Annotated in this window: 53 protein-coding genes (1 of these 53 cut by a window edge); 28 read left to right on the top strand and 25 right to left on the bottom strand. The window is 68.8% G+C overall.

Annotation, left to right across the window (positions count from 1 at the left end):
* Positions 1-196 precede the first annotated feature (196 nt).
* The 4 genes from CBM2588_RS15415 to CBM2588_RS15430 form a co-directional block, all read right to left on the bottom strand.
* On the bottom strand, positions 197-973 hold the full coding sequence (locus CBM2588_RS15415; RefSeq protein ID WP_115681217.1) for an enoyl-CoA hydratase: 777 nt from the start codon (positions 971-973) through the stop codon (positions 197-199).
* Between the two features lie 87 nt (positions 974-1060).
* The gene (locus tag CBM2588_RS15420) at positions 1061-1813 is read right to left on the bottom strand and encodes an amino acid ABC transporter ATP-binding protein (RefSeq protein ID WP_115681218.1); all 753 of its coding nucleotides are present in this window, start codon (positions 1811-1813) and stop codon (positions 1061-1063) included.
* 37 nt (positions 1814-1850) lie between these two features.
* Positions 1851-2504 carry an amino acid ABC transporter permease gene (locus CBM2588_RS15425; RefSeq protein ID WP_012353984.1) on the bottom strand — a complete coding sequence of 218 codons (654 nt, stop codon included), beginning with the start codon at positions 2502-2504 and terminating at the stop codon, positions 1851-1853.
* A 106-nt stretch (positions 2505-2610) separates the two neighbouring features.
* Positions 2611-3402: an amino acid ABC transporter substrate-binding protein gene (locus CBM2588_RS15430; protein ID WP_115681219.1), complete on the bottom strand. Its 792-nt coding sequence runs from the start codon at positions 3400-3402 to the stop codon at positions 2611-2613.
* 264 nt (positions 3403-3666) lie between these two features.
* Between CBM2588_RS15430 and paaG the strand changes: the two genes are divergently transcribed.
* From paaG to paaK, 3 genes are read left to right on the top strand one after another with little or no spacing between them, the layout of a single operon-like run.
* Positions 3667-4491: a 2-(1,2-epoxy-1,2-dihydrophenyl)acetyl-CoA isomerase PaaG gene (gene paaG, locus CBM2588_RS15435; RefSeq protein ID WP_115681220.1), complete on the top strand. Its 825-nt coding sequence runs from the start codon at positions 3667-3669 to the stop codon at positions 4489-4491.
* A gap of 44 nt (positions 4492-4535) precedes the next feature.
* Entirely contained in the window at positions 4536-4988 is a 453-nt protein-coding gene (gene paaI / locus CBM2588_RS15440) for a hydroxyphenylacetyl-CoA thioesterase PaaI (RefSeq protein ID WP_115681221.1), read from the top strand.
* A 51-nt stretch (positions 4989-5039) separates the two neighbouring features.
* Positions 5040-6344: a phenylacetate--CoA ligase PaaK gene (paaK, locus tag CBM2588_RS15445; RefSeq protein ID WP_115681222.1), complete on the top strand. Its 1305-nt coding sequence runs from the start codon at positions 5040-5042 to the stop codon at positions 6342-6344.
* A gap of 78 nt (positions 6345-6422) precedes the next feature.
* On the opposite strand, the gene mltA is transcribed toward paaK, so the two are convergent.
* The gene (gene mltA / locus CBM2588_RS15450; RefSeq protein ID WP_115681501.1) at positions 6423-7568 is read right to left on the bottom strand and encodes a murein transglycosylase A; all 1146 of its coding nucleotides are present in this window, start codon (positions 7566-7568) and stop codon (positions 6423-6425) included.
* 124 nt (positions 7569-7692) lie between these two features.
* Between mltA and CBM2588_RS15455 the strand changes: the two genes are divergently transcribed.
* Complete coding sequence (locus CBM2588_RS15455; protein WP_115681223.1) at positions 7693-7908, top strand: hypothetical protein; 216 nt, start codon at positions 7693-7695, stop codon at positions 7906-7908.
* A gap of 13 nt (positions 7909-7921) precedes the next feature.
* Here the strand turns inward: CBM2588_RS15455 and apaG are convergent, their stop codons facing one another.
* On the bottom strand, positions 7922-8296 hold the full coding sequence (gene apaG, locus CBM2588_RS15460) for a Co2+/Mg2+ efflux protein ApaG (protein ID WP_012353991.1): 375 nt from the start codon (positions 8294-8296) through the stop codon (positions 7922-7924).
* Positions 8297-8574: 278 nt separating this feature from the next.
* Between apaG and rpe the strand changes: the two genes are divergently transcribed.
* The 8 genes from rpe to CBM2588_RS15500 all read left to right on the top strand — a co-directional run bounded on the left by rpe (position 8575) and on the right by CBM2588_RS15500 (position 15910).
* Positions 8575-9276: a ribulose-phosphate 3-epimerase gene (gene rpe / locus CBM2588_RS15465; RefSeq protein ID WP_115681224.1), complete on the top strand. Its 702-nt coding sequence runs from the start codon at positions 8575-8577 to the stop codon at positions 9274-9276.
* Positions 9273-10016, top strand: coding sequence for a phosphoglycolate phosphatase (gene gph / locus CBM2588_RS15470; protein ID WP_115681225.1), 744 nt, complete (start codon positions 9273-9275; stop codon positions 10014-10016). Before rpe ends, gph begins: the two co-directional genes overlap by 4 nt.
* Before the next feature lie 437 nt (positions 10017-10453).
* Complete coding sequence (trpE, locus tag CBM2588_RS15475) at positions 10454-11971, top strand: anthranilate synthase component I (RefSeq protein WP_115681226.1); 1518 nt, start codon at positions 10454-10456, stop codon at positions 11969-11971.
* 20 nt (positions 11972-11991) lie between these two features.
* Positions 11992-12561, top strand: coding sequence for an aminodeoxychorismate/anthranilate synthase component II (locus CBM2588_RS15480; protein WP_115681227.1), 570 nt, complete (start codon positions 11992-11994; stop codon positions 12559-12561).
* A 62-nt stretch (positions 12562-12623) separates the two neighbouring features.
* Positions 12624-13649: an anthranilate phosphoribosyltransferase gene (trpD, locus tag CBM2588_RS15485; protein WP_115681502.1), complete on the top strand. Its 1026-nt coding sequence runs from the start codon at positions 12624-12626 to the stop codon at positions 13647-13649.
* A gap of 11 nt (positions 13650-13660) precedes the next feature.
* Entirely contained in the window at positions 13661-14464 is an 804-nt protein-coding gene (gene trpC / locus CBM2588_RS15490; RefSeq protein ID WP_115681228.1) for an indole-3-glycerol phosphate synthase TrpC, read from the top strand.
* 10 nt (positions 14465-14474) lie between these two features.
* Entirely contained in the window at positions 14475-15104 is a 630-nt protein-coding gene (locus tag CBM2588_RS15495) for a CYTH domain-containing protein (RefSeq protein ID WP_115681229.1), read from the top strand.
* Between the two features lie 29 nt (positions 15105-15133).
* Positions 15134-15910: a uracil-DNA glycosylase gene (locus CBM2588_RS15500; protein WP_115681230.1), complete on the top strand. Its 777-nt coding sequence runs from the start codon at positions 15134-15136 to the stop codon at positions 15908-15910.
* 12 nt (positions 15911-15922) lie between these two features.
* Here CBM2588_RS15500 and CBM2588_RS15505 read toward each other — a convergent pair whose 3' ends face one another.
* Positions 15923-16201 carry an acylphosphatase gene (locus CBM2588_RS15505; protein WP_115681231.1) on the bottom strand — a complete coding sequence of 93 codons (279 nt, stop codon included), beginning with the start codon at positions 16199-16201 and terminating at the stop codon, positions 15923-15925.
* Between the two features lie 220 nt (positions 16202-16421).
* On the opposite strand from CBM2588_RS15505, the gene CBM2588_RS15510 reads away from it, so the two are divergent.
* Together CBM2588_RS15510 and CBM2588_RS15515 are read left to right on the top strand one after the other, a co-directional pair.
* Positions 16422-18176 carry an ABC transporter permease gene (locus CBM2588_RS15510; RefSeq protein WP_172583596.1) on the top strand — a complete coding sequence of 585 codons (1755 nt, stop codon included), beginning with the start codon at positions 16422-16424 and terminating at the stop codon, positions 18174-18176.
* A gap of 12 nt (positions 18177-18188) precedes the next feature.
* Positions 18189-19517: an ABC transporter ATP-binding protein gene (locus CBM2588_RS15515; RefSeq protein WP_115681232.1), complete on the top strand. Its 1329-nt coding sequence runs from the start codon at positions 18189-18191 to the stop codon at positions 19515-19517.
* A gap of 33 nt (positions 19518-19550) precedes the next feature.
* Here CBM2588_RS15515 and CBM2588_RS15520 read toward each other — a convergent pair whose 3' ends face one another.
* The 5 genes from CBM2588_RS15520 to CBM2588_RS15540 all read right to left on the bottom strand — a co-directional run bounded on the left by CBM2588_RS15520 (position 19551) and on the right by CBM2588_RS15540 (position 27146).
* The gene (locus CBM2588_RS15520) at positions 19551-21959 is read right to left on the bottom strand and encodes an FUSC family protein (protein WP_115681233.1); all 2409 of its coding nucleotides are present in this window, start codon (positions 21957-21959) and stop codon (positions 19551-19553) included.
* Between the two features lie 65 nt (positions 21960-22024).
* Positions 22025-23839 (bottom strand): M61 family metallopeptidase, encoded by a 1815-nt coding sequence (locus tag CBM2588_RS15525; protein WP_115681234.1) that lies wholly within the window; start codon positions 23837-23839, stop codon positions 22025-22027.
* Positions 23840-23922: 83 nt separating this feature from the next.
* Positions 23923-24927 carry an acrylyl-CoA reductase (NADPH) gene (gene acuI, locus CBM2588_RS15530; protein WP_115681235.1) on the bottom strand — a complete coding sequence of 335 codons (1005 nt, stop codon included), beginning with the start codon at positions 24925-24927 and terminating at the stop codon, positions 23923-23925.
* A gap of 112 nt (positions 24928-25039) precedes the next feature.
* Positions 25040-25798, bottom strand: a complete 759-nt coding sequence (locus CBM2588_RS15535) for a DsbC family protein (RefSeq protein WP_115681236.1) — start codon at positions 25796-25798, stop codon at positions 25040-25042.
* A 58-nt stretch (positions 25799-25856) separates the two neighbouring features.
* Entirely contained in the window at positions 25857-27146 is a 1290-nt protein-coding gene (locus CBM2588_RS15540; RefSeq protein WP_115681237.1) for a UbiH/UbiF family hydroxylase, read from the bottom strand.
* 260 nt (positions 27147-27406) lie between these two features.
* Between CBM2588_RS15540 and CBM2588_RS15545 the strand changes: the two genes are divergently transcribed.
* Together CBM2588_RS15545 and ychF are read left to right on the top strand one after the other, a co-directional pair.
* On the top strand, positions 27407-27652 hold the full coding sequence (locus CBM2588_RS15545) for a hypothetical protein (RefSeq protein ID WP_115681238.1): 246 nt from the start codon (positions 27407-27409) through the stop codon (positions 27650-27652).
* Between the two features lie 283 nt (positions 27653-27935).
* On the top strand, positions 27936-29027 hold the full coding sequence (ychF, locus tag CBM2588_RS15550) for a redox-regulated ATPase YchF (protein WP_115681239.1): 1092 nt from the start codon (positions 27936-27938) through the stop codon (positions 29025-29027).
* A 73-nt stretch (positions 29028-29100) separates the two neighbouring features.
* Here the strand turns inward: ychF and CBM2588_RS15555 are convergent, their stop codons facing one another.
* Genes CBM2588_RS15555 through CBM2588_RS15565 form a run of 3 tightly spaced genes read right to left on the bottom strand, consistent with a single transcriptional unit; the run spans position 29101 to position 31753 of the window.
* Entirely contained in the window at positions 29101-29598 is a 498-nt protein-coding gene (locus tag CBM2588_RS15555) for a GDYXXLXY domain-containing protein (protein ID WP_115681240.1), read from the bottom strand.
* The gene (locus CBM2588_RS15560) at positions 29595-30710 is read right to left on the bottom strand and encodes a DUF4401 domain-containing protein (RefSeq protein ID WP_115681241.1); all 1116 of its coding nucleotides are present in this window, start codon (positions 30708-30710) and stop codon (positions 29595-29597) included. Before CBM2588_RS15560 ends, CBM2588_RS15555 begins: the two co-directional genes overlap by 4 nt.
* Positions 30707-31753: a DUF2157 domain-containing protein gene (locus CBM2588_RS15565; RefSeq protein WP_115681242.1), complete on the bottom strand. Its 1047-nt coding sequence runs from the start codon at positions 31751-31753 to the stop codon at positions 30707-30709. Before CBM2588_RS15565 ends, CBM2588_RS15560 begins: the two co-directional genes overlap by 4 nt.
* Positions 31754-31907: 154 nt before the next feature.
* Between CBM2588_RS15565 and CBM2588_RS15570 the strand changes: the two genes are divergently transcribed.
* Positions 31908-32675, top strand: a complete 768-nt coding sequence (locus tag CBM2588_RS15570) for a 5'-methylthioadenosine/adenosylhomocysteine nucleosidase (protein ID WP_115681243.1) — start codon at positions 31908-31910, stop codon at positions 32673-32675.
* Between the two features lie 72 nt (positions 32676-32747).
* Here the strand turns inward: CBM2588_RS15570 and CBM2588_RS15575 are convergent, their stop codons facing one another.
* On the bottom strand, positions 32748-32993 hold the full coding sequence (locus CBM2588_RS15575) for a hypothetical protein (protein ID WP_115681244.1): 246 nt from the start codon (positions 32991-32993) through the stop codon (positions 32748-32750).
* 167 nt (positions 32994-33160) lie between these two features.
* Here CBM2588_RS15575 and hemA point away from each other — a divergent pair, with 167 nt between their 5' ends.
* The 6 genes from hemA to CBM2588_RS15605 all read left to right on the top strand — a co-directional run bounded on the left by hemA (position 33161) and on the right by CBM2588_RS15605 (position 38276).
* Entirely contained in the window at positions 33161-34465 is a 1305-nt protein-coding gene (gene hemA / locus CBM2588_RS15580) for a glutamyl-tRNA reductase (RefSeq protein ID WP_115681245.1), read from the top strand.
* Positions 34466-34558: 93 nt separating this feature from the next.
* Complete coding sequence (prfA, locus tag CBM2588_RS15585) at positions 34559-35641, top strand: peptide chain release factor 1 (RefSeq protein ID WP_115681246.1); 1083 nt, start codon at positions 34559-34561, stop codon at positions 35639-35641.
* 191 nt (positions 35642-35832) lie between these two features.
* Positions 35833-36162 (top strand): hypothetical protein, encoded by a 330-nt coding sequence (locus tag CBM2588_RS15590; RefSeq protein WP_018005248.1) that lies wholly within the window; start codon positions 35833-35835, stop codon positions 36160-36162.
* A 155-nt stretch (positions 36163-36317) separates the two neighbouring features.
* Positions 36318-37211: a peptide chain release factor N(5)-glutamine methyltransferase gene (gene prmC / locus CBM2588_RS15595; protein WP_115681247.1), complete on the top strand. Its 894-nt coding sequence runs from the start codon at positions 36318-36320 to the stop codon at positions 37209-37211.
* A gap of 121 nt (positions 37212-37332) precedes the next feature.
* On the top strand, positions 37333-37644 hold the full coding sequence (gene grxD, locus CBM2588_RS15600; RefSeq protein ID WP_012354019.1) for a Grx4 family monothiol glutaredoxin: 312 nt from the start codon (positions 37333-37335) through the stop codon (positions 37642-37644).
* Between the two features lie 8 nt (positions 37645-37652).
* The gene (locus tag CBM2588_RS15605) at positions 37653-38276 is read left to right on the top strand and encodes a UbiX family flavin prenyltransferase (protein WP_115681248.1); all 624 of its coding nucleotides are present in this window, start codon (positions 37653-37655) and stop codon (positions 38274-38276) included.
* Between the two features lie 29 nt (positions 38277-38305).
* On the opposite strand, the gene CBM2588_RS15610 is transcribed toward CBM2588_RS15605, so the two are convergent.
* The 3 genes from CBM2588_RS15610 to CBM2588_RS15620 form a co-directional block, all read right to left on the bottom strand.
* Positions 38306-38500: a hypothetical protein gene (locus CBM2588_RS15610; protein WP_112776756.1), complete on the bottom strand. Its 195-nt coding sequence runs from the start codon at positions 38498-38500 to the stop codon at positions 38306-38308.
* Between the two features lie 144 nt (positions 38501-38644).
* Entirely contained in the window at positions 38645-40162 is a 1518-nt protein-coding gene (gene amaB, locus CBM2588_RS15615; protein ID WP_115681249.1) for an L-piperidine-6-carboxylate dehydrogenase, read from the bottom strand.
* Positions 40159-41340, bottom strand: coding sequence for a saccharopine dehydrogenase C-terminal domain-containing protein (locus tag CBM2588_RS15620; protein WP_115681250.1), 1182 nt, complete (start codon positions 41338-41340; stop codon positions 40159-40161). The genes amaB and CBM2588_RS15620 overlap by 4 nt, the downstream gene beginning before the upstream one ends.
* A gap of 129 nt (positions 41341-41469) precedes the next feature.
* On the opposite strand from CBM2588_RS15620, the gene CBM2588_RS15625 reads away from it, so the two are divergent.
* Together CBM2588_RS15625 and dapB are read left to right on the top strand one after the other, a co-directional pair.
* Complete coding sequence (locus CBM2588_RS15625; protein WP_010809873.1) at positions 41470-41919, top strand: Lrp/AsnC family transcriptional regulator; 450 nt, start codon at positions 41470-41472, stop codon at positions 41917-41919.
* Between the two features lie 45 nt (positions 41920-41964).
* Positions 41965-42774 carry a 4-hydroxy-tetrahydrodipicolinate reductase gene (dapB, locus tag CBM2588_RS15630; RefSeq protein ID WP_115681251.1) on the top strand — a complete coding sequence of 270 codons (810 nt, stop codon included), beginning with the start codon at positions 41965-41967 and terminating at the stop codon, positions 42772-42774.
* 45 nt (positions 42775-42819) lie between these two features.
* Here the strand turns inward: dapB and CBM2588_RS15635 are convergent, their stop codons facing one another.
* The 4 genes from CBM2588_RS15635 to CBM2588_RS15650 form a co-directional block, all read right to left on the bottom strand.
* Positions 42820-43560, bottom strand: a complete 741-nt coding sequence (locus tag CBM2588_RS15635; RefSeq protein WP_115681252.1) for a hypothetical protein — start codon at positions 43558-43560, stop codon at positions 42820-42822.
* 177 nt (positions 43561-43737) lie between these two features.
* Complete coding sequence (locus CBM2588_RS15640; RefSeq protein ID WP_115681253.1) at positions 43738-45228, bottom strand: chloride channel protein; 1491 nt, start codon at positions 45226-45228, stop codon at positions 43738-43740.
* Positions 45229-45332: 104 nt separating this feature from the next.
* Positions 45333-46349 carry a Bug family tripartite tricarboxylate transporter substrate binding protein gene (locus CBM2588_RS15645; RefSeq protein WP_115681254.1) on the bottom strand — a complete coding sequence of 339 codons (1017 nt, stop codon included), beginning with the start codon at positions 46347-46349 and terminating at the stop codon, positions 45333-45335.
* Between the two features lie 54 nt (positions 46350-46403).
* Positions 46404-47897 (bottom strand): acyl-CoA synthetase, encoded by a 1494-nt coding sequence (locus CBM2588_RS15650; protein WP_115681255.1) that lies wholly within the window; start codon positions 47895-47897, stop codon positions 46404-46406.
* A gap of 123 nt (positions 47898-48020) precedes the next feature.
* On the opposite strand from CBM2588_RS15650, the gene CBM2588_RS15655 reads away from it, so the two are divergent.
* The 3 genes from CBM2588_RS15655 to CBM2588_RS15665 all read left to right on the top strand — a co-directional run bounded on the left by CBM2588_RS15655 (position 48021) and on the right by CBM2588_RS15665 (position 50945).
* A complete protein-coding gene (locus CBM2588_RS15655) occupies positions 48021-48935 on the top strand; it encodes a LysR family transcriptional regulator (protein ID WP_115681256.1) in 915 nt (304 codons plus the stop codon).
* A gap of 134 nt (positions 48936-49069) precedes the next feature.
* Positions 49070-49594 (top strand): winged helix-turn-helix transcriptional regulator, encoded by a 525-nt coding sequence (locus CBM2588_RS15660; protein WP_115681257.1) that lies wholly within the window; start codon positions 49070-49072, stop codon positions 49592-49594.
* Positions 49587-50945 (top strand): MATE family efflux transporter, encoded by a 1359-nt coding sequence (locus CBM2588_RS15665; RefSeq protein ID WP_115681258.1) that lies wholly within the window; start codon positions 49587-49589, stop codon positions 50943-50945. Before CBM2588_RS15660 ends, CBM2588_RS15665 begins: the two co-directional genes overlap by 8 nt.
* A gap of 127 nt (positions 50946-51072) precedes the next feature.
* Here CBM2588_RS15665 and CBM2588_RS15670 read toward each other — a convergent pair whose 3' ends face one another.
* A complete protein-coding gene (locus CBM2588_RS15670; protein WP_115681259.1) occupies positions 51073-52521 on the bottom strand; it encodes an efflux transporter outer membrane subunit in 1449 nt (482 codons plus the stop codon).
* Positions 52518-54892 carry the 3' portion of an efflux RND transporter permease subunit gene (locus tag CBM2588_RS15675; protein ID WP_115681260.1) on the bottom strand. The gene runs 814 nt beyond the window's last position, so the window shows 2375 of its 3189 coding nt (coding positions 815-3189); its start codon lies off the right edge, out of view; the stop codon is at positions 52518-52520. The genes CBM2588_RS15670 and CBM2588_RS15675 overlap by 4 nt, the downstream gene beginning before the upstream one ends.

The raw sequence follows: 54892 nt of genomic DNA on the forward strand, positions 1-54892 counted from the left end.
GTGCCGCGTCGTGTTGCGAGGGGGCGAATATTAGGCCGGTTTCGCCGCCCTTGCAACACCTTTGTCACGATGATCCGCTAAACGTTCCCGCGATTATCGTGTAAGCCTTTGAATCACATAGGGAAACAGCCACATCACGGGTCGGAAGCAAGGCAATAGCCCTTCTCCACCCTCGGGTATTCCCTGATCCCGGAGCCTAACGGTGCTGGAAATTCGGGCCGCGCTTCTCGACGAAGGCGGCCATGCCCTCCTTCTGGTCTTCGGTGGCGAAGGTGGCATGGAACAGGCGGCGCTCGAAGTGGACGCCCTCGGCCAGCGTGGTCTCGTAAGCGGCGTTGACCGATTCCTTGATCATCATGACTACCGGCAGCGAGAACCCGGCGATGGTCTCGGCCGCCGCCAGCACTTCGTCCAGCAGCTTGTCGGCCGGGACCACGCGCGACACCAGGCCCGCGCGTTCGGCTTCGGCGGCGTCCATCATGCGCGCGGTCAGGCACAGGTCCATCGCCTTGGCCTTGGACACCGCGCGCGGCAGGCGCTGGGTGCCGCCGGCGCCGGGCATGGTGCCGAGCTTGACCTCGGGCTGGCCGAATCTGGCCGAGTCCGCCGCGATGATGATGTCGCACATCATCGCCAGTTCGCAGCCGCCACCCAGCGCATAACCGGCTACGCCGGCGATGACCGGCTTGCGGATCTTGCGGATGGTTTCCCAGTTGCGAGTGATGTAGTCGCCCTTGTAGACGTCCATGAAGGAGTACTTGGCCATCATGCCGATGTCGGCGCCGGCGGCGAAGGCGCGCTCGCTGCCGGTGATGACGATGGCGCCGATACCTTCATCCTGGTCAAAGGCGGTCAGCGCGGCGCCCAGTTCATCCATCAGCGCATCATTGAGCGCATTCAGGGCCTTCGGGCGGTTCAGCGTGATCAGGCCAACACGGCCGCGGGTCTCGACCAGGATGTTCTCATACGGCATGTCTTCTCCTAAATATGATCAGGCGGATGGCATGGTCGCCACCGGCTGCGGGCTATTCTGCCATCGGTTGCGGCGTGACGGCGCCGGCTAGAGCATGTGCGCGAGGAATTCGCGGGTGCGCGCGTGGGCCGGGGCGCCGAACACTTCTGCGGGAGGGCCTTCCTCGAGAATCTGGCCCTCGTCCATGAATACGACGTGGTTCGCCACTTCACGCGCAAACCCCATTTCATGGGTGACGACGAGCATGGTCATATGTTCTTCCGCCAGTTGCCGCATGGTGCGCAGCACCTCGCCGGTCAGTTCCGGATCCAGCGCGGAAGTGGGCTCGTCGAACAGCATGATGTCCGGTTCCATCGCCAGCGCGCGCGCAATCGCCACCCGCTGTTTCTGGCCGCCGGACAGCCGCGCCGGGTAGTTGTCGCGCTTGGCCAGCAGGCCCACCTTGCGCAGCAACTCCTCGGCCTGCGGGATCACCGCATCGCGCCGCAACCCCTTGACGGTCATCGGCGCCTCGATGATGTTCTGCAACACCGTCATATGCGGAAACAGGTTGAACGACTGGAACACCATGCCCATCTTGCGGCAGATGCGACGCACGTCCGCGTCCGGCACATAGCGGGCCGCGCTGTCTGGGCCGGCGGCGGCCAGCGTCTCGCCCTCGATGTGAAGGCTGCCGCGGTCGATCACCTCGAGATGATTCAGGCAACGCAGCAAGGTACTCTTGCCCGAGCCCGACGGGCCGATCACCGCGGTGACATCGCCCTTGCGCAAGGTCAGCGAAACACCGCGCAGGACCTGCAGCGGCCCAAACGACTTGTAGATATCCCGTGCCGCGATCATGACGCCAGGCGCATCGGGTGAAGGGGCGCCGTTCGGGCTAGTCATCATGTTTGGCATAGCGTTTTTCGAGATTCTGGAAGAACCAGGTCAGAATCAGCGTCATCACCAGGTAGAACAGCGCGGCGACGAGGAATGGCGTGGTGGTGAAATCGCGCTGCACGATGCCGCGCGCCGTGCGCAGGATGTCGTTGAGCGCCAGCACGTAGATCAGCGAGGTGTCCTTGATCAGCGTAATGGTTTCATTGCTGACCGGCGGCAGCACGCGGCTGACCATCTGCGGCAGCACGACCCGCCGCATGGTCTGGAAGTACGTCATGCCCAGAGCCTTGCTTGCCTCGTACTGGCCGCGGTCGACGGACTTGATCCCGGCGCGGAAGATTTCGGCGAAGTACGCGGCGTAGTTGAGCGCGAAGGCCACCACTGCCGCGGGAAAATCAGGCAGCCGCACGCCGATGACCGGCACGAACGGCAGCGCGAAATATATAAACAGCATCTGCAGCATCAGCGGCGTACCGCGCATCAGCCAGATATAGCCGTTGACCAGGCCGCTCAGCAGCGGCCATGACGAAATGCGCGCCAGTGCCAGCGCAAGCCCCAGCGGCACCGACAGGGCGAGCGTGATGGCGAATAGCGTCAGCGTGACTTTGGCACCCTGCGCCAGCGGCAGCAGAAGAGATAAGACGTAATCCATGCTCGCGCGTACAGAAGGAGGTAAGGCCTCCGGGAAGCCCGCCGAACGGGTCCGGAGTTGGCGTGCCCCTCGCCTGAGCCGCGAGGGGCGTTACGCCGGGTCTGGATTACTTGGTGATGTCGGCGCCAAACCACTGGGTGGCGATACGCGCCGCGGTGCCGTCCTGCTTCATCGACGCCAGGGTCTGGTCGAGCTTGCCGAGCAGTTGAGCATCATCCTTGCGCACGCCGACACCGTATTCCTCGGTGCCGAAGTTCTCCTCCAGCACGCGGTATTCGCCGGCGCGCTTGCTGATCAGGTAGCGGCCCACCACCTCATCCACCACGATCGCGTCGAGGCGGCCTGCCGACAGGTCCATAAGCGCCGTCACGTTATCGCCGAAGGTCTTCAGTTCCTTCAGGCTGGCGGCAATCTGGCTTTCCTTCTTGATGGCATCCACCGCGCTGCTGCCGTCCTGCGCGCCCACGATGCGGCCGGCCAGGTCAGCCTTGGCCTTCACCGGCGACTGGCTGCCGACGATCACGATCTGGTGGTTGGTCATGTACGGCGCGGTAAAGCTGATGTTCTTCTTGCGCTCTTCGGTGATGGTCAGCCCGTTCCACAGCACATCGACGCGCTTGCCGTTCAGTTCCGCCTCCTTGGCGCTCCAGTCGATCGGCTTGAACTCGACCGTCATGCCAAGACGGCGGCTGGCCTCCTTGGCCATATCGATATCGAAGCCGACCAGCTCGTTGTTGGCATCACGGAATCCCATCGGCGGGAAATTGTCGTCCAGGCCCACGATGATCTTGGCGGCCGTATCCGTGCCGGCAGCCGGCGCGGGGGCAGATTCCTTCTTGCCGCACGCGGCGAACAGCGCGACGGACGAGATCAGGAGCAATGCAGCGAACTTCTTCATAGGATTTCCAATGCGGATGGGAGAGCGCGCCGGGCGTCGCTCGCGCAGGCCGGCGGGGTTTCAGATTGTTGTTGGCAGCGCGATTATAGAGCGGTGCCGTCGGCCGGCATTGCGTACCAGCCGGCATTTGCGCCAATCTCTTCCTACCCGCGGGCAAAAATTGGTGCTAACATTTGCCGACCGACTGGTCGGTTTATTTTAGAGGCATCAGCCCGTACCGAGCGCACGCCTGGAGTCATCGATTCCATCCGGCAGGAGACAACAATGCCCCCGACGTCCACGCCCGCTGGCCAGCCGGTCAGCATCGAGAGCGGTCCCATCCTGCTGGCCTGGCAGGGCCCGGTCGCCATCATCACGCTCAATCGTCCCGACAAGCTCAACAGCTTTACCCGTGCCATGCACCAGGCGCTGCAGCAGGCGCTGGACCACGTCGAGGCCGGCGGCGCCCGCGCCCTGCTGCTGACGGGGGCGGGCCGCGGCTTCTGCGCGGGCCAGGACCTGGCCGACCTGGATTTCACGCCGGGGCATATGACCGACCTGGGCGAGCTGATCGATACCTGGTTCAATCCGCTGATCCGCCGCCTGCACGGCCTGCCGCTGCCGGTGGTGGCGGCGGTCAACGGCACCGCGGCCGGTGCCGGCGCCAACCTTGCGCTGGCCTGCGACATGGTGCTGGCGGCGCGCTCCGCCAGCTTTATCCAGGCTTTTGTCAAGATCGGGCTCGCGCCGGACTCGGGCGGCACCTGGCTGCTGCCGCAGCGCATCGGCATGGCGCGCGCGCTGGGCCTGGCCATGACCGGCGAGCGCCTGAGCGCCGAGGACGCCGAAGCCTGGGGCCTGGTCTGGCAGACCATGGACGATCCGCTGCTGCCGGAACAGGCGCTGGCGCTCGCCACGCACCTGGCCGGACAGCCGACGCGCGCGCTGGCCGCGATCAAGCGCGCCATGTATGCCAGCGCCACCGCCACGCTCGACGCCCAGCTCGACCTCGAACGCGACCTGCAGCGCGAGCTTGGCCAGTCCGCCGACTATGCGGAAGGCGTCAACGCCTTCCTCGCCAAGCGCGCCCCGCATTTCACCGGCAAGTAGGATGCGGGCCAGCCCGCCCGCATCCCCAGACACAGGAGATCAGCTTGAAACAGGACCCCCAGGCCCTCGCGGAAGCCGCCGCGGCCGCGATGTATGAAGCCGACACCTGCAGCCGCTGGCTGGGCATCACGGTCCAGGCGGTGCGCCCCGGCTATGCGCGGCTGACCATGCCGGTGCGCAAGGAATTCCTCAACGGCCACGGCATCTGCCATGGCGGCCTGATGTTTACGCTGGCCGATTCCGCCTTCGCCTTTGCCTGCAACAGCCATAACATCAACACCGTGGCGGCCGGCTGCAGCATCGAGTTCCTGCGGCCCGTGCATGGCGACGACGTGCTCACCGCCGAGGCCACTGAACAGGTGTTGTCCGGCCGGCACGGCATCTACGATATCCGCGTGACCAACGCGGCGGGCCAGGCGGTGGCGATGTTCCGCGGCAAGTCCGCGCAGATCAAGGGACACGTGGTGCCGCCGCCCGACGCAATCGACGGCGCCTGAGCAAGGCCTGGCAAGACCCTGATGACAAACGCCCCCCGTGCAGGAGACCTCATGAGCACGCGCCTGACCGATCTGCCCCTGGACCCGATCGAGACCGCCAGCCGCGCCGAACTGCAGGCGTTGCAGCTGGAGCGCCTGAAATGGTCGCTTGGCCACGCCTACGCCCATTCGCCGGTCTACCGGCGCAAGTTCGACCAAGCCGGCGTGCACCCGGACCAGCTGCAATCGCTGGCCGACCTGGCGCGCTTTCCGTTCACCAGCAAGCAGGATCTGCGCGACAACTACCCGTTCGGCATGTTCGCGGTGCCGCAGGAGCGGGTGGCGCGCATCCATGCCTCTTCCGGCACCACGGGCAAGCCCACCGTGGTCGGCTACACGCTGCAGGACATCGACAACTGGGCCACGGTGATGGCGCGCTCGATCCGCGCCTCGGGCGCGCGGCGCGGCGACAAGGTCCATATCAGCTACGGCTACGGGCTGTTCACCGGCGGACTGGGCGCGCACTACGGGGTCGAGAAGGCGGGCCTGACCGCGATCCCGTTCGGCGGCGGGCAGACCGAGCGGCAGGTGCAGCTGATCCAGGACTTCAAGCCGGAAGTGATCATGGTGACCCCCAGCTATATGCTGGCGATCGCCGACGAATTCGAGCGCCAGGGCATCGACCCGGCCAGCACCTCGCTGCGCGTCGGCATCTTCGGCGCCGAGCCGTGGACACCGGAGATGCGGCTGGCGATCGAGAAGCGCATGGGCATTTCGGCGGTCGACATCTATGGCCTGTCCGAGGTCATGGGGCCGGGCGTGGCCAACGAATGCGCCGAAACCAAGGACGGCCCGACCATCTGGGAAGACCACTTCTACCCGGAGATCATCGACCCGGACACCGGCGCGGTGCTGCCCGACGGCGAGTTCGGCGAACTGGTGTTCACCTCGCTGACCAAGGAAGCAATGCCGGTGGTGCGCTACCGTACGCGCGACCTGACCCGCCTGCTGCCGGGCACTGCCCGCGCGGCATTTCGCCGCATGGAGAAGGTCACCGGCCGCACCGACGACATGATGATCGTGCGCGGCGTCAACGTGTTCCCGTCGCAGATCGAGGAACTGATCCTGAAGCAGGCCGAACTGGCGCCGCACTACCAGTGCGTGCTGGGCAAGGACGGCCACCTGGACACACTGACGGTGCGCGTGGAATGCGCCCATGGCGGCGAGCCGGCGCATGCGCAGGCCGCGCGCGAGCGGCTGGCGCATGAGATCAAGTCCTATATCGGGGTGACCGCTTCCATCGAGGTGCTGCCTGAGGGGGGCATCGAGCGCTCGGTGGGGAAGGCGAAGCGGATCGTGGACCAGCGGCCGCGGTGAAATGCGCCAGTGGGCTCCCCTCGCCCGCTTGCGGGAGAGGGGAAACAACATTCGCAGTATTAGCCTGATGGGCTGGCCTTAACTGCGCGGCATCAGCACCCACATCCTGCCGCCCTGCTTCATCCGTCCGGCGGTCTCGCCGGCGGCATCGCCGGCCCCCCAGAAGAAGTCCGCACGCACGCCGCCCTTGATCGCGCTGCCGGTATCCTGCGCGAACATCAGGCGCTGGATCGGCTCGGTCGACAGCGGACGCGTGGTCGACAGGAACACCGGCACGCCCAGCGGGATCGTGGCCGGGTCGACCGCGATCGAGCGCTCCGCGGTCAGCGGCACGCCCAGCGCGCCCACCGGGCCGTCGTTGCTGGGTGGCAGCTCGCGGAAGAAGACAAAGCGCGGGTTGATATTGAGCATCTCTTCGACGCGCCCGGGATTGGCGCGCGCCCAGGCCTTGATGCCCTGCATGGTGGCCTGGGCCGGGGTGATCTCGCCGCGGTCCAGCAGCCACTTGCCGAACGAGCGGAACGGCTGGTCGTTGGTACCGCCGAAGCCCACCCGCATCATGCTGCCGTCCGCCATGCGGATGCGGCCCGAGCCCTGGATCTGCAGGAACGCGGCCTCGACCGCGTCGTCGACCCAGACCAGCTCGTTGCCGCGCATGGCCGGGTTCTGCAGCAGTTCGGCGCGCGCCGGCAGTGCTCGGTTGCCGAACTGCGGCGGCTTGCGGTACAGCGGCACCTGGAATTTGCCCTGGCGCGTGCGCGACCCATGCAGGATCGGCTCGTAGTAGCCGGTGATCAGGCCACTGTCGGTGCCGTCGCCATTGACCACGCGGTATGGCTGGAAGTTGCTTTCGAAGTACGCGCGCATGGCGTTGATGTCGCCGGCATTGACCATCATGCCGGCGGCGCAGGCGCGGGACCATTCCGCGCGCTTCTTCAGCGCCTGGCAGCTTTGCTGCAGCGCCGGCCAGGCGGCGCGCACATCGTCCTGGGCCCAGCCGCCGATCTCGGCCCAGCTGGCCGCCTGCAGCCGGCCCTTCTGCGACGACGCGGTCGGCGGCGTAGTGCCGGACGGGGTGGTCTCGATGCGCGGCGGCGGGCCGCTCATGCAGCCGGCCAGCAGCACCGCGGCGCCGGCCAGCGCGAGCCAGCCGCGCATGCGGCGCGGCGACGGGGAGGAAACCTGGGAAACCTGTGGAATCGGGAAAGCGTCCGCGTATGCCATCTTGCTATTGTTCAAAGTCCTGGAAACCGCAGCGTGCGGGGCGCATTCCGCCGGAATGCCCCTACAATGCCACCGTCATCCCTCAACCACCGCCTGCGCCCCCGCGGGCCGCGCTGCATCTGCCATGAGCAAGTTCTTCGAAGCCCATCCCATGCTGCTGTTCGCCCTGGAAGCCGGCGTGGCGCTGTTCCTGCTGATCTTTATCGTGGTCTGGACCATGGGCACGGCGAAAAAGCACCCGCGTCCCACCCGCGCGCCGTCGGAGCACCCGTCGCGCCAGCCGGCGCAGGGCGACACGCAAGCGCCGCAGCAGGATCAGGACAGCGCACCGCGCCCGTAGGTTCCCCGCACGTTCAGTGCAGCATGCGCGGCAGCACCAGCGCGAACTCGGGGATCGGCACCTCGAAGCGATGGCCGTCCTCGGCCACGCAGAAGTACTCGCCCTTCATCGAGCCCACCGGGGTCGAGATCGTGGCCCAGCTGGTGTACTCGAAATGCTCGCCCGGCTTGAGCAGCGGCTGGTGGCCAACCACCCCCAGCCCGGCAACTTCCTGCGTGCCGTTGTCGCTGTCCGTGATGATCCAGTGCCGCGAGATCAGCTGTGCCGCGACCTCGCCGGTATTGTGGATGGTGATGGTGTAGGCGAAGGCATGGCGCCCGCGCTCGGGGTCGGACTGGTCCGGCAGGTACTGGGTGCGCACCGACACGGAGAAGGCGTACTCGCTCATTTGGGCAGGGCCGGCGGCGGGATCGGCCGGCAGGGAAATGGGTAGCCGCATTGTGCGGGATGGGCGCGGGACGGGCAAGAGCGCGGGCCTGGCGCCGCCCGGACGCGATCGCCCCGGGCGGGCGTAGAATAGCGGTCTTTCAACGCCGTGCCGCCCGCCGTGGCCCCGGCCGCTCTTGCCGCCCTGCTGGCCCCCTGGCTGGTTTCAGCGGCCTGGCGGCGCCCGCGGCCCGCCGCCAGCGGCGATAACAGCATTCCCTGCATTCACCGCGCGCCACCATGACCCAGCCCACCTTCCGCATCGCCCCCTCCATCCTGTCCGCCGACTTCGCCCGCCTGGGCGAGGAAGTCCGCCGCGTGACCGAGGCCGGCGCCGACTGGATCCACTTCGACGTGATGGACAACCATTACGTGCCCAACCTGACCGTGGGCCCGTTGGTGTGCGAGGCGATCCGTCCCCACGTGACCGCGCCCATCGACGTGCACCTGATGGTGCGCCCGGTGGACCGGATCATCCCGGACTTTGCCAAGGCCGGCGCCAATATCATCACCTTCCACCCGGAAGCCAGCGAACACATCGACCGCTCGCTCGCGCTGATCCGGGATAACGGCTGCCAGGCGGGCCTGGTATTCAACCCGGCCACCCCGCTGCACCACCTGGACCACGTGATGGACCGGCTGGACGTGATCCTGCTGATGTCGGTCAACCCGGGTTTCGGCGGCCAGTCGTTCATCCCCGAGACACTGAACAAGCTGCGCGCGGTGCGCCAGCGCATCGACGAATACACCGCGCGCACCGGCCGCACCATCCTGCTGGAAGTGGACGGCGGCGTGAAGGTCGACAATATCGCCGAGATTGCCGCGGCCGGCGCCGACACCTTCGTGGCGGGCTCGGCGGTGTTCGGCAAGCCGGACGCCGACGGCGGCTACCGCGGCATCATCTCGGCGCTGCGCAGCGAACTGGCCAAGGCCGGCCAATGACGGCGGGCATGGCACTGCGCCGCACCGACTGGAGCGGCATCGAAGGCGTGATCGTCGACCTGGACGGCACCATGGTCGATACGGCGGGCGACTTCCACGCCTCGATCAACGCCATGCTGCTGGCGCTGGGCCGCCAGCACCCCAACCTGGGGCCGGTGGCGCCGATGTCCGGGCAGGAGATCGTCAGCTACGTCGGCAAGGGCTCGGAAAACCTGATCCGGCGCGTGCTCGACGCGCGCTTCTCGCCGCTGCACGCCAACGGCCTGTTTGCCGATGCCTACGCGCTCTACGACCGCGAGTACATCCGCATCAACGGCCAGTTCTCGCAGGTCTACCCAGGCGTGCGCGACGGGCTGGCGGCGATGAAAGCGGCCGGCCTGCGGCTGGCCTGCGTGACCAACAAGCCCTACAGCTTCACCGAGCCGCTGCTGGCCAAGACCGGGCTGGCGCCGTATTTCGAGCTGGTCTACGGCGGCGACGCGTTCCAGCTGCGCAAGCCCGACCCCTTCCCGCTGCTCAAGGTGGCGGAGGTGTTCCGGCTCGATCCGTCGGCGATGGCGGCCCTCGGCGACTCGGAAAACGACGCCCAGGCGGCGCGCGCGGCGGGCATGGGCGTGCTGCTGGTGCCCTATGGCTACAACCATGGCAATCCTGTACAAGCCGTCGAGGCCGATGGTATAGTCGACACCATTGCCCACGCCGCAGCGCTGTTTGCGGCACACCGGGCAGGTCATCGCTAGGGTCGGTCATCAGATCGGCCGCGACTGAAATCCCTGAACATTCAATGTTTCTCAACCGCAAACGCATCTCTTCTGGCAGTGATCGGCAGGCCTGGCCCTGGCGTCGCTGGCGCGCCTCCCAACAGGCGTAAAGTGCGTTCGCGAGTCTGCTGACACGCCTTCGATCCGAAGGCGTCGACACCACCGGCCAAGGCGACGAGCCATGCCGGGCATCACCACCCAAACCCGCCGAGCCAGCGTAGCCTTGTTTCTCTGCTACGTTTAGCTCAAGAACGCGCCGCACGCCCGCTTTCCGGCCGTGTGCAGCCTTGTCCGCAAGCTTGCCGCACCACGGTCCGCAACCGGGGCGGAATTCCCATACGCTCCAGCCAACTCTGCCGATATGCGGCACCGCGCCTGACCATCGCTCGCGGCGCGGGCCGAACAAGAGGACCGACATGACCGAACTGGAATTCAAATCGCTGGCCGACCAGGGCTACAACCGCATCCCGCTGATCGCCGAGGCCTTTGCCGACCTGGAAACGCCGCTGTCGCTGTACCTGAAGCTGGCCCAGTCGCAGACCCGCGGCGTCAACACCTTCCTGCTCGAATCGGTGGTGGGCGGCGAGCGCTTCGGCCGCTATTCCTTCATCGGCCTGCATGCGCGCACGCTGCTGCGCGCCTACGGCAACCGCACCGAGGTGGTGACTGACGGCAAGGTGGTGGAAACCCACGAAGGCAATCCCCTCGATTTCATCGCCGAGTTCGAGAGCCGCTTCAAGGTGGCGCTGCGCCCCGGCCTGCCGCGCTTCTGCGGCGGCCTGGCCGGCTACTTCGGCTACGACGCGGTCCGCTATATCGAGAAGAAGCTCGCCAGCACGCAGAAGCCCGACGACCTGAACCTGCCCGACATCCAGCTGCTGCTGTGCGAAGAGCTGGCGGTGATCGACAACCTGTCGGGCAAGCTCTACCTGATCGTCTACGCCGACCCGACCACGCCGGAGGCCTATTCGCGCGCACGCCAGCGCCTGCGCGAACTGCGCATGAAGCTGCGCCAGCCGGTCGACGTGCCGGTGACCAGCCCGTCGGTGCAGACCGAGGTCTACCGCGAATTCGCCAAGGCCGACTACCTGGCCGCGGTGCACAAGGCCAAGGAATACATCATGGCCGGCGACATGATGCAGGTGCAGATCGGCCAGCGCCTGGTCAAGCCCTATCGCGACGCGCCGCTGTCGCTGTACCGCGCGCTGCGCTCGCTGAATCCGTCGCCGTACATGTACTTCTACAACTTCGGCGACTTCCAGGTGGTGGGCGCGTCGCCGGAAATCCTGGTGCGCCAGGAAGCGCGCAAGGTGGGCGCCAACGGCGACACCCGCACCGAACACATCGTTACCATCCGCCCGCTGGCCGGTACGCGCCCGCGCGGCAATACGCCGGACAAGGACGCGCAGCTGGCCACCGAGCTGCTCAACGACCCGAAGGAGATCGCCGAGCACGTGATGCTGATCGACCTGGCGCGGAATGACATCGGCCGCATTGCCGAGACCGGTTCGGTCAAGGTCACCGACAAGATGGTGATCGAGAAATACTCGCACGTGCAGCATATCGTCAGCTCGGTCGAAGGCACGCTGCGCGAGGGCATGAGCAACCTCGACGTGCTGCGCGCGACCTTCCCGGCCGGCACGCTGTCGGGCGCGCCCAAGGTCCATGCGATGGAAATCATCGACGAACTCGAGCCGCGCAAGCGCGGCATCTATGGCGGCGCGGTGGGCTACCTGTCGTTCGGCGGCGAGATGGACCTGGCCATCGCCATCCGCACCGGCATCGTCAAGGACGGCAACCTCTACGTGCAGGCCGCCGCTGGCATCGTTGCCGATTCGGATCCCGAAGCCGAATGGAGGGAAACCGAGGCCAAGGCGCGCGCCGTGATCCGCGCCGCCGAGCAGGTCCAGGATGGCCTGGACTCCGACATCTGAGAGAACAGGAGACAGACGCCATGCTGCTGATGATCGACAACTACGATTCGTTCACCTACAACCTGGTGCAGTACTTTGGCGAACTGGGCGTGGACGTGCGCACCTACCGCAACGACGAGATCACCATCGAAGAGATCGAGGCGATGAAGCCCGACCATATCTGCGTTTCGCCGGGCCCGTGCAGCCCCAGGGAAGCCGGCATCTCGGTGGCGGCGCTGCAGCACTTTGCCGGCAAGGTGCCGATGCTGGGCGTGTGCCTGGGCCACCAGGCCATCGGCGAAGCCTTCGGCGGCAAGGTGATCCGCGCCAAGCAGGTGATGCACGGCAAGGTCAGCACCATCGAGACCACGCAGCAGGGCGTGTTCTCAGGTCTGCCCAGGCACTTCGACGTGACGCGCTATCATTCCCTGGCGATCGAGCGCGAGACCTTGCCCGATTGCCTGGAGATCACCGCCTGGACCCCGGACGGCGAAATCATGGGCGTGCGCCACAAGACGCTCGCCGTCGAAGGCGTGCAGTTCCATCCCGAGTCGATCCTGTCCGAGCACGGCCATGCGATGCTGGCCAACTTCGTCAAGGCGCCGCGATGAGACTGCTCGATTCCGCGCCCGCCAGCCCCCACCACGCCATCCAGACTGCCAACGAGAACGCCATGATCACGCCGCAAGAAGCCCTGACGCGCTGTATCGAACACCGCGAAATCTTCCATGACGAGATGCTGCACCTGATGCGGCAGATCATGCAGGCGCAGATCTCGCCGGTGATGGCCGCCGCGATCCTGACCGGGCTGCGCGTCAAGAAGGAAACCATCGGCGAGATCTCGGCCGCCGCGCAGGTGATGCGCGAGTTCGCCAACAAGGTGGTGGTGAAGGACCGCGAACACTTTGTCGATATCGTCGGCACCGGCGGCGACGGCTCGCACACCTTCAATATCTCGACCGCGTCGATGTTCGTCGCCGCCGCCGCGGGCGCGAAGATCGCCAAGCACGGCAACCGCGGCGTCAGCTCCAAGTCGGGCAGCGCCGACGTGCTGGAGGCGCTGGGCGTGAACATCATGCTGACGCCCGAGCAGGTCGGCCAGTGCATCGAAGAAACCGGCATCGGCTTCATGTTCGCGCCCACCCACCATCCCGCGATGAAGAACGTCGCGCCGATCCGCAAGGAAATGGGCGTGCGCACCATCTTCAACATCCTGGGCCCGCTGACCAATCCGGCCGATGCGCCCAACATCCTGATGGGCGTGTTCCACCCCGACCTGGTCGGCATCCAGGTGCGGGTGATGCAGCGCCTGGGCGCGCAGCACGCCATCGTGGTGTACGGCAAGGACGGCATGGACGAGGTCTCGCTCGGCGCCGCGACGCTGGTGGGCGAACTGAAGGACGGCGAAGTGCGCGAGTACGAGATCCACCCCGAAGACTTCGGCTTGTCGATGATCTCCAACCGCGGCCTGAAGGTGGCCGATGCCGCCGAATCGAAGGACATGCTGCTCGAGGCGCTGTCCAACGCGCCGGGCACCCCGCGCGAAATCGTGTCGCTGAACGCCGGCACCGCGCTGTACGCCGCCAACGTGGCGGACTCGGTCGAGGACGGCATCCGCCGCGCGCGCGAAGCCATCGCCAGCGGCGCGGCCCGGCAGAAGCTCGACGCCTTCGTGCGGGCCACGCAGCAGTTCAAGTAAGAGACGCCGATATGTCCGACATCCTGCAGAAAATCCTGGCTGTAAAGGCCGACGAAGTCGCCGCCGCGCGCAAGCGCCGCGACCTGCCCAGCCTGCGCGCCGAGGCCGAAAGCCTGCGCACCGAGGCCGGTCTCGCGCCGCGCGGCTTCGAGCGCGCGCTGCGCGACAAGATCGCCGGCGGCCACGCCGGCGTGATCGCCGAGATCAAGAAGGCGTCGCCGTCCAAGGGCGTGCTGCGCGAGCAGTTCCTGCCCGAGGCCATCGCCGAGAGCTATGCCACGCACGGCGCGGCCTGCCTGTCGGTGCTGACCGACGAGCACTTCTTCCAGGGCCACGCCGACTACCTGAAGCGCGCCCGCGGCGCCTGCCCGCTGCCGGCGCTGCGCAAGGACTTCATGGTCGACCTGTACCAGGTCTATGAAGCGCGCACCTGGGGGGCCGACTGCATCCTGCTGATCGTCGCGGCGCTGGACCCTGGCCTGATGGCGGAGCTGGAAGCGTGCGCGCTCGAACTCGGCATGGACGTGCTGGTGGAAGTGCACGGCAACGATGAGCTCGACGCCGCGCTGCGGCTGAAGACGCCGCTGCTGGGCGTGAACAACCGCAACCTGCGCACCTTCGAGGTGTCGCTGGACAACACCCTCGAGCTGCTGCCGCGCATGCCGGCCGACAAGCTGGTGGTGACCGAGTCCGGCATCCTCGGGCCGGCGGACGTGCAGCGCATGCGCGATGCCAATGTGCATGCGTTCCTGGTGGGCGAGGCCTTCATGCGGGCGAAGGAGCCGGGGGTGGAGCTGGCGCGTTTGTTTGGGTGATTTCCTCCCCATGCCCCAGGAAATCGAACTCAAACTCGCCGTCCCCGACGCCGCCCTGGCCCCGCTGGCCGCCTGGCTCGACGCCCACGGCCAGCCGCAAGGCGAAGCCACGCTGCTCAACGTCTACCTCGACACGCCCCGGCGCAACCTGGCGCAGGCGCGCGCCGCGCTGCGCCTGCGCCGCAAGGGCGAGCAGTGGCTGCAGACGCTGAAGACCGCCGGCAGCAGCCAGGGCGGCCTGGCCACGCGGCATGAGTGGGAGACCGCCATCGCCGGCGAGGCCATCGAACTGCGAACGTTTCCCGCCGAGGCGCAAGCCGTGCTGGCGCCGCTGATCGGCAGCCTGGCCCCGGTGTTCCGCACCGACTTCATCCGCCGCACCTGGATCGTGACGCAGGACGACGCGCGGATCGAAGCCGCGCTCGACACCGGCACCATCACTGCCCCGGCCAGTGCCGCGCAGGAGCGCATCCAGGAACTCGAGCTGGAATGGCTCGATGGCGACGCCGCGCACGCCGCCGAGGCGCTGCGTGCCTTCGCCGCGCGGCTTGCCGCCGTGGCGGCGCTGGCGCCGTCGGACCTGAGCAAGGCTGCGCGGGGCTACCGCCTGGCCGGGATCGCCGAGGGCAAGGCGTCATAATCGCGGTTTTCCCGCCGCGCATATCCCGCATGCAAGCCGATCTCTTTGCCGCCGACGCGCCCCGCGCGCCCGGCGAACCCTCTCCCGCCGCCAGCCTGCAAGCGCAGGCCGATGCCTTGCCCGCCGCCTGGCGCGCCTTGCTCGAGCCCTGCATCGCCGTGCCGGCGTGGCGCGAGCTGGCCGCCTTCGTCGACGGCGAACGCGCCGCCGGCAAGCCGGTGTTCCCGCACCATGTCTTCCACGCGCTGCACCTGACGCCGCCCGACGCGGTCAAGGTTGTGATCCTGGGCCAGGATCCCTACCACGGCACCGGCACGGTTGGCGGCGTGGAGCAGCCGCAGGCGCACGGGCTCGCCTTCTCGGTGCCGGAAGGCATCAAGGTGCCGCCCAGCCTGCGCAACATCTTCAAGGAGATCGCCGCGGAATTCGGCGCCGACGGCAACTGCCCGCCGCGCACTTCCGGCAACCTGGAAGGCTGGGCGCGCCAGGGCGTGCTGCTGCTCAACACCGTGCTGACGGTCGAGCAGGGCCAGGCCGCCAGCCATGCGCGGCGCGGCTGGGAAGCCGTCACCGATTGCCTGATCCAGCACCTCGCCGCGAGCCAGCCGAACCTGGTGTTCATGCTGTGGGGCAGCCATGCGCAGGCCAAGAAGCCGCTGCTAGGCGCCGGCCACTGCGTGCTGGAAGCGCCGCACCCGTCGCCGTTGTCGGCGCACCGGGGCTTCCTCGGCTGCGGCCACTTTCGCGAAGCCAACCGCTGGCTGGAAACGCACGGCCGCACGGCGATCGACTGGACCGCCGCCTAGCGCGGCGCACCGTTAGACCGTCGGCCGGAACTCGAAGCCGGCAAACTCCCCTTCCCCGCGCCCGACCTCGACAAACGCAACCTGCGCCGCCGGCGGGCCGGTTTCCATCCACGCCTGCAGCGCTTCCAGCTGCTTGAGCGTGCCGTGCGCCATCACCTCGACGGTGCCGTCGGCCCGGTTGCGCACCCAGCCGCCCAGCCCGAGTTCGTCCGCCGCGTCGGCGCAGGCGGCGCGATAGCCCACGCCCTGCACGCGCCCGTGCGCGACCAGGCGCCATGTTGCCTTGTTCATGGTGGGTTCCTTGCGAGCGCACGCCACGCGTGCGCGGTGTGTCATCGACACCAAGTAAACTAGACCGCCATGCCGGGCGTTACCAGGGGATGCGCGCCGCCCGGCGTGATCAGCATGAAGCCGGCGGCATGCGGGCTGTGCCGTTGTCCGCCGGGGCCGCGAACCAGAGGCAGGCCACAAGCCTTCGTCCTCCAAGCTCGATACAGCCCGAGAAGCGCCCATGATGCCACCCGCCGACCGCAACGGGGCCCCGCCCGCCCCTGGCTTTGACAGCCAGCTGCTGCGCGCCCCGCCCAACCGCTTCGACCTGGCGCTGCTGCCGATCATCCTGGCCGTGATCGTGATGATCGCGTTCGCCGCGCAGCAGATGAATGCCCCGTTCCGGCCCGACCAGCCGCTGGCGGTGCACCTGGACGTGGCCTACCTGCCCTATTACCTGATGCGCACCAGCGTGCGCATGCTGGCCGCGCTGGCGGCGTCGCTGCTGTTCTCGCTGGCCTTCGCCGCGCTGGCGTCGAAGAGCCGCGCCGCCGAGAAGGTGCTGGTGCCCGCGCTGGATATCCTGCAGTCGATCCCGGTGCTGGGCTTCCTGTCCATCACCGTGACCGGCTTCATCGCCCTCTTTCCGGGCAACCTGGCCGGCGTGGAGTGCGCGGCGATCTTTGCCATCTTCACCTCGCAGGCCTGGAACATGGCGTTCAGCCTGTACCAGTCGTTCCGCACCATTCCGGGCGACCTGCTCGAGGCCGCGGCGATGTTCCGGCTGTCGCCGTGGCAGCGCTTCTGGCGGCTGGAAGTGCCGTACGCCATGCCGGGGCTGCTGTGGAACATGATGATGTCGATGTCGGGCGGCTGGTTCTTCGTGGTCGCGTCCGAGGCCATCTCGGTATCGGGCCACGATATCCGGCTGCCCGGCATCGGCTCCTATATCGCGCTGGCGATCCAGCAGCAGGACCTGGCCGCGATCGGCTGGGCCATCGTTGCGATGCTGGTGGGCATCCTGCTGTACGACCAGCTGCTGTTCCGCCCGCTGGTGGCCTGGGCCGACCGCTTCCGCTTCGAGACCCTGGCGCAGGACAAGCTGCCGCAGTCGTGGCTGCTGGACCTGCTGCGCCGCTCGGCGTGGGTGGGCGCGCTGCTGGCGCAGGCCGCGGCGCTGGCCGCGCGCACGCTGGCGTGGGGCGCGCGCTCGCGCATGCCGGCAGCGGCCCGCCCGGTCGATCCGCGCCGGGCGTTATGGCTGGGCCGCGCGCGCGACACGGCGATCGTGCTGGTGGCGCTGGCCGCGCTGCTGCGCGTGGGCTATTTCGTGCATAGCGAGGTGGGCTGGGCCGAGGTCCTCCATGTGCTGTGGCTGGGCACGCTGACCATGGCGCGGGTGATCGTGCTGATTGCGCTGGCGGCGCTGGTATGGGTGCCGATCGGCATCCGCATCGGCCTGAACCCGGACCTGGCGCGCATCGCCCAACCGATCGCGCAGTTCCTGGCGGCGTTTCCGGCCAACCTGATGTTCCCGCTGGCGGTGATGCTGATCGCGCGCTTCGGGCTGAATCCGGAGATCTGGCTGAGCCCGCTGCTGATCTTCGGCACCCAGTGGTACATCCTGTTCAACGTGATCGCGGGGGCGTCGGGCATCCCCACCGAGCTCAGGCTCGCCGCGCGCAACTTCGGCCTGCGCGGCTGGCTGCTGTGGCGGCGCTTCCTGATTCCGGCGGTATTCCCGAGCCTGCTGACCGGCCTGGTGACGGCCGCGGGCGGCTCCTGGAACGCCAGCATCGTGTCCGAATACGTGACCTGGGGCGACCGCACCATCGTCGCCACCGGCCTCGGCAGCTATATCGCCGAGACCACCGCGCGCGGCGACTTCCCGCGCATTGCGCTGGGCATCGTCGTGATGGCGCTGTTCGTGGTCGGCTTCAACCGGCTGTTGTGGAACCGCCTGTACCAACTCGCGCAGGAGCGCACACGCCTGTAAGGCAAGGCAACAATGGCAGAGAACATTGCAACCCCCACCGCCGCGGCGGTGATCGAACTGCGCGGCGTCGGCAAGGTCTTCCGCACCGCCAGCCAGAGCCACCGCGCCGTGCTCGAAGGCGTGGACCTGACGCTGCGCGAGGGCGAGATCGTCGCCATGCTGGGCAAGTCCGGCTCGGGCAAGTCCACGCTGCTGCGCATCATGGCGGGGCTGGTCGGCGCCGACCGGGGCGAGGTGCGATTCCGCGACCAGCGCCTGGCCGGCACCGCCGAAGGCATCGCCATGGTGTTCCAGTCCTTCGCGCTGTTTCCGTGGCTGACGGTACAGCAGAACGTCGAGCTGGGACTGGAGGCGCAGGGCGTGCCCAGAACCGAGCGCGAACGCCGCGCCGAAGCCGCGATCGACATGATCGGCCTGGCCGGCTTCAACAGCGCGCTGCCGCGCGAGCTGTCGGGCGGCATGCGCCAGCGCGTGGGGATTGCGCGCGCGCTGGTGACCGAGCCCGACCTGCTGCTGATGGATGAAGCGTTCTCGGCGCTGGACGTGCTGACCGGCGAGACCCTGCGCGACGAGATGCTGGCGCTGTGGGCAAGCGGGCGCGCCAATATCCGCAGCATCCTGATCGTTTCGCACAATATCGAGGAAGCGGTGATGATGGCCGACCGCATCGTGATCCTGTCGAGCGACCCGGGCCGCATCCGCGCCGAAGTGCCGGTGGCGCTGCCGCGCCCGCGCAACCGCGACAGTGCGCAGGTACGCGCGCTGGTCGACCAGATCTACGCGCTGATGACGGCCCCGGCGGCCGAGGCGCGCGTGCCCGCGCCCGCGCGCGAGATCGGCTACCGGCTGCCGGACGCCGACATCAGCCAGATGGAAGCCATCCTGAACCTGCTGTGCGAAGCCCCGTTCCAGGGCCGCGCCGACCTGCCCCACCTGGCCGACAAGGCCGGCCTGACCGACGACGAACTGCTGCCGGCCTGCGAAGCGCTGCAGCTGGTGCAGCTGGTGTCGATCGAGGCCGGCGACATCGCCGCCACCGACGCGGGCCGCGCCTACTACGCCGCCGGCCCGCAGCAGCGCAAGGCCATCTTCGGGCGGCAACTGCTGGCCAACGTCGCGCTGGCCGCGCATGTGCGCCGCGAGCTGGTGGCGAGCGAAGCCGGCGAGATCCGCGAGGAGCAGGTGCTCGAGGAACTGGAGCAATTCCTCAAGCCGGCGGAGGCCGAACGCGTGCTGAGCGTGGCGATCGGTTGGGGGCGGTATGGGGAAATCTTCGAGTACAGCTACCACAGCGGGATGCTGACGTTGCCGGAGGATGAGGGGGCGGGGCACGGCGCGTGAGCCTGCCGCGCAAGGCGGACCGTAATACGGGCTCTACGACCGCGCCCGCATCGCCCGCCCGATCGCTCCGGTGCGCAGCGCAATCTTGGCCGCGTCCTCGCGCAGCGCGCGCAGCCGGCGCTCCAGCACCGCGTTGGCGGGGCGGCCGGTGGAGCTTGACGTCACCCCTGCCTGTTCGCTCGACTCGCCCGCCGCGGCGGCCTGCACCAGCGTGTCGGTGCGGCGCTTGTCGGCGGAATCGGCCAGGCGCGCGCGGCGTTCCGCGGCGGCGTCTTCCTCGGCTTCGGCCGCTTCGGGCGTGACAGTTGCGACGACCTGGTCAGGGGCCGCTTCAGCCAGCGCTTCCGGCGCCGCCTCGACTGCCGCCGCAACCGGCTTGTCGGCTTCCACCGGGACGGCCTCCTTGCGCTCCGCCGGCGCCTTGCGGATGAAGCCTGCGCCGCGGCCGCCGCCGCGCTCGTCGGCGTGCAGCCGTTCGCTGGCCACCTGCAGGCTGTGGCTGGCGGCCTCGGTGGCCTGCTCGATCGCGGCCTCGGCGGCCGGGAGATCGAGTTCCTCGTAGTGCTGGCGCACCTGGATGCGCGCCGCCGCCACGTGCGCCGCCACCAGGTAGTTCTGCACGATGAAGCGGTTCAGGTTGTCGACCGCGCGATGCCGGCTCCTGGGCTCGTCCAGCATGCGCTGGAACGACGAGATCAGCGCCGACAGGTTGTCCATGAACTGCTTGCGCTGCACGCGGTAGGCAAAGTCATCCTTGGCCCGGCGCAGCAGCAGGTCGCGCGTGGCGGCGATATAGCGGCGGTTGGCCTGCAGCACGGCCTCCACCAGCTTGGGGATGGCGCGGTATTCCCAGCTCGGCAGCACGAAGCTGAACAGCGAGGCGATGATGCCGCCGATCACCGTATCCACCAGCCGCTCGCCCGCCACGGTGGGACTGTTCGGCATCAGCAGGTGGATCTGGATCAGCACCTGGATGCAGGCGGCGATCGCGGTGTAGCGGTATTTGATGGTGACGAAGGCGGCGCTGGCCACCAGCGACAGGAACAGCACGCCCAGCAGGATCAGCGGCTGGTGCACCACCTTCAGGATCGCGACCGAGACCACGCAGCCGATCAGCGTGCCGATCACGCGGTCGTTGTAGCGCTGCTTGGTCATGCTGAAGTTGGGCTTCAGGATCACGATGATGGTCAGCAGGATCCAGTAGCTGTGCGACACATAAGGCAGGCGCTCGGCAATCCACAGGCCCAGCGCCACCGCCATCGACACCCGCAGCGCAAAGCGGAACGCCGGCGAAGTCCACTTCAGGTTGTCGCGCAGCACGCTCAGCTCGTACTTCTGGCGCGTCAGGAACGGCGTCATGTCGGAGCCGGGCAGCACCTTGGCCGGTTCCACCGGCGTGCGCGAGGCCTCGTGCAGCTGGCCGATCAGCGTGATCGCGCCGCGCATCATGTCGAGCGTCTCGACCAGCGCCGTCATCGCCGCCGGGTTGATATGGTGGTGGCGCAGCTGCGCGATCTCGGCCTCGACCGCGCGCAGGCCAGGGCCGTATTCCACCGTGGCGTACGAACCGCGCCCGCGCGTGACCTCGTAGGCGATCTCTTCGACGTCCTTGCACATCTGCATCACCAGCCCGCGCAGGTGGTCCAGCACCGGCGTGCCGGCGAAGGTCTGGCGCAGCATCGGATAGTCGGTGTTGGTCGACAGGATGTACTCGTACAGGTCAAGCATGCGCAGGTGCACCTGCACCAGCAGCCCGTCGTGCGGGGTGCGGTTGCCGCGCAGCACCAGGTCGCGCGCGGCCTGCTGGCGCTCGGCCACCACGATCTGCTGGCGCACCAGCTGGTTGAACTGGGCCTCGAAGTCGTTGCCGGCGTCGTAGAAGCCGGCCTTGATTTCGAGGTAGCCCGCCAGCTCGTACAGCGATTCGGCCAGCACCTGCTGCCGGGTGCGGCGCTCGGTGACCCAGCTCACCAGCATCGCGTAACCGAGATAGGCGACCGCACCGACGCTGAACAGCGCCGCATGTTCCAGCGCGCGCCGCACCAGGAAGTCTTCGTTGATGGTGAGCGTCATCACGAACAGTGCGGCGAACTGCAGCGGCAGCGTCTTGTTGCCGTACACCGTCATCATGCCGGCCATGAACGTCACCAGCACCAGCAGGAACGGCATCACGCGCGGGAACGGCGTGGCCAGCGCCACCACCAGCGTGACCACGCTGCACAGCAGCACGCTGGCCAGCATCTCGTTGAACTTGTGGTTCAGCGGGCTCGGCAGATCCATCAGGCTGGTGCACAGCGCGCCCATCGACACCACCATGGCGGTGGGCAGGTCGCTGAAATGCAGCGCGATCAGCGTCGCGCCGATCACGCCCGTGGCCGAGCGCAGCCCCCGGTACACATAGTGCGAATACAGGAAGGTGCGGGGATCGTGCGCGTATTGCATGCAGCGGGAACGTTGGACTGCGGTGGCGGTAGCGGTATCCGGTGTCGCGGCGAAAGAAGACTAGCTCACTGGCCCAGCCAGCGCGAGCGCGCCGCATGCCGCCCGCCCTCCGCCTTGAGCTTGAACTGCGCCGCCGGCTCGCGCGCCAGCGTCACCGGCAGCGCCTGCAGCTCGTCGCGGCGGAAGGCGTGCAGCTCGATGCGGTCGCCGGGGCGGTAGCGCGCCAGCAGCTTGTCGAGCTGGCCCGGCGCCATGCGCACGCCGTCGACGGCAACCAGCAGGTCGCCTGCGGACAGCCCTGCGGCCTGCGCGGCGCCGCCATCGAGCACCTGGGTCACGCGCACCCAGCCGTCCTCGGTCTTGACCTTGATCCCCAGCGCGGCGGTGCGCGCCGGCTTCTGCGCCTCGGCCTTGATTCCGAACGCCTTGAACAGCGGCGGCAGCGGCAACTCGCCGGTGCCTTCGGTCAGCGCACGCAGGAGCGGCCCCATGCGCAGGCCCGTGACTTCATCGAACAGCGCATGGACCTCGGCCTCGGTCACGCCGCGCTGCACCGCGTCCGGCGCATAGAAGCCGCGGCCGTAGCCGCGCCACAGCGCGCGCATGACATCGTCGAGCGAGCGCCGCCCGCGGGTCTTGTCGCGGATGGTCAGGTCCAGCACCAGCGCCACCAGCGCGCCCTTGGTGTAGTAGCTGACGATGGCGTTGGGCGCATTCTCGTCCTGGCGGTAGTACTTGGTCCAGGCATCGAACGAGCTTTCGGCCACGCTCTGCTTGGTGCGGCCGTTGCCGCGCAGCACGCCGTTCCAGGTCTTGGCCAGCATCTCGACATACTGCGCCTCGGTGACGCAGCCCGAGCGCACCAGCACCAGGTCGTCGTAGTAGCTGGTAAAGCCCTCGAACAGCCACAGCAGCGGCGTGTAGGTTTCCTGCGCCAGCCGGTACGGCACGAATGCGGCCGGCTTGATGCGCTTGACGTTCCAGGTGTGGAAATACTCGTGGCTGCACAGCCCGAGGAAGGTGCGGTAGCCCTCGCTGGTTTCGCTGTTGCCGCGCACCGGCAGGTCGTTGCGCGAGCAGATCAGCGCGGTGCTGGCGCGATGCTCCAGGCCGCCGTAGCCGTCGCTGGTGACCATGGTCATGAACACGTAGCGGCGGTTGCTGTCCAGGAACGGCGCCTGCGCGGTGCGCGGCTCGAACAGCCGGATCTGGGTCTCGCAGATGCGCTTCAGGTCGCGGCACACGCGCTCGAGATCCAGTTGCGGCACGCGCCCGGTGAAGACCACGTCGTGCTGCGCGCCGCAGGCGCGGAAGCTGGCCAGCTGGAAGGTGCCCATCTCGACCGGGTGGTCGACCAGTTCGTCGTAGTCGGCCACCTGGTAGCGGCCGAAGCCGTAGCGCTTGGCCCCGTCGCGTCCCGGCGCCTCGCGCATGGCGGTGGCCACGCGCCAGTCGCGGTAGGCCTCGCCCGCGGGCGCGTGGATGTCGACGGTGCAGGGCCGCTCGGCCTGCCCCTCCACGCACAGGAACACCGAGCTGCCGTTGAAGAAGCCGTGGGTGGTGTCCAGGTGCGCGGCGCGCACCGACAGGTCCCAGGCGTAGACCTCGTAGCTGAGCGTCAGCGGGCCGTCGGCCAGGGCGACGGGCGCGGCCTGCCAGCGCTGCTTGTCGAGCTTGCTCAGCGCGATCTCGCGCCCGCCCGCGTCGGCGCGGATGCGCACGATATTGCGCGCGAAGTCCCGGATCATGTAGCTGCCGGGAATCCACGCCGGCAGCAAGAAACACTGCCCGGCCGGATCGGGCTCGCTCACGGTGACGGTAACGGCAAACAGGTGCGCTTCAGGCTGAAGCGGGGCGATGGCGTAGCGGATCGGCGTCATGGGCAGGATTGTAACGTCGGCGCTGCATGCAGCGCCGACGCGGGGAGGCGCGGGACAAGGCCGGCAAAGCGGCCTGGTGCTGCTCAGCCGCGATTCACATCCACCACCACGCGCCCGCGCATGGCGCCTTCCATGATCTTGCGGCCGGCGTCGATGGCTTCGCCCAGGCCGATCTCGCGCGTCAGCGCATTGAGCCGGTCCGGCTCCAGGTCGCTGGCCAGGCGCTGCCAGGCCTGTTCGCGCAGCGGCATCGCCGCCATCACGCTGTCGATGCCATGCAGCGTGATGCCGCGCAGGATGAAGGGCGCCACCGAGCCCGGGAAGTCCAGCCCCTGCGCCAGCCCGCACGCCGTCACCACGCCGCCGTAGCGCACCTGCGCGCAGGCATTGACCAGCGTGTGCGAGCCCACCGAATCGATCACCGCGGCCCAGCGTTCCTTCTGCATTGGCTTGCCGGGCACGCCCAGCTCGGCGCGGTCGATCACGTCGTCGGCGCCCAGCGCCTTCAGGAAATCCGCCTCGCGCGTCTTGCCGGTCGAAGCCACCACCTGGTAGCCCAGCTTGCTCAGCAGCGCGATCGCCACCGAACCGACCCCGCCCGAGGCCCCGGTCACCAGCACCTCGCCGTCGCCGGGGCGCACCGGGCCGTTGACGCCACCGCGCTCCAGCGCCAGCACCGACAGCATCGCGGTATAGCCAGCGGTGCCGATCGCCATGGCCTGGCGCGTGGTGAAGGCCGCGGGCAGCGGCACCAGCCAGTCGCCCTTCAGGCGCGCGCGCTGCGCCAGGCAGCCCCAGTGGGTCTCGCCCACGCCGTACCCGTTCAGCACCACCTTGTCGCCGGCCTTCCAGCGCGGATGCGCGGACTCAAGCACCGTGCCGGCACCATCGATGCCCGCCACCATCGGCCACTTGCGCACCACCGGCGAGCGCCCGGTGATGGCCAGGCCGTCCTTGAAGTTGATGGTGGAGTAATCGACGGCAACCAGCACGTCGCCATCGGCCGGCAACTGGGCTTCGTCGAGGGTGGCCAGGTTGGCCTGGGTGGCGCCGTCAGCCTGGGTCAGCAGCACTGCCTGGAAAGTCATGGTGTCTCCTTGGTCGCCTGGCGGCGATCGCATGCAATGAGGGGAAAGGCAGAAAGCACGACGGCCGGACAGGTCCGGCCGTCGCTCGAGCCGGGACAGGTCCGGCGCACGTTTATTTCTTGATGCTGGCGAGCTTGCGTTCCAGCGTGGCGACGTCCGCCGCGCCGGGGATGCGGGTGCCGTCGGTGAAGAACACCGCCGGCGTGCCGGTCACGTTCATGCTGTGGCCCAAGGCCAGGTTCTCTTCCAGCGGGGTCTTGCAGCTGCCGTTGCCGGTCAGCGCCACCTGCTTGAGCATCCAGTCGCGCCAGGCCTTGGTGCGGTCGGCCGCGCACCAGACCTGCTTCGACTTGGTCTCCGAATCCGGCGACAGCACCGGGTACAGGAAGGTGTACACGGTGATGTTGTCCATCTGCTGGAAGGTCTGCTCGATGCGCTTGCAGTAGCCGCAGTTGGGATCGGAGAACACCGCGATCTGGCGGCTGCCATCGCCCTTGGACCACTTGATCGCGCGCGCCAGCGGCAGGTCCGACCACTTGATGCGGTTGATCTCGGCCAGCCGCTCCTCGGTCAGGTTGGTGCCGGTGCGGGTATCGATCATCTCGCCGTTCAGGATGTAGCGGCCGGTGGCATCCGTGTACACCACCTGGCCGCCGATATTGGCTTCGAACAGGCCCGGCACCGGGGTCTTGCCGACGCTCTTCACTTCGGCGCGGCCGCCCAGCATCTTCTGCAGCGACTCCTTGATGCGGTCGGTGCCGGGCTCGCCCGCCGCCATGGCGTGCAGCGCGAAGCCGGCCGCGGCCAGCCCGCCGGCGATGGCGGTGAGGGTGGCGTAGACGGCGGGACGGCGGCGCAGGGATGGGAACATGTGGACTCCAGGGGATTCGGTAAGGGGGCGTACGGGGGAGCGGACAGTGCGTGCGAACCTAGCCGAGCGCGCGCCCGATCAGCAAGCGCTTGAGCAGCGTCTGTCCGCCGACCGCGCGCATGCCGGTATTGCGCACCACCCGCGCCACGCTGCCCGGCAGCGAGAACAGCCGGTGCAGCCCGTCGGTGGCGGCGGTCAGCGACAACAGGTCGGTGGCGCGCGCACGCTCGTAGCGGCGCAGCAGGCGCAGGTCGCCTTCGCTGCGGAAAGGTTCTTTGTCGGCCATCACGCGCCCAAGTTCCGCGACGTCGCGCAGGCCCAGGTTCATGCCCTGGCCGGCCAGCGGATGCACCACGTGGGCGGCGTCGCCCACCAGCGCCACGTGCGGCTGCACGAACTGGTCGGCACGTTGCAGCACCAGCGGGAAGCCCTGCGCAGAGGTCACGCAGCGCAGCGTGCCGAACTGCGCCCCGACCGCGCCGCTGGCGCCCTGCATCACCGTGGCGGCCAGCGCCTCCGGCGACAGCGCCAGCAGTTCGCGCGCGTGGGCCTCGTCGGCGGACCAGACCATCGACACATGGTTGTCCGGCAGCGGCAGCATGGCCAGCACCTCGCCGTTGGCGGGCTCCTCGTCGGCCATCAGCTTTTCCGGCGCGCCCAGGAACCACTGCCAGGCGGTTTCATGGTGCGGCCGCTCACACGCAAAATTGGCGACCACGCCAAGCTGGCGGTACTTGCGCGTGCTGACGCCGATATGGCATTGCTGGCGCAGCCACGAGCGCGCGCCGTCGGCGCCGATCGCCAGCGCGGCGCGCACCTTGCCGCCGTTGTCCAGCGTCAGGGTGATGCCGTCGGGGTCTCGCTCGCACACGCTGGCGGTGCCGTCGTGCCACGTCACCTGGTGCTGGAAGCCCAGCGCGGTGTCGAGCGCGCGCTCGACCAGCCGCGACTCGATGATCCAAGCCAGCTGCGGTACCGCCGCGGCATACGCGGAAAAATGCAGGTCGCCGTCGAAGCTGGGCGAGGTCTCGGCGGCGCTGACGTCGCCGAACACGCGCATGTCGCGCACCGGCTGAATCCGCGCCGGGTCCAGCGCCTCCCACACGCGCATGCGCTCGAGCAGCGCCTGCGAGCTGGCGGAGAAGGCGTAGATGCGGCTGTCCCAGTCGTCCGGCCCGGCGCTGGCCGCGGCGCGCGCCGGCTTCGGCGCGATCAGCGCGACGTCCATGCCCTGCTGGGCCAGCAGCAGCGCGCAGGACTTGCCGACGATGCCGCCACCGACGACGGCAACCTGGAAAGCGGAGGATTTGCGCGCGGCAGGTCGCGCGGACGCGTGGGATCGGGTCATGGCTGGATTATAGCCACGTCACTCAGGAGCCCCGTCCGAGCCGGTCCGCCGCTACGAAAGCGGCCCGCCCGGCGCACCGGGACACCTTTGGGCAAGCCTCCGACAGTACCCGTCTCATTGGCTCGTTCCTTATATCCACAGGTCATAAGGCTTAGAACAAAACAATAGGACAAGCCTTGCCGCCCACGGATGGGCGCGAGCCTATATTGAAACGAAATATTTCTGGCCGGGGAACTCACCACCTGAAGGGAGGTGGACCAATGATTAAACAATCACTATTGATTGCCGTCGCTGCCGCTGGGGCCATGGGCACGGCATTCGGGGGTACCGGTCCTCGCGACGTCTACACGGATGGCGCGAAGGTTTCGAAGTTTGATGTCTACACCGACGGCGCGCGTACGCGCGACAGCTTCACCGATGGCGCACGAACCGTGGACCAGCGCGACATGTTTACCGACGGCGCAAAGACCACGGACATGCGGGACGGATTTGCCGACGGCGCCTGATCACTACCTGACGATCTGGCACCAGTCCACGATGCACGGCCAAGGCTGACCCCTTGGCCGTCTTGTTTGCCAGGTCGCGCCTGTCCCGCCACCGTGCCCTGCCCCCAAAAGGTTACAATCGCGGTTTTCCGTGGCAAAGGCGTGCAACCTCGCCGAGCCTGCGCGATGTGATGTCTTTGTCTCGTCCCGAAGCCCTTCCCTGGCGGCAGCGCGCGATCCGCGCCCGCGACGGCTGCGCGGACCCTCTGGCATCACGCAACCCAATGATTCCGAAGACCAAACCATGAGCCTCCAATGCGGCATCGTCGGCCTGCCCAACGTCGGCAAGTCCACGCTGTTCAATGCCCTAACCAAGGCCGGCATCGCCGCCGAAAACTATCCGTTCTGCACCATCGAGCCCAATGTGGGCGTGGTCGAGGTGCCGGATCCGAGGCTCGCGAAGCTGGCCGAGATCGTCAAGCCGGAGCGCATCCTGCCGGCCACGGTCGAGTTCGTCGACATCGCCGGCCTGGTGGCTGGCGCCTCCAAGGGTGAGGGCCTGGGCAACCAGTTCCTGGCCAATATCCGTGAATGCGATGCCATCACCCACGTGGTGCGCTGCTTCGAGGACGACAACGTGATCCACGTGGCCGGCCGTGTGGACCCGCTGTCGGACATCGAAGTCATCAACACCGAACTGGCGCTGGCCGACCTGGCCACCGTCGAGAAGGCGCTGGCGCGCTACGTCAAGCCGGCCCGCGCCGGGGACAAGGAAGCCCAGCGCCTGGTCGCCGTGCTGGAAAAGGCGCAAGCCGTGCTGGACCAGGCCAAGGCCGTGCGCACCCTGGACCTGGCGCCCGAAGAGTGGGATGTGATCCGCCCGTTCTGCCTGATCACCGCCAAGCCGACCATGTACGTGGCCAACGTGCGCGAGGATGGTTTCGACAACAACCCGCACCTGGACGCGGTGCGTGAATACGCCAAGCAGACCGATTCCCCCGTGGTCGCCGTCTGCGCCGCCATCGAAGCCGAGATCGCCGACCTCGACGAGGCCGACAAGGCCGAATTCCTGGCCGACCTGGGCATGGAAGAACCCGGCCTGGACCGTGTGATCCGTGCCGGCTTCAAGCTGCTCGGCCTGCAGACCTACTTCACCGCCGGCGTCAAGGAAGTGCGCGCCTGGACCATCCACGTCGGCGACACCGCCCCCAAGGCAGCCGGCGTGATCCACACCGATTTCGAACGCGGCTTTATCCGCGCGCAGACCATCGCCTATGAAGATTTCATCAGCTTCAAGGGCGAGACCGGCGCGAAGGAAGCCGGCAAGATGCGGGCGGAAGGGAAGGAGTATGTGGTGAAGGATGGGGATGTTATGAACTTCCTGTTCAACGTCTGATTCCCGCCTGACTCGTCAGGAAGCCCGCAGCGATGCGGGCTTTTTCATTGGCGCGGAATACACCGCGCCTGCCTCACAACTTTTCCATCCCCTTCCCCCGCAACCCCACCAGCAGCGCCTGCCCGTCCGCCCCCACGCGGAACTCGCCATACTGCGCCTGCGCGAAGCGCTTGCCCTGCCCCTCCTGAAAGAAATACGCATCGGTCGACACCTGCACCTGCATGCCGCCCCAGCGCGAGCGCGCGGTCTGGTAGCGCAGCAGTTGCTCGCCCGGCGCCAGCGGCTCGGCGCCGTGCACGCGCACTAAGCCGGCAATGCCCTGTTCATCGCGGCGGATCACGGCGACGCCGTCGCGCGGCACCTGGGCGTCCTGAGCCCGGGCGGCGCGGATCTGGTTGCCGATGTCGAAGTTCAGCGCCATGTAGTCGCCCTGCATCAGCGAGCGCGGGTCGACCGGCGCGAGCCTGAGGAAGACGACGTCGCCGTGCGCCAGCAGGCGCTCCTTGCCGGCGATGCCGACGGCGGCCAGCGCCAGCGTCAGCGCCCAGGCGATCAGGATCCAGCGTTTCATGCGGCCTCCATCTGTGCGCGGCGCAGCAGCCAGTAGCGGCCGGCGAGCAGCAGGGCGCCGGCGGCGGCGAGGGTGGCCGACTTGGCAAGCAGAGTCCAGTGCAGCGCCGAGTAGTACCAGATAAAGCCGATCGCGATGCTGGTGACGCCCAGCCCCAGCCACGGCATCGACGCCCGCCGCAGCGCCAGCCCGAGCGCGAGTACGCCGGCCACGACCGCGGGCGCCGCTGCCATCAGCGCGCCGAACGCGACCAGGCCGCCCAGCACGGCGCCCTGCATGGCTTGGCCGAGCCCCAGGCGGCGGCATTCGGCCAGCGCGAAGCCGGCCAGCATCACCGTGACCAGTCCGCCCGCGGCCCAGTGCGCCAGCGGGATGCGCGCCGCTTCCGGCCCCTCCAGCCAGGCCAGCGGATGGCTCATGCCGGTAACGACCAGCGCCGCCGCCAGCGTGAACAGCAGCGTCGCGTCGGCCAGCGGTTCCAGCAGCGCATGGCGGCCGTCCGCGCACAGGCGCGCCTCGGCCAGCGTGAAACCGGCCGTCAGGGCGGCGCCGAGCGGCACCAGCCAGCCGAGCGACCAGGTCAGCAACAGCCAGTCCTCCGGCTTGCCGCCGGCCATGGCGAGATGCACCGCGCCGGCCAGCCCGATCCACGCGCCCAGCCCGCACAGCAGCCGGTGCAGCCGGTTGGGCACGAGCCAGGCCAGCGCGGCCTCGAACAGCGCCAGTGCGGCCCAGAAGCCGGCACTCTCGGCCACGCGCGTGAAGCCCAGCGCCTCGGTCAGGCCGAACACGGCCATGCCCTGCCCGCTCAGGCTGACCGCCAGCGCGAACTGCCCCGCGGCGATGCCGCCGCCGCGCCAGTACAGCAACGCGGCCAGCGCAATCATGGCCAGCCCGGTGACGGCCATCGCCACGCCGTTCTCGCGCGCGGCAACGAACACGGTGCCGACCAGGAAGAACTGGAAGAACAAGGCGCCCAGCCAGCCCGCCGCGCCCATCAGGCAGCGCACCGCCCACGGCGTGTGGGGATGCGCGGGCGGCTCGCCCTGGACCTCGCCGCGGGCGGCGAGCTGTTGCCAGAGCCGTTGCTCGGTCTGCAGTACGTTGCTCATGCCTGCTCCAGCTGGCTGCGCCAGGCCCGCATCAGCCACGCGGCAGCGGCGGCGGCCAGGCCGATGGTCAGCAGGCCAAGCAGCAGGAAGGCGCCGAAATCGTCCTTGCCTTCGAACAGCACCTTGGCAATGGCCGCGACGGCCAGCACGATGCCGGTCAGGCAGGCCAGGCTCAGCACCACGATGTCGAAGGCATGCCAGCGGAACCACCAGACCAGCGCGGCCAGCGCCAGCACCGCCAGCGCGAAGGCGGCGCCGTCGAAGTCGCTGCGCAGCAGGCTGGCCAGCCCGAGCGAGCCGGCATGCAGGCACGCCAGCGCCGCCAGCATGCGGCCGCCGGTCAGCCCGCGAAAGCCCAGCGCAGGCGCCTGTGCGCACAGCAGCTGCCACAGCACCAGCTGCAGCGCCACCGCGCCCAGCAAGGCCAGCGTGGCGGTGCGCACGTGACGCGAATCGAACAGCAGCGAGAACACCCCATCGACGCCGAAGCGGATACTGAAGTACCGCAGCAGCGCCATGTTGCCCACCAGGATGACCAGCCACCAGTGCGGCGCCGCGCGCGCCGCCAGCGCCCACGGCAGCGCCAGCAGCGCCCATAGCGCGAACAGCTGCCAGGCGTCGGCGCCGGTCTGGTAGGTCTGGCCGATCACGGCCAGCAGCACGCCGGCCACCACCTGCGCACCGCCCAGCGCGGCGCGTCCGGCGGCATCGCCCGCCGGGCGCAGCCAGGCCAGGCCGGCCAGCAGCGTGATCGGGCCGGCCAGCAGGCCGAACTTGGAAAACTTGTGCAGGTCCTGCCAGTTGAAGGCAAAGAACACGATCACGCCGGCGCACAGCAGCGCGGTGCCAAGCGCCATCAGCGCGGTGTCGAGCCAGCGGCGCCAGTCCGCGGCGACCGGTTCGGTGCGCGCCCACGGCGCCGCGACCGCCGGCGGCCCTAGGCGGCCCAGCGCGCGCCAGTGGGCCAGCGCCTGGCGGATGGCGCGCCGCTCGCCCACGGCTTCTTGGTCCGGGCCATTTGCTCCGATGCGGGTTGCTTGCATGCTCGCCCTTGCGTGCTGGAATGACGGCGACTTTAGCAAAGTGATACCTGGGCCGCACCTGTTGCGTGGGAGGGGGCGTGCGCTCGCGCTCCATCCAGGCCCGGCCTGCGCGGGCCGGGTATGCTGTGGGCCTTGTCCAAGTTGCCCACGCCCCATGACCCTCGGAATCCTTGCCGCCATCCACGATGAAGTCGACGGCCTTGTCGCCGCCATGCGCCATGACGACAGCCGCGCCACCGTACGCACCATCGGCATGCGCGACTACTACAGCGGCCATTTGTACGGGCAACCGTGCGTGCTGGTGCTGGCGCGCATGGGCAAGGTGGCGGCCTCGGCTACCACGGTCACGCTGATCCGCGAGCTGGGCGCCACGCAGATCGTCTTTACCGGCCTGGCCGGCGGCATCGGCGCCACCACGCAGGTGGGCGACATCGTTATCGCCGACCGCACCCTGCAGCATGACCTGGACGCGCGCCCGTTTTTCGGCCGCCATGAAGTGCCGCTGCTGGAGCGCGCCGAATTCCCGGCCGATGCGGCGCTGACGGCCGAGCTGCATGCCGCCGCGGCAGATTTCCTGCGCGACGACCTGGCCGTCGACGTGCCGCGCGCGGTGCGCGAGAAGTTTGGCGTCGCGGCGCCGACCCTGCACCGGGGCATGATCGCCAGCGGCGACCAGTTCATCGGCTCGCCCGCCGCGGTGGCGGAGTTGCGCGAGCGGCTGCCCGGCCTGCTGGCGGTAGAAATGGAAGGCGCCGCGGTGGCACAGGTCTGCCATGAATATGGCGTGCCTTACGCGGTGATGCGGACCATCTCGGACCGCGCCGACGACACCGCCCATGTGGATTTCTCGGCATTCCTGACCGACGTGGCCAGTCACTATTCCAGCGGGGTGCTGCGCCGCCTGCTGGCCGCCAGGGCCTGACGCCAGGCAAGGCGGCCGACTGACCGGGATCAAGCCGCGTGCAGATTCCTGACCGGAAAGTCGGTTCAGTATTTACCGACCGCGCGGCCGCACCGTGCCCCAGAACCCCACCAGCAGCGCCGACCCGGCGATCACCGCGAGCCAGCTGCTGAGCTGGCCGTCGACAAACCAATGCAGTGCGCGGCCGGTGTAGAAAGCCGACGCCGCACCCGCCGCACCCAGCACCAGCGCGGCCGGCACGGTCACCACGCGCCCTGCCGGGTGCAGCCGGCGTGCCGCCAGTCCGACCAGCAAACCCACGATCAAGGTGCCCAGCATCCGCTTCTCCTGTGTTGTCCGCATCACAGCCGGCAACCGGCCGCGGCGTAACGATACTGCAATCCGGCGCCCCTGCCACCCACCGCAGCGGGCGACTGCAATGATCGGTCCCGGCGGTATAATGACATCCGGTCCGGCCGCGCTTCGGGCCACACCAGTCCCCAACAATGCAACTGCTCGCGATCGGCATCAATCACACTACGGCACCCGTCTCGCTGCGCGAGCGGGTGGCGTTTCCGCTCGAGCAGATCAAGCCGGCGCTGGGGGCCCTGCGCTCCCACCTGTCGGGGCGCAGCGGCACCGAAGCCGCGATCCTGTCCACCTGCAACCGCACCGAGATCTACTGCGCGACCGACGTCCTGACGCCGGGCACGGATGGCTTCGAGCACACCCTGCGCTGGCTGTCGCAGCACCACAACGTGCCCGCCGGCGAACTGGCCCCGCACCTGTACGCGCTGCCGCAGTCCGAAGCCGTGCGCCACGCCTTCCGCGTGGCCAGCGGCCTGGATTCGATGGTGCTGGGCGAGACCCAGATCCTGGGCCAGCTCAAGGACGCGGTGCGCACCGCCGGCGAAGCCGGCTCGCTCGGCACTTACCTGAACCAGCTGTTCCAGCGCACCTTCGCGGTGGCCAAGGAAGTGCGCGGGCAGACCGAGATCGGCGCGCATTCGGTGTCGATGGCCGCGGCCGCGGTGCGGCTGGCACAGCGGATCTTTGAAAGCGTCTCGACCCAGCGCGTGCTGTTTATCGGCGCGGGCGAGATGATCGAGCTGTGCGCCACCCACTTTGCCGCGCAGCAGCCGCGCCAGATCGTGGTGGCCAACCGCACCGTAGAACGTGGCGAAAAGCTGGCCGAGCAGCTCAGCGGCCAGGGCCTGACCGCCAACGCGATCCGCCTGTCAGACCTGGGCGAGCGCCTGCATGAGTTCGACATAGTGGTGTCGTGCACCGCCAGCTCGCTGCCGATCATCGGCCTGGGCGCGGTGGAGCGCGCGGTCAAGCGGCGCAAGCACCGCCCCATCATGATGGTTGACCTGGCCGTGCCGCGCGACGTCGAGCCCGAAGTCGCGCGCCTGGACGACGTCTTCCTCTATACCGTCGACGACCTCGGCGCGGTCGTGCGCGAAGGCAACGCCCTGCGCCAGGCCGCGGTGGCGCAGGCCGAAGCCATTATCGAAAGCCGCGTGCAGAACTTCATGCACTGGCTGGAAACCCGCAGCGTGGTGCCGGTCATCCGCGAACTGCAGAGCAGCGGCGAAGCCATCCGGCAGGCCGAACTGGAGCGCGCGCGCCGCATGCTGGCGCGCGGCGACGATCCGCAGGCCGTGCTCGAGGCGCTCTCCGGCGCGCTCACGCGCAAGTTCCTGCACGGCCCCACGCACGCGCTCAACCACACCCAGGGCGAGGACCGCGAGGCGCTGCTGCGCCTGGTGCCGGGCCTGTTCCGCCACAGCAGCCACTCCGAGCGCTAGCCGCGCTCGCCTTGCCGGCGCCCCGCGCCCGGCACGCCTTCGCCGCCGCCATCGCACGCGCAGCCCGGCCCACCCCATTCCCTGTCCGCCCCGATGAAAGCCAGCATGCTTGCCAAGCTCGACCAACTGGCCGAGCGACTCGACGAAGTCAACGCCCTGCTCGCGCGCGAAGACGCGACCGCCAATATCGACCAGTACCGCAAGCTCAGCCGCGAACATGCGGAGCTGTCGCCCGTGGCCGAGCAATACGGCCAGTACCGGCAGGCCCAGGACGACCTCGCCACCGCGCAGGCCCTGCTCGACGATCCGGAGATGAAGGACTTCGCCGCCGACGAGATCGCCGCCGCGCGCGACCGCCTCGAAGCGCTGCAGGCCAGCCTGCAGCGCCTGCTTTTGCCCAAGGACCCGAACGACGACCGCAACCTGCTGCTGGAAATCCGCGCCGGCACCGGCGGCGAGGAGAGCGCGCTGTTCGCCGCCGATCTGCTGCGGATGTACACGCGTTATGCCGAACGGCAGCGCTGGCAGGTCGAGGTCATGAGCGAATCGGAATCGGACCTGGGCGGCTACAAGGAAGTGATCATCCGGATCGCCGGCGATGCCGCGTTTTCCAGGCTGAAGTTCGAATCGGGCGGCCATCGCGTTCAGCGCGTGCCCGCGACCGAGGCGCAGGGCCGCATCCATACCTCCGCCTGCACGGTTGCCGTGATGCCCGAAGCCGACGAGGTCGGCGAGGTCGAGATCAACCCGGCCGACCTGCGCATCGACACCTTCCGCGCCTCTGGCGCGGGCGGCCAGCACGTCAACAAGACCGATTCCGCGGTACGACTGACCCACCTGCCCACCGGCATCGTGGTCGAGTGCCAGGACGACCGCAGCCAGCACCGCAACAAGGACAAGGCGATGAAGGTGCTCGCCGCCCGCATCAAGGACATGCAGGCGCGCGCCGCGCAGGCGCGCGAGGCCAGCACCCGGCGCAACCTGATCGGCTCGGGCGACCGCAGCGACCGCATCCGCACCTACAACTTCCCGCAGGGCCGCGTGACCGACCACCGCATTAACCTGACGCTGTACAAGATCGACATGATCATGGACGGCGACATGGACGAGCTGCTGTCGGCGCTGTCCGCCGAGCACCAGGCGGACCAGCTGGCGGCGCTGGGCGAAGACGCCTGAGCGCGCCTTTATGACACCCAGTCGAGGCTTCGGCGATGAACAACGCGTAAAGTCGCCTATGTCTTTGTATCTGTTGTAAATGCTTGAAACAGCACTGGCGGGGGTAAAGTCGCTGTCTATAATCGATTTCGACCGGCAAACGGAGAATGGTGCCGGGTAGTCACTCCCGAGAACATAGCTAGGACGAAATCATGAAAAAACTGCTCGCGCTGTTGATGATCACCGCGGCCATGGCCGCTTGCAGCAAGAAGGAAGAAGCGCCGCCCGCCGCCTCGAACGCCGAGAGCGCGATGCAAAGCGCCGCGGAATCCGCCAAGGCCGCCGCAAGCGATGCCGCCGCTGCCGCCAGCAACGCCGCAGATGCCGCCAAGGCTGCCGCCAGCGATGCCGCCTCCAACGCTTCCGCCGCCGCGGAGAAGGCCAAGGAAGACGCGGGCAACGCCATGGAGCATGCCAAGCAGGCCGCCAAGGATGCCGTCAACGCCGGCGCGGACAAGGCCAAGGACGCCGTCAATAAGTAATCGCCCCGGCGGGGTCATTGCGCCCGCCGCAGCCGATGAGCGGTACACTGGCACGAAGCCGGAAGTTTCACCAGAGCACCGCCCCAAAGCCCCGCCAGGTCCCGCACCGGTGGGGTTTTTTGTAGCCGGCACCAGAACCGTCTTTTACCCACTCGATGTCCACCCCCGACTCCACCGCGCTGCCGGCAACTCCCACGCTGCACGAGGCCCAGACCCTCGCCGCCATGGCCGGCCTGCCTGCGCTGGAAGCGCGCATGCTGCTGACCCATGTCACCGGCCTGAGCCGCACGCAGCTGATCACGCGCGACACCGACGTGCTGACCATCGCCCAGCGCGACGCGTTTGCGACGCTGCTGGCGCGACGGCTGGCGGGCGAGCCGATGGCCTACCTGATCGGCGAACGCGAGTTCTTCGGCCGCAAGTTCCGGGTCACGCCCGACGTGCTGATCCCGCGCCCCGATACCGAGGTTGCCGCGGAAGCCGCGCTGGCGCGGCTGGCCACGGTGCCGCAGCCCAATGTGCTGGACCTCGGCACGGGCTCCGGCATCCTTGCCGTGACGCTTGCGCGTGAGCGGCGCGACGCGCGGGTCTGGGCCACCGACATCTCGCCCGGCGCGCTGATGGTGGCGCAGGACAATGCCCGCGCGCTGGGCGCCGAGCATATCGAGTTCCTGGTCTCGGACTGGTACGCGGCGCTGCCGCGGGAGCTGCGCTTCCACCTGATCGTCAGCAACCCGCCCTATATCGCCGCGGGCGATCCGCACCTGGCCGAAGGCGACCTGCGCTTCGAGCCGATCGACGCGCTGACCGACCACGACGACGGCCTCTCCGACTTGCGCGCCATCGTCGGCGGCGCCGGGGCGCGGCTGCTGCCGGGCGGCTGGCTGCTGATGGAACACGGCTATGACCAGGCGGCGGCCACGCGCCAGCTGCTGCAAGCCGGCGGCTTCGACGAGGTCTTCACCGCGCGCGACCTGGCCGGGCTGGAGCGCTGCACCGGCGGACGCTGGCCGGGCGCGCAACCCGCCGGTACGTCCGCGGCACCCTGAAGCGCCGCGGCGATTCCGGTAAAATCGGCGTCAGATTCCCGCCGTGCGGCCCGGCCGCACGGTATCCCTTTCCCCCCAGGCGGCGCCCGCGACACGGCTTCGCCCCACTGAAAAGCAAACCATGAGCGACGTGCAGCAACAGATCGACCAGATCGTCAAGGGCAACCCGGTAGTCCTGTTCATGAAGGGCACCGCGCAATTCCCGATGTGCGGCTTCTCGGGCCGCGCCATCCAGATCCTGAAGGCCTGCGGCGTCGATGCGCCGACCACGGTCAACGTGCTGGACGACGAAGGCATCCGCCAGGGCATCAAGGAATACGCCAACTGGCCGACCATTCCCCAGCTCTATGTGAACGGCGAGTTCATCGGCGGCTCGGACATCATGATGGAGATGTACCAGAACGGCGAACTGCAAACCCTGCTGAAGGGCTGAGTCCCGCCATGTCCGGGGCTGGCGGCACACCGCAACGGCTGATCGTCGCCATCACCGGCGCCACCGGGGCCATCTACGGCGTGCGCCTGCTGCAGGTGCTGCGCGCGGCGCCCGCGGTGGAAACCCACCTGCTGATTTCGCCGGCCGGCGTGATGAACCTGCAGCACGAGCTGGACATCGGCCGCGCCGAGGTCGAAGCGCTCGCCAGCGTGGTGCACAACGTGCGCGACATCGGCGCGACCATCGCCAGCGGTTCATTCCGCGCCCAGGCCATGGTGGTGGCGCCGTGCTCGATGCGCACGCTGGCGGCAATCGCGCATGGTTTCTCGGACAACCTGATCACCCGCGCCGCCGACGTCACGCTCAAGGAACGCCGCAAGCTGGTGCTGATGGTGCGGGAAACGCCCCTGAACCTTGCGCACCTGCGCAACATGACGGCGGTGACGGAAATGGGCGGGATCGTGTTCCCGCCGGTGCCGGGCTTCTACCAGAAGCCGCAAAGCATTGCCGAACTGGTTGACCATACGGTCGGGCGCGTGCTGGACCTGGTGGACCTGCCGCAGATCGGGCAGGCCCTGGCACCCAGCTGGGGCGGGCTGAACGCCCGCGCCGGCGACGCGGCCGGGAATTGAATCCGGCCGCCCGGGTTACAGCGCAACGCTTACCAGCGACGATAGCCGCGGCCATAGTAGCCGTAGCCGCCGTAGTAGTACGGACGCGGCGCCACCACCACCGGCGCGGGCGCCACGTACACCGGCGCCGGACCGACCGCCGGGCCGGCGGGCGTGGGATAGACGGCGCAGCCGCCCAGCAGGGTCACCGATGCCGCACCGGCAGCCAGTCCAATCGTCAGCATTCTCATCATTTCATCCTTGGGGTCGCAACGGGCATGTGCCTGCCTTGCTGACGTTATACGGGCAGAACAGGTAATACGGCGTCAAAGCCGTGTAACGCTTGTTACCGTTCCCTACGCGCCATGCCGCCCGCCCCCGGGATGTCGTCAGATTTCGAAGCGGATGCCCTGTGCCAGCGGCAGCGAATCGCCGTAGTTGATGGTGTTGGTGGCACGGCGCATATAACCCTTCCACGCATCCGAGCCTGACTCGCGCCCGCCGCCGGTCGCCTTCTCGCCGCCGAAGGCGCCGCCGATTTCCGCGCCGCTGGTGCCGATATTGACGTTGGCGATGCCGCAATCGCTGCCCGCCGACGACAGGAAGCGCTCGGCCTCGCGCATCGATTCGGTGAAGATGCACGACGATAGCCCGTGCGCGGCGGCATTGTTCAGCGCGATGGCCTCGTCCAGCGAGGTGTACGGCATCAGGTACAGGATCGGCGCGAAGGTCTCGGTCAGCATGGTGTCGTGCTGCGCGTCGGTCATTACCAGCGCGGGCCGCACGTAGCAGGCATGCGGATAGCGGTCGGCCAGCAGGCGCTCGCCGCCGGTGACGATATTGCCCTGCGCGCGGCACGCCGCCAGCGCGTTGGCCATGGCGTCGCCGGCGGCGCTGTCGATCAGCGGGCCGACCAGCGTGCCGTCTGCCAGCGGATCGCCGACCGGCAGCCGGTCGAACACCGTGATCAGCCGGCTCGCCATGGTGTCCATCAGGTCGGCATGGATAAAGCAGCGGCGCAGCGTGGTGCAGCGCTGCCCCGCGGTGCCGGCCGCGGCAAAGGTGATGGCGCGCACCGCCAGTTCGATATCGGCCGAGGGCGCGACGATGGCGGCGTTGTTGCCGCCCAACTCCAGGATGCAGCGCTTGAAGTGCCCGGCGCAGGCGATGCCGACCTCGCGGCCCATGCGGGTCGAGCCGGTGGCGCTGACCAGCCGCACCGCCGGGTGCTCGACCAGGTGGGTGCCCAGGTTGCGTCCGCCCGGCAGCACCGCCGAGATGCCGCCGTGCTGCGCCGCCGCCGCGGCCAGCACGCGCTCCAGCAGGCCGTGCGCGGCGAGCGCGCACAGCGACACCTTCTCCGACGGTTTCCAGATCACGCCGTTGCCGCACACCAGCGCCAGCGCCGCATTCCACGCCCACACCGCCACCGGGAAGTTGAACGCCGAAATCACGCCGCATAGTCCGTACGGATGCCAGGTCTCGCGCATGGCGTGCTGCGGGCGCTCGGAGGCGATGGTCAGCCCGTGCAGCTGGCGCGACAGGCCGACCGCGAAATCGCAGATGTCGATCATCTCCTGCACCTCGCCCAGCCCTTCCTGCAGGATCTTGCCGGATTCGAGCGAGACCAGCCGGCCCAGCGCCGTCTTGTGTTCGCGCAGCACCTCGCCGAAGCGCCGCACGATCTCGCCGCGCGCCGGCGCCGGCATCAGCGCCCACGTGGTCTGCGCCGCGTGGGCCCGCGCGATCAGCGCATCGGCCTGCGCCGGCGTACAGGGCGGCAGGTGGCCGATGGCCTCGCCGTCGACCGGCGAGCGCACCGTCACGGCACCGGCAGGCGTGCCCTCGCGCCATGGTCGCGGCAGGCCCAGCGAATCCCAGCAGGCGGCAAACTCTTGCGCTTTCATACGAGACTCTCCTGGAGCGGATGCTGCGTGTAGTGGCGGCCGAAGCGGTTGGCCAGGAAGGCGTCGAGCGGCATCGACTCCTGCCGCACGAAGCCGGCCTGCGGCAACGCGCCGGTGGCCACCATGTCGAGCGCGGTGCAGATGCCCGCGGCGGTGGTCAGCTGGATCGCATTGACGTGGCCGCCCTCACCGTCCACGCCGCCGATGCGCGCCGAGAACGAAGCCTGCGTCAGCGGGCCGCGCCCGCGCTCGCCGCCGGCCGGATAGCCGGTGGCGGTGGCGAACACGATCACCACGTCCTGCTCGGTCAGCGGAATGGCGCGGTCGAAGATATCGCGCAGCCAGTCGCGGCGTTCGCGCAGGCGCAGGTCGTTGAGCAGCAGTTTCATCAGCGCGCAGTGGCCGGGATAGCGGATCGACTTGTAGTCGACATGGCGCGCGCGCCCGGCCAGCGTCTCGGGCAGCGTGCCGAGCCCGCCCGATGTATTAAAGGCTTCATATTCGATGCCGTCCAGCGCAAAGCTCTCCAGCCCTTCCAGCGCCGTCAGTTCGACGCGCCGGCCGTCGACGATGGCCTCGCATGGGTTGCAGTACTCGTTGATCAGCCCCTCGGTGCTCCAGGTCAGGTTGTACTTGAGCGCGTTGCTCGGATAGCGCGGCAGCGCCCCCACCCGCATCTGCAGGTCCAGCAGCTCGCCGCCGCCGCGCAGGAAACGCTGCGCGAGATCGTGGCCGACCACGCCGATAAATCCTGGCGCCAGCCCGCATTGCGGCATCAGCACCGAGCGCGCGCCCTGCGCCAGCTGGCGGATGGCCTGGGTGGCGGCGACGTCCTCGGTCAGGTCGAAGTAATGCACGCCCAGGCGCGCCGCCACCGAGGCCACGCTGATCGCGGCATGGAACGGCAGCGCGTTGAGCACGGCGTCGGCGCCGGCCAGCAGCGCGGCGCAGGTGCCGGGCTCGGTGGGGTCGCCGGCGCGCGCCAGCACGCCGCGCGGCAGGCCATCGAGGCGGCGCCCGTCATGGTCGACCAGACTGACGCGGTAGTCGCCGCTGTCGTGCAGCATGGCCGCAATGGTGCGGCCGATCTTGCCCGCGCCCAGCACTGTCACGTGCAACGGGCGGGCCGCCTTGGGCAGCTCGCGCGGGGCCTGCCGGCCGAGGTTCGAGGCTTGCATGGTGTCTCCGTCCAGAAGAAGAAAAGATTTCGGTTGACTGGAGTATGGATAGCCCGGCCGACACAATGAAGGCACAAGAACGACGAAAAACCGCCATAATCGAACGAAACGACGAGGCATCCCGACGCAATGACCGAACTCGACACCACCGACCGCCACCTGCTGTCGCTGCTGCAGGCCAACGCGCGCGAAAGCGCCGCCAACCTCGCCCGGCACCTGGGGATCGCGCGCACCACGGTGGTGGCGCGCATCGCGCGGCTGGAGCGCAGCGGCGTGATCGCCGGCTACGGCGTGCGGCTGGGCCAGCGCATGGAAGACAACGCCATCCTGGCGTATTGCGGCCTGTCGGTGCAGCCCAAGGCCGCGCCCGCTATCCTGCGCGCGCTGCAGCGGCTGCCCGAGATCGAAGAGGTCAATTCCGTCAGCGGCCCGGTCGACTACCTGGTGGCGATCCGCTGCGACACGCATGACCGGCTCGACCGGCTGCTCGACGAGATCGGCATGCTCGACGGCGTCAACCACACCACCACCTCGATCGTGCTGGCGCGCAAGCTCGACCGCCGGCGCGCCGCCGGCTGACGCGGTATGCTGCCAGACCCATCAGCCTTTGCGGAGCAACAGAACATGAATAACCCGATCCGTGTCGCCGTGGGCGGCGTGACCGGCTGGGCCGGCGGCGAACTGGCGCGCGGCGTGGCCCATGCGGCCGACATGACCCTGGTGGCGGGCCTGTCGCGCGGCGCCGCCGGCCAGACCCTGGCGCAGCTGACCGGCCATGCCGATACCCCGGGCGTGGCCGCCGCCAGCATCGAAGCGCTGGGCCAGACGCCGTACGACGTCTACGTCGAATACACCAAGCCCGGCATCGCCAAGCACAACATCCTGCAGGCGCTGGCGCACGGCGCGCACGTGGTGGTCGGCACCTCCGGACTGACCGACGACGACTATGCCGAGATCGACGCGGCCGCGCGCCAGGCCGAGCGCGGCGTGCTCGCCTGCGGCAATTTCGCTATCACCGTGGTGCTGCTGCAGAAATTTGCCGAGATGGCGGCGCGCCACCTGGAACACTGGGAGATCATCGACTACGCCAAGGCCGGCAAGATCGACGTCCCCTCCGGCACGGTGCGCGAGCTGGCGTACCGGCTCGGCCAGGTCAAGGCCGCCGCGAAGGCGGTGCCGGTCGACCAGGTCAACGGCCCGAAGGAGACCCGCGGCGCGACCATGTCGGGCACGCAGGTGCACGCCGTGCGGCTGCCGGGCTACCAGCTGGGCGTGGAAGTGATCTTCGGCGCCGACGGCCAGCGCCTGCACCTGAAGCACGAGGCCGGCGACGGCTCCAAGCCCTATGTTGCCGGCGCGCTGCTGGCGATCCGCAAGGTGCACACCGTGCGCGGCGTGGTGCGGGGGCTGGACAAGGTGATGGAAGGACTGTGAGGCGGCCGGCGGCGCAGGCGAGCTGAGCGCCGCCTGCCTGTGCCGTTACCAGCTGCCTGGCTTTTCCGGCTTGGCCGGTGCCTTCGGCGCGGGCTTGGCCGCGGCGGTCTTGCCCTTGGCCGCCGGCGCCGAGGCCGGATTGAGCTGCTTGTCGACCTCGGCGTCCTTGTCCGCCATCAGCGCGCGCGCCTGCGGCAGCAGCATCTCGATGGTGCCGGTGCTGGGGTCTTCCGGCATCGCGTACAACTCCACCGTCAGCGGCCGCTGCATCCAGCCGGCATGCAGCGTCTTGACGGTCTTGCCGGCCTTGTCCCGCATGTCTTCCTGCTCCTGGCGGAAGGGCTTGCCGTAGAGCGCGCTGATGCTGTCGGCCGCGGCCTGCTGCGAGTTGGCGCCGGCGGTCGGCACCACCAGGCCGACCAGCGCATTGCGGTCGACAAAGGCCACCACATAGGGGCCATCCATGAACGCCGGGCGCTGCGCGCGCGGCACGCCGACCTGGCGCATCAGGCCGTCGCCCTTCAGTTCGACGCAAAAGCCGGTGACATCGCGGCCGTCGGGCGTGCGCTTGTCGGCGCAGTCGGGCAGCGCCGGCAGCGGGTTGCCGATTTCCAGCATGCCCAGCAGCGGCGCCAGGGCGCTGTTTTCCGCCTGGGCCGAGGGCTTGGCGGCCGGTGCGGAGGCGGGGGCGGGAGCGGGGGAAGCGGCAGCGGCAGCAGGGGCGGCATTGGCGCCGGCGGCGCCCAGCAGGCCGGCAAGCGCCAGCCCGGCAACGGGGAATTTCAAAACGGACTCCTGGTGAAAGGCTCCGGGTTGGAGCCCGCCCCCGCCGGGTTGTTCCTGCGCGGCGCGAGATCGTGGCGAACGATTCACTTGCGCGCGCACGGCAAGGGGCGACAAGGGGGCGTGCGCTAGCTTACCCGATGGCACCGGCGCCGCCGTCACTCGCGCGCCGCGCTGACATTACCCTGCCGGCGCCTTGCGCGTCAGCGCCAGGGCCTCGCGCCGGAAAGTGTGGCCGACCTGGTGGTAGAACGGGTGCGGCGAGAACTGCCGCGAGATGAACGACGCCAGCAAGGACGCCGCCAGCAGGAACACCGTCAGGTCCTGCGTGCGCGTCATCTCCATCACGATCACGCTGGCGGTGATCGGCGCCTGCGTGGCCGCCGCCAGGAACGCCGCCATCGACACCAGCGCCAGCACGCGCGGCTCAGCCATGCCGCCGACGAAATGCGCGACGTTCTCGCCGATGCCCGCGCCGATCGCCAGCGCGGGCGTGAAGATCCCGCCCGGGATGCCGGCGAAGTACGACACCACGGTCGCCGCCAGCTTGGCCAGGCCGAACCACAGCGTCGCCTGCGATTCGCCGTTGATCAGCGCCGCGGCCTGCTCATAGCCGGTGCCAAAGGTTGCGCCCGCGGTGGCCCAGCCGAGGATCGCCACCACCAGGCCGCAGCCGAACGCGGTCCACACCGGATGCCGCCCCGGCCAGTCGCGCCATGCGGCGGGCAGCAGCGCCGGCACACCGCCCTGGAGCGCCTTGGCGAACACGCCGCCCAGCACGCCGGTCACCAGCGCGCACAGCAGGACCGGGCCCCAGGCCTCATGCAGTCCCAGCATCGGCACCTTGACCACGAAATACGGGTTGTTGCCCAGCACCGCCAGCGACAGGAAGCCGGCGGTGAGCACGCCCGACAGCACCAGGCGGTCCCAGCGCACCGCGGTGCCGCGGCCCAGTTCCTCGATGGCGAACACCACCCCGGCCAGCGGCGTGTTGAACGCCGCCGCCAGCCCGCCTGCCGCGCCGGCCGCGATCAGGGCATTGGGATGAAAGCCGATGCGAAAGCGCAGCTTCTCCTGGCACCAGCGGCCCCAGGCCAGCATCGCCGCCGCACCCACCTGCACCGACGGGCCCTCGCGCCCGACCGAGGCGCCCGCCAGCAGCGCCGCGGCGGTCAGTACCACCTTCCACATCGACTGGCGCAACGACACCAGCAGCGTCTGCGCCGGGCCCGACGGCGGCAACGTGACCGCCGCGATCACCTGCGGGATGCCGCTGCCGCGCGCCTGGGGCGCCAGCCGGATGGTCAGCCAGCGCAGCGCGGCCAGCCCGAACGGCAGCATCACGAACGCCAGCCACGGCGTGGCCTGGGTCAGCTGGCGGTTCCAGTGCAGCGCGACCTCGGCGATCCACGCGAACACCAGCGAGAACAGCCCGACGCAGCCCGCGCCGAACATGAACGCGGCATAGCGCAGCGTGGTGCGCGAGATGCGCCCGGCCTGGCGCGACTTGCGCCACGCCGCCACGCGCGCGCGGCGGCTGATCTGGTTCAGCAGGCGGGGATCGGGTGGCGGCGCGCCGGTGTCGGGCTGCGCCTGGGAGTCCGGGCTATCGCCCGGCGCGGCGGACGATGACGAGGCAGGCTTGGGATCGTTGGGGTCGCGATCTGTCATGGCTGGGGCGGGCGCAGGCATCCGGCGGGAGCGCGCCCCGCCGCCTTGATGAGCTGAAACTATACGCCCATCGCCCACCGGTCCCTGCGCGCCCGGCCGACGCGTCAGTCCAGCGAGATGTTGTTCGCCTTGATCACCTTGCCCCAATGGGCGCGGTCGGCCTCGAGATAGCGGTCGATCTCTGCCTGCGTGCGCGGCGGCTGCACCAGCAGCCCGAGGGCACTGAAAGTGGCGCGGAACTGCGGGTCCTTCAGCACGTGGTCGGCGGCGGCCTGCAGCCTGGCCACGGCTTCGGGCGGCGTCTGCGCGGGCACGGCCAGGCCGAACCAGGTGGCGGCCTGGAAGTTGGGATAGCCGCTTTCGGCCACGGTCGGCACGTTCGGCAGGACCTCCAGCCGGCTGCGCCCGGTGACCGCCAGCGCCTTGAGCTTGCCCGCCTTGATATGCGGCAGCGAGGTGCTGACCACGTCCACCATCAGTTGCACGTCATTGGCCAGCAGCGCTGCCAGCGCCGGGGCGCTGCCGTTGTACGGCACGTGCGTGACACCGATGCCCAGTTCGGTCTTGAGCATCTCGGTGGCCAGCTGCAGCGCATTGCCCAGGCCCACCGAGGCATAGTTGAGCTTGCCGCCCTCGGCCTTGGCGTAGGCCGCGAACTCGCGGATATTGCCGGCCGGCACCCGGGTGTTGGTGACCACCACCAGCGGCGCCTCGGCGCCAATGCTGAAGATGCGGAAGTCCTTGGGCGGATCGTACTGGATCTTCTTGTACAGCATCGGGTTGAGCACCATGCTGCCATTGGTCGCCAGCACCATGGTGTAGCCGTCGGCCGGCGCGCGCGCCACGCTGGTGGTGCCGATCATGGTGGCGGCGCCGGGGCGGTTTTCGACCACCACGGTCTGGCCCAGCTGGCGCGACATGCCATCGGCCAGCGCGCGGCCGAACTGGTCGGTCGAGCCGCCCGGCGTGTACGGCACCACCAGCTTGAGCGGGCGGTCGGGATAGGCCGCCTGCGCGGCGCCGCTCCAGGTTGCCAGCGCAAATCCTGCGCCGGCCGCGATCGCGGCGAGCCATGCGCGCCGTGGCTTGCGTCCGGTGGTCTTGGTCGGTTTGTTCTGCATCGCGTCTCCTCCTGTCGTTATCGGCTTGTGCCAGGTGCAGTCCCGCCGGTGCGCTCAGACGCGGCGCTGGCGGCCTTCCCAGTATCGGTCGCGCAGCCGGCGCTTGGCCAGCTTGCCGGTTTCGTCGCGCGGCAATTGCGCCTCGACCACGATGCTGCGCGGCACCTTGAAGCCGGACAGCCGCTCGCGCAGCCAGTCGATCACCTCGGCCTCGCGGATCTCGGCGCCCGGCATCGGCTGCACCATGGCCAGCAGGCGCTCGCCGTATTCCGAGTCGGGAATGCCGAACACCACGCAGTCGGCCACGCCGGGATAGCGCACCAGCTCATGCTCGATCTCCGCCGGGTAGATGTTGACGCCGCCGGAAATCACCATGTCCGAGGCGCGGTCGCAGATGAACAGGTAGCCGTCTGCGTCGACATAGCCCATGTCGCCCAGCGTCACCAGCCCGTCGCGGTCGATGGCGGCGCGCGCGGCCTCATTGTTGCGGTAGGTGAAGTCCGGGTAAGCGGGCTGGCGCACGTAGACCAGGCCGATTTCGCCCGGCGCGCACTGGCGGCCTTGTTCGTCGAGGATGCGCAGCTGCGCGTCGTCGACCGGCCTGCCGGCGGTGCCCGGGCGCGCGGCGGCGTCGGCCGGGGTGGCCACGGTGATCATGCCGGCCTCGCTGGAGGCGTAGGTTTCATGGATCACCGGACCCAGCCACTCCAGCATCGCGCGCTTGACCTCTGGCGCGCACGGCGACCCGGTCGAGGCGACGAAGCGGATGGAAGACAGGTCGTATCTGGCGCGCACCTCCGGGGGCAGCTTGAGCAGCCGCACGTACATGATCGGCACCAGGTAGAGCACGTCGATGCGGTGCTGCTCCACCAGCGCCAGCACCTGCTCGGCGTCGAAGCGCGGCGTCAGCACCAGGCGCTCGGCCATCTGCAGCGCGTTCTGGATAAACGAGCCCGGCGCACTGTGGTACAGCGGCGCCGACATCAGCGCGCGGCAGCCCGGCTCCAGCCCGTAGGTCTGCCGCACCACCGAACGCATGCGCGCCAGCTGTTCCTCGAGCCCGTCCAGCGGCAGCGCCTGGCGCAGCACGCCCTTGGGCCGGCCGGTGGTGCCCGAGGTGTATGCCATATGGCCGCGCGGTGCCACGCGCGGGCCGTCGTAGGCGGGCTGTTGCGCGAGCCACGCTTCATATTCAGTCGCGCCCGCGGCGGGACCGCCCACCGACAGCACCGGCATGCCGGCCGGGACCGCATCGCGCACCGCGGGCAGCAGGTCGTCCTGCGCCAGCAGCACCCTGGCGCCGCTGTCGCCCAGCAGGAAGCGGACTTCCTCGGCGGTAAAGTGCCAGTTGATGGGGCAGTAGTAGCAGCCGGCGATGCGGCAGGCATGGACCACGTCGGCATACACCGGATCGTTGCGCAGCAGTACCGCGATCACGTCGCCCTCCTGCACGCCGAGCGCACGCAGGCCGCCGGCCAGGCGGGCGCCGCGCGCCAGCAGATCCTCGCCGCTGCGGTGCATGTCTTGATACCAAAGGTCCGTGGCCATCCGCTGTCTCCAAGCTTGGGTTTTGTCAGCCGACCACTGTATCGGCGTAGCCACGCATCGACAATCAGGCCGGGTGGAATCACAATGTTGCGCCAGACGTGACAATCCTTCAGGCAATCCCCGATGGACCTCAACCTGATCCAGGCCTTCGTCGACATCGTCGACGCCGGCAACCTTGCCGAAGCCGGGCGCCGGCGCGGCGTTACGCGGTCGCAGGTCAGCCGCCAGCTGCGCGAGCTGGAACACCAGGCTGGCGCGCAGTTGCTGCGCCGGACCACGCGCCGGCTCGAGCTGACCGAGCCCGGCCAGGCGCTGTACCAGCACGGCGTGCGCATCCTGCAGGAAGTGGCCTCGGCGCAGGCCGAGATCGACAGCCTGGGCCAGACCCTGCGCGGCCATGTGCGCGTGAGCGTGCCTACCGGGCTGGGCGACGCCTATATCGCGCCGCTGCTGCTGCAGTTCGCGCACATGCATCCCGGCATCACGCTGCGGGTATTCTTTGCCAATCGCGTCAACGACCTGATCGCGGCCGAAATCGACGTGGCGCTGAAGGTCACGTCGGCGCCGCCGCTGGACCACGTGGCGCGGGAAATCTGCGATATCCGCTGGCAACTGTATGCATCGCCGCAGTACCTCGCCAGCATTGGGTCGGTGCAGGTACCGCCGGACCTTGCCGGCTGCAGCTTCCTGTGCCCGCCCTTCCCGCCCCGACAGTTCCCGCTGTCGCTGTATCGCGACGGCCAGCGCGTGGACGTGGCGCTGACGCCCACGCTGCAGTCCGAACACTTCCTGTTCCTGGCGCGGGCCGTGCGCGAAGGCCATGGCATCGGCATGCTGCCGGTCTATATCGGGTGGGGAGAGGTGCGGGCCGGCAACCTGGTGCCGGTGCTGCCGGACTGGCGCCCGGAAGGGCTGGGCAACAAGCTGTTCATCATCACCACGCCCAACCTGCATCCGTCGATGGCAACGCGCGCGCTGATCGGCTTCCTGCGCGAGGAACTGGAGAAGCTGGAGGTATTCCGGGACGCGGTGAAGTAGCCGGCACCAGTGGCCGCTGATCGCACGCTTTCGCCAAGCCATTGGTTGGCCCGCCTGCGAACTTGCGATTTGCAAGCTATGCTGCAGCAAGCTTGCAAATCGAAAGCAAGCCCCCCACACCACGGCGGAGACCCATGCCCCCCACCGATTTCACCGCGATGCCCTGCCCCGTGGCCCGCTCGATGGCCGTGCTGGGCGAACGCTGGGCCATCCTCGTGTTGCGCGAGGCCTTCTACGGCAGCACCCGTTTCGACGAGTTCGAGCGCAACCTGGGCATCGCCCCAAACATCCTCAGCGCGCGCCTGAAGACCCTGGTGGCGCACGGGCTGCTGGCGCGCGTTGCGCCCGAGGGCGGCGCACGCCATGTCTACCAGCTGACCGACAAGGGTCGCGACTTCTTCCCGGCCTACGTGGCGCTAAAAGCCTGGGCCGACCGCTGGATGACCGACGACAAGGGACCGCTGACGCTGCTGCAGGACCGCCGCACCGGTGCCGAGATCGCCGAGCCGGCATTGACCCGCGCCGATGGCAGCGCGATCACGCTGGACGACGTGCGGGTGTTGCCGGGCCCGGGTGCGGGCCGCTTCCTGCGCCAACGCTTCGGCGACGCCGGGGCCGCCGCGGTCGCGGCGGGCGGGCAGGAGACCGGCCATGACTGACACGCGCGCATTGCCCGCCGGCACTCTCCCCGCCGACGCGGTGCCGGCCACCGAAATCGCCCGCCGCATCGGCAAGCTGGCCGGGCCCACCGCGCTGATTGCCCTGCTGCAGGCGGTGGCACAGCTGATCGAAACCTGGCTAGCCGCGCGCCAGGGCACCGCGGCGCTGGCCGGCTGGGCCGTGGTGCTGCCGTTTGCGCTGCTGCTGCAGCAGATGTCGACCGGGGCCATGGGCGGCGGCGTGGTCGCGGCCATCGCGCGCGCGCTGGGCGCCAACAAGCGTGACGAAGCCTCGGCGCTGGTGATGCATGCGCTATGGATCGCCGTGATCGCCGGCCTGGCGTTTGCCGTGGCGCTGGCCGGGTTCCCGCGCGCGGTGCTGGGCGCGGTGGCCGGCGCCACCGCCGCCGATGCGGCCGCCACTTATGCGATCTGGCTGTTCGGCGCCGGCGCGATCCCGGCCTGGCTGGCCAACACGCTGGCGTCGGTGCTGCGCGGCGGCGGCCGCCACGCGCTCGCGGCGCGCGTGCTGGCGCTGATGTGGATCGCGTTCCCGGCGCTGTCATGGCTGCTGGCCGAGCCCGCCGGCATGGGCCTGGCCGGCATCGGCGCGGCGCTGGCGGCGGTATCTTGGGCCGCGGCGCTGGCGATGGCGATCGTGGTCGCGCGCGGCGGCGCGGGCTTCGTACCGGTGCTGCGGGTGCGGCTGTCGTGGCCGCTGTTCGCGCGCATCCTGTCGGTGGGGCTGGTGGCGTGCGCGCTGGCCTCGGTCGCCAACCTGACCACCATCCTGGTCACCGCGCAGCTGCGCCACCATGGCACCGCCGCGGTGGCGGCCTACGGCATCTCGGCGCGGCTGGAATTCCTGATGATCCCGCTTGCGTTCGGCGTGGGCTCGGCGCTGACGGCGCTGGTCGGCCGCGCCGTCGGCGCCGGCGACTGGCATACGGCGCGGCGCACGGCCTGGGTGGGCGCACTGCTGGCGCTGGCCATCGCCGGCAGCGCGGGCGCCGCCGTCGGCCTGGCGCCGGTGCGCTTTGCCAGCCTGTTCACCAATGATGCCGAAGTGATCGCCATCGCCGCGCGCGCGCTGTCATGGGTGGGGCCGGCATTCGGCGGCTTCGGGCTCGGCATGGCGCTGTACTTCGCCTCGATGGGCGCGGGGCGCATGCGCTGGCCGGTGGCGGCCGGGCTGTGCCGGATCGCGCTTGCCGCCGGCGGCGGCTGGTTATTGGCCAATGTGTTCGGGATGGGGTTGGACGGGCACTTCCTTGGGGTGGCGCTGGGAATCACGGCGTATGGCGTGGTGACGGCGCTGGGGGTCAGGCAGGGGGAGTGGTCGGCGCGATGAAGCCGTTACGGGCCAACATCGCTGGTTGGCTCGCCTCTCCCGCCTTGCGGGAGAGGGGAGCCTCTGCAAGCGGTGCCAGTGAATGGTGGCGGCAGCGGTGCGCAAACCCTCGCAACTCCGTGCGTTGCTACCGCGCCAGCACCTTCGCATCTCCCTGCATTCCCGCCTCGCGCACAGCCTGCGGCACCGACGGCCAGCCGCCGCCCAGCGACTTGTACAGCGCCGCGGTGCTGGTCAGCGTGTCCACCTGGCCCTGGATCACCGCCAGTTGTGCGTTGAACAGCTTCTCGCGGGCATTGGTCACCTCGAGGTAGCTCGAATAGCCGCCCTCATAGCGCGCGAAGGCCTGGTCCGCATAGATCGTCAGGCTCTTTTCCTGCTCGCGCAGGCTGCCAAGGCGGGTGCGCGTCTCGGTGCCGCTGGCCAGCGCGGAGTTGACGTCGGCCAGTGCCTCCAGCACCGTGCGCTGATAGGCCAGCAGGGCCTGGTCGCGCTGCGCCGAGGCCGTCTGCACCTGCCCGCGGATGGCGCCGCCCTGGAACACCGGCTGGGCCAGGCCGGCGCCGAACCCCCACACCTGCGAAGCGCTGTGCCACAGCGCTCCCGGCGTGCTGGCGATGGCTCCGAACAAGCCGCTCAGGTTGACCGCCGGCAGGTACAGTGCCTGCGCCGCGCCAAGCTGCGCGTTTGCCGCGATGGCCGACTGCTCGGCCTGCAGCACGTCCGGACGCCGCGACAGCAGCGTGGCGGGCATGTCGGCGCCGATGGACGGCGCCTGCAAGGCTGTCACCGCCTTGCCGCGCTCGATCGGCCCGGGCTCGCGCCCGAGCAGCACAGACAGCGCGTTTTCGGTCTGCGCAATGGCGGTGCGCAACGGCGGGATGGTGGCCTCGGCCACGTAGAAATCATTCTCCGCCTGCGCCAGCTCCATCTGGGAAATGACGCCGCCCTCGTACCGCTGCCTGAAAATGTCCAGCCCGTCGCCGCGCGAAGCCAGCGTCTGCTTTGCGACGTCGAGTTGCGCATCGAGCCCCCGCAAGGTCGCATAGCCCTGGACCACGGACGCCGCCAGCGACAGCACCACCCCGCGGCGGGCATATTCCGCGTTCCACAGGCTGGCCTCGGCCGCCTCGGCCTGGCGGCGGATGCGGCCCCACAGGTCCAGTTCCCAGCTCGCGTTGGCCAGCAGCTGGTAGGTGTTGCGCGGGCTGTCGAGCCCGGCGAAGGTCGTGCCGTTGAACGTGCCGAGGCGCTGGCGCGCGGCCGACGCCGACAGGTTCAGCTGCGGAAAGAAGCCCGAGCGCGCCACCATCAGCTGGCCGCGGAATTCGTCGATGCGCGCCGCCGCAATGCGCACGTCAAAGTTGCTGGCAAGCGCCTCGTCCACCAGCGCGGTGAGCACCGGATCGTCGAACTGGTTCCACCAGTCGCTGTCGGCGGCAATCGCCAGCGGGCCGGTGTCGATGCGGTACTGGGCCACGTCCGGCGTCGCCGGCCGCCGGTAATCAGGGCCGATGGCGCAGCCGCCCAGCGCCGCCGCCGCGCAGGCTCCCAGCATCCAGGCACGCGGGATCATGATGGTTCTCCGGCCGGAGGTCTGGCTGGGGGCGGGCCGTCGCCCGAGGTCGGCGCCGCACCGCCCGCCGCCTTTTCCCTGGGCTTGCGCTCGGCCAGTACCTCCAGCCCCCAGAAGAACATCGGGATAAAGAACAGCGCAATCACCGTGGCCCCGAGCATGCCGCCGATCACGCCCGTGCCCAGCGATTGCCGGCTCGCCGCCGAGGCGCCGCTGGCGATGGCGAGCGGCACGCAGCCCAGGATGAAGGCCAGCGAGGTCATGATGATCGGCCGCAGGCGCAGCTTGGCGGCGTGAATGGCCGCGTCATAGGCGCTGAGGCCCTCCTTCTGCCGCATTTCCACGGCGAACTCGAAGATCAGGATGGCGTTCTTGGCCGCCAGCGCGATCAGCACGGTCAGCCCGATCTGGAAATAGACATCGTTGAGCATGCCGCGCATCAGGATGGCCAGCAAGGCGCCAAACAGGGCGAACGGCACGGCCAGCAGCACGCCGAGCGGCAACGACCATTTCTCGTACTGCGCCGCCAGGATCAGGAACACCATCAGCAAGGCAAAGGCGAAGACATAGACCGCCGTGGATCCAGCGGTCTTTTCTTCAAAGGCCTGCCCGCTCCAGGAATAGGCGTAGCCGATGCCGAGCACCTCCTGCGCGGTTTCCTCCATGGCCGCGATGGCCTGCCCCGAGCTGTAGCCCGGCGCGGCGTCGCCCATGATCTTGGCCGCGGGGAAGTTGTTGAAGCGCGTGACGATGTCGGCGCCAGGGACGTACTTGGTGGTGGTCACCGCCTTGATCGGCACCATCTCGCCCTTGTGGTTGCGCACATAGACATTGTCCAGGTCCTCGGGACGCGAGCGGTACTTCGGCTCGGCCTGCAGGATCACCTGGAACAGCCGGCTGTTCTTCGGGAACTGGCTCACGTAAAGCGAACCGAACATGGTCTGCAGCGCGGAGTACACCGCCTCGACCGGCACCCCCTGCGTTTCCGAGCGCTCCCGGTCCACCTCGACCATGAACTGGCGCGAGCGCGAATTGATGGTGGAATTGACGCCCGTCAGCTCCGGCCGCTGGCGCGCCCTGGCAATAAACTGGTGCACCTTCTCCTCGAGCTGCTGGTAGGTGCCGTCCGCCGTGCTCTGCAGCCAGAACTCGAAGCCGCCCGTGGTGCCCAGGCCGGGTATCGAAGGCGGGTTGATGGGGATGACGGCGCCGTCCTGGTATGTGGAGAACTCTTTCTTGGCCTTGAGGATCAGGTCCTCGGCGCTCTCGCCCTCGCCGCGCTCGTCGAAGCCCTTGAGCGTGACGAACAGCGTGCCGGCATTGGCCTTGTTCTGGGAATCGATCAGGCTGTAGCCGTCCACCGTTGCCACCGAGGACACGCCGGGCTGCCTGGCCAGCCAGGTTTCCGCGCGCGACGACAGGTTGCCGGTGCGGTCCAGGCTGGCGGCATCCGGCATCACCACGGCCCCGAACAGATAGCCCTGGTCCTCCACCGGCAGGAACGATCCCGGAATACGCATGAACATCAGCACGCTGACGGCGACCATCGCGAGGATGATCGCAATCGACATCGCGGTACGCTTGATGACCACCTGCAGCGACCTGTCATAGCCGGCCACCAGCCGGTCAAAGGAATTGTTGAACCAGGTGAAGAAGCGGTTCTTCTTGTGTTCGCCGGGCTTGAGCAGGATGGCCGCCAGCGCCGGCGACAGCGTCAGCGCGACCACGCCCGACAGCACCACCGACACCGCGATGGTGATGGCGAACTGCTTGTAGAGCTGGCCGGTAATGCCGGACAGGAAGGCCACCGGAATGAACACGGCCAGCAGCACCAGCACGATGGCGACCACCGGGCCGCTGACTTCGTCCATGGCCTTCTTGGCAGCCTCCTTGGGCGGCAGCTTGAACTCGACCATGTTGCGCTCGACGTTCTCGATCACCACGATGGCATCGTCCACGACGATGCCGATCGCTAACACCATGCCGAACAAAGTGAGCATGTTCACCGAGAAGCCGAATGCGCTCATGCCGACAAAGGCGCCGATGATCGACACCGGCACGGCAAGGATCGGTACCAGGGTGGCGCGAAAACTCTGCAGGAACAGGTAGACCACCAGGATCACCAGGATCACGGCGTCGCGCAGCGTATGCACCACCTCGTCGATCGATTCCTGCACAAAGGTGGTGGTGTCCAGCGCGATGTCGTATTCCAGCCCGGGCGGGAAACTCTTCTTCAGTTCCGCCAGCGTGGCGCGCACCTGCTTGGAAACATCCAGCGCGTTGGCGCCCGGCTGCTGGTAGACCGCCATCAGCGTGGCCGTCTTGCCCTTGTAGCGACTGCGCAGCGAGTAATCCTTGGAGCCAAGTTCGG

The organism is Cupriavidus taiwanensis, assembly GCF_900250075.1.
Taxonomy (GTDB): domain Bacteria; phylum Pseudomonadota; class Gammaproteobacteria; order Burkholderiales; family Burkholderiaceae; genus Cupriavidus; species Cupriavidus taiwanensis_C.

What these genes read in the sequence shown, in the direction of transcription:
- CBM2588_RS15415 (WP_115681217.1), bottom strand. Translation starts at nt 973, where the DNA reads ATGCCGTATGAGAACATCCTGGTCGAGACCCGCGGCCGTGTTGGCCTG.
- CBM2588_RS15420 (WP_115681218.1), bottom strand. Translation starts at nt 1,813, where the DNA reads ATGATCGCGGCACGGGATATCTACAAGTCGTTTGGGCCGCTGCAGGTC.
- CBM2588_RS15425 (WP_012353984.1), bottom strand. Translation starts at nt 2,504, where the DNA reads ATGGATTACGTCTTATCTCTTCTGCTGCCGCTGGCGCAGGGTGCCAAA.
- CBM2588_RS15430 (WP_115681219.1), bottom strand. Translation starts at nt 3,402, where the DNA reads ATGAAGAAGTTCGCTGCATTGCTCCTGATCTCGTCCGTCGCGCTGTTC.
- paaG (WP_115681220.1), top strand. Translation starts at nt 3,667, where the DNA reads ATGCCCCCGACGTCCACGCCCGCTGGCCAGCCGGTCAGCATCGAGAGC.
- paaK (WP_115681222.1), top strand. Translation starts at nt 5,040, where the DNA reads ATGAGCACGCGCCTGACCGATCTGCCCCTGGACCCGATCGAGACCGCC.
- mltA (WP_115681501.1), bottom strand. Translation starts at nt 7,568, where the DNA reads ATGGCATACGCGGACGCTTTCCCGATTCCACAGGTTTCCCAGGTTTCC.
- CBM2588_RS15455 (WP_115681223.1), top strand. Translation starts at nt 7,693, where the DNA reads ATGAGCAAGTTCTTCGAAGCCCATCCCATGCTGCTGTTCGCCCTGGAA.
- apaG (WP_012353991.1), bottom strand. Translation starts at nt 8,296, where the DNA reads ATGAGCGAGTACGCCTTCTCCGTGTCGGTGCGCACCCAGTACCTGCCG.
- rpe (WP_115681224.1), top strand. Translation starts at nt 8,575, where the DNA reads ATGACCCAGCCCACCTTCCGCATCGCCCCCTCCATCCTGTCCGCCGAC.
- gph (WP_115681225.1), top strand. Translation starts at nt 9,273, where the DNA reads ATGACGGCGGGCATGGCACTGCGCCGCACCGACTGGAGCGGCATCGAA.
- trpE (WP_115681226.1), top strand. Translation starts at nt 10,454, where the DNA reads ATGACCGAACTGGAATTCAAATCGCTGGCCGACCAGGGCTACAACCGC.
- CBM2588_RS15480 (WP_115681227.1), top strand. Translation starts at nt 11,992, where the DNA reads ATGCTGCTGATGATCGACAACTACGATTCGTTCACCTACAACCTGGTG.
- trpD (WP_115681502.1), top strand. Translation starts at nt 12,624, where the DNA reads ATGATCACGCCGCAAGAAGCCCTGACGCGCTGTATCGAACACCGCGAA.
- trpC (WP_115681228.1), top strand. Translation starts at nt 13,661, where the DNA reads ATGTCCGACATCCTGCAGAAAATCCTGGCTGTAAAGGCCGACGAAGTC.
- CBM2588_RS15495 (WP_115681229.1), top strand. Translation starts at nt 14,475, where the DNA reads ATGCCCCAGGAAATCGAACTCAAACTCGCCGTCCCCGACGCCGCCCTG.
- CBM2588_RS15500 (WP_115681230.1), top strand. Translation starts at nt 15,134, where the DNA reads ATGCAAGCCGATCTCTTTGCCGCCGACGCGCCCCGCGCGCCCGGCGAA.
- CBM2588_RS15505 (WP_115681231.1), bottom strand. Translation starts at nt 16,201, where the DNA reads ATGAACAAGGCAACATGGCGCCTGGTCGCGCACGGGCGCGTGCAGGGC.
- CBM2588_RS15510 (WP_172583596.1), top strand. Translation starts at nt 16,422, where the DNA reads ATGATGCCACCCGCCGACCGCAACGGGGCCCCGCCCGCCCCTGGCTTT.
- CBM2588_RS15515 (WP_115681232.1), top strand. Translation starts at nt 18,189, where the DNA reads ATGGCAGAGAACATTGCAACCCCCACCGCCGCGGCGGTGATCGAACTG.
- CBM2588_RS15520 (WP_115681233.1), bottom strand. Translation starts at nt 21,959, where the DNA reads ATGCAATACGCGCACGATCCCCGCACCTTCCTGTATTCGCACTATGTG.
- CBM2588_RS15525 (WP_115681234.1), bottom strand. Translation starts at nt 23,839, where the DNA reads ATGACGCCGATCCGCTACGCCATCGCCCCGCTTCAGCCTGAAGCGCAC.
- acuI (WP_115681235.1), bottom strand. Translation starts at nt 24,927, where the DNA reads ATGACTTTCCAGGCAGTGCTGCTGACCCAGGCTGACGGCGCCACCCAG.
- CBM2588_RS15535 (WP_115681236.1), bottom strand. Translation starts at nt 25,798, where the DNA reads ATGTTCCCATCCCTGCGCCGCCGTCCCGCCGTCTACGCCACCCTCACC.
- CBM2588_RS15540 (WP_115681237.1), bottom strand. Translation starts at nt 27,146, where the DNA reads ATGACCCGATCCCACGCGTCCGCGCGACCTGCCGCGCGCAAATCCTCC.
- CBM2588_RS15545 (WP_115681238.1), top strand. Translation starts at nt 27,407, where the DNA reads ATGATTAAACAATCACTATTGATTGCCGTCGCTGCCGCTGGGGCCATG.
- ychF (WP_115681239.1), top strand. Translation starts at nt 27,936, where the DNA reads ATGAGCCTCCAATGCGGCATCGTCGGCCTGCCCAACGTCGGCAAGTCC.
- CBM2588_RS15555 (WP_115681240.1), bottom strand. Translation starts at nt 29,598, where the DNA reads ATGAAACGCTGGATCCTGATCGCCTGGGCGCTGACGCTGGCGCTGGCC.
- CBM2588_RS15560 (WP_115681241.1), bottom strand. Translation starts at nt 30,710, where the DNA reads ATGAGCAACGTACTGCAGACCGAGCAACGGCTCTGGCAACAGCTCGCC.
- CBM2588_RS15565 (WP_115681242.1), bottom strand. Translation starts at nt 31,753, where the DNA reads ATGCAAGCAACCCGCATCGGAGCAAATGGCCCGGACCAAGAAGCCGTG.
- CBM2588_RS15570 (WP_115681243.1), top strand. Translation starts at nt 31,908, where the DNA reads ATGACCCTCGGAATCCTTGCCGCCATCCACGATGAAGTCGACGGCCTT.
- CBM2588_RS15575 (WP_115681244.1), bottom strand. Translation starts at nt 32,993, where the DNA reads ATGCTGGGCACCTTGATCGTGGGTTTGCTGGTCGGACTGGCGGCACGC.
- hemA (WP_115681245.1), top strand. Translation starts at nt 33,161, where the DNA reads ATGCAACTGCTCGCGATCGGCATCAATCACACTACGGCACCCGTCTCG.
- prfA (WP_115681246.1), top strand. Translation starts at nt 34,559, where the DNA reads ATGAAAGCCAGCATGCTTGCCAAGCTCGACCAACTGGCCGAGCGACTC.
- CBM2588_RS15590 (WP_018005248.1), top strand. Translation starts at nt 35,833, where the DNA reads ATGAAAAAACTGCTCGCGCTGTTGATGATCACCGCGGCCATGGCCGCT.
- prmC (WP_115681247.1), top strand. Translation starts at nt 36,318, where the DNA reads ATGTCCACCCCCGACTCCACCGCGCTGCCGGCAACTCCCACGCTGCAC.
- grxD (WP_012354019.1), top strand. Translation starts at nt 37,333, where the DNA reads ATGAGCGACGTGCAGCAACAGATCGACCAGATCGTCAAGGGCAACCCG.
- CBM2588_RS15605 (WP_115681248.1), top strand. Translation starts at nt 37,653, where the DNA reads ATGTCCGGGGCTGGCGGCACACCGCAACGGCTGATCGTCGCCATCACC.
- CBM2588_RS15610 (WP_112776756.1), bottom strand. Translation starts at nt 38,500, where the DNA reads ATGCTGACGATTGGACTGGCTGCCGGTGCGGCATCGGTGACCCTGCTG.
- amaB (WP_115681249.1), bottom strand. Translation starts at nt 40,162, where the DNA reads ATGAAAGCGCAAGAGTTTGCCGCCTGCTGGGATTCGCTGGGCCTGCCG.
- CBM2588_RS15620 (WP_115681250.1), bottom strand. Translation starts at nt 41,340, where the DNA reads ATGCAAGCCTCGAACCTCGGCCGGCAGGCCCCGCGCGAGCTGCCCAAG.
- CBM2588_RS15625 (WP_010809873.1), top strand. Translation starts at nt 41,470, where the DNA reads ATGACCGAACTCGACACCACCGACCGCCACCTGCTGTCGCTGCTGCAG.
- dapB (WP_115681251.1), top strand. Translation starts at nt 41,965, where the DNA reads ATGAATAACCCGATCCGTGTCGCCGTGGGCGGCGTGACCGGCTGGGCC.
- CBM2588_RS15640 (WP_115681253.1), bottom strand. Translation starts at nt 45,228, where the DNA reads ATGACAGATCGCGACCCCAACGATCCCAAGCCTGCCTCGTCATCGTCC.
- CBM2588_RS15645 (WP_115681254.1), bottom strand. Translation starts at nt 46,349, where the DNA reads ATGCAGAACAAACCGACCAAGACCACCGGACGCAAGCCACGGCGCGCA.
- CBM2588_RS15650 (WP_115681255.1), bottom strand. Translation starts at nt 47,897, where the DNA reads ATGGCCACGGACCTTTGGTATCAAGACATGCACCGCAGCGGCGAGGAT.
- CBM2588_RS15655 (WP_115681256.1), top strand. Translation starts at nt 48,021, where the DNA reads ATGGACCTCAACCTGATCCAGGCCTTCGTCGACATCGTCGACGCCGGC.
- CBM2588_RS15660 (WP_115681257.1), top strand. Translation starts at nt 49,070, where the DNA reads ATGCCCCCCACCGATTTCACCGCGATGCCCTGCCCCGTGGCCCGCTCG.
- CBM2588_RS15665 (WP_115681258.1), top strand. Translation starts at nt 49,587, where the DNA reads ATGACTGACACGCGCGCATTGCCCGCCGGCACTCTCCCCGCCGACGCG.
- CBM2588_RS15670 (WP_115681259.1), bottom strand. Translation starts at nt 52,521, where the DNA reads ATGATCCCGCGTGCCTGGATGCTGGGAGCCTGCGCGGCGGCGGCGCTG.